Consider the following 43,536-nt stretch of genomic DNA (forward strand, 5'->3'; position numbering starts at 1 on the left):
TGATTGTTTTGCCCAAGGGTAATTGAGGCCAGCAGGGCCGGCCCCTTCGCGAGCAGGCTCACTCCTACAGTTGAAATGCATTCCCCTGTAGGAGTGAGCCTGCTCGCGATAGCGGTAATAGAGATTACGAATATCTCAGCGCATGCGCCGGCTCGATCTTCGCCGCCCGCAACGCCGGGTACACCGTCGCCAGGAAGCTCAGAATAAAGCCCGCCGAGCAGATCAACAGCACATCCCCGCCCTGCAATTCCGAAGGCAGGTTGCTGACGAAGTACACGTCGGAACTGAAGATGTGCTGCCCGGTAACGCGCTCAACCCAGCCGACCATCTCGCTGACATTAAGTGCCGCGATCACGCCGAGCACGCCGCCAATCAGTGTGCCGACAATGCCGATCACCGTACCCTGCACCATGAAGATCGCCATGATTTGCCGTGGCGTGGCGCCGATGGTACGCAGGATCGCGATGTCTGCGCCTTTGTCGTTCACCACCATGATCAGCGTGGCGATGATGTTGAACGCCGCCACCGCGACGATCATCAGCAACAGCAGGCCGATCATGGTTTTTTCCATTTTCATCGCGCTGAACAGGCTGCCCTGGGTGTGAGTCCAGTCGTCAGCCTTGAACTTGGCACCGAGGCCTGCGGCGATGTCCGAGGAGACTTTCGGCGCGGCGTACAGATCCTTCACCGCAAGGCGCACACTCTGCACCTGATTCGGCTGCCAGTGCTGCATGGTCGCGGCATCGGCCACGTGGATCAGGCCCATCGAACCGTCCAGTTCGGCGCCGACCTTGAACACACCGACCACGTTCAGGCGCTGCATGCGCGGGGTAATGCCCCCCGGTGCGGTGCTGACCTCCGGGACGATCAAGGTGATCTTGTCGCCGACGTTGAGGCGGAAGCGGCGCGCGGTGATTTCACCGATCACTACACCGAACTCGCCCGGTTTCAGGTCATCGAGACGCCCCTGCACAATGTGCTGGGCCACGATCGACACCTTGCCTTCCTGGGCCGGATCGACGCCGCTGATCTGAATCGGCTGCATCAAACCCTTGTAGGACAGCATGCCTTCCATCTCGGTGAACGGCACGGCGGCGGTCACTTCAGGATTTTTCAGCGCGGCGGCGGCGACCGGCTGCCAGTCATCGATCGGCTTGACGCCAACGATGGTCGCGTGCGGCACCATACCGAGGATGCGCGAGCTCATTTCACGCTGGAAGCCGTTCATCACCGACAGCACCACGATCATCGCCAGCACGCCGAGGGCGAGCCCGATCATCGAAGTCATCGAGATGAACGAAACAAAGCGATTGCGGCGTTTGGCGCGGGTATAGCGCGTGCCGATAAAGATCGATAACGGTCTGAACATTCGCTGGGGCACCGTATAAAAAATCAAGCTTAAAAAAGCGGCCAATCGCTTGAGAGCGTAGCGAGCGAAGGAAAGACAAGGCAAAAACAGGCGAGGAAGCGGAGTCTACTGGCTGTAAATGAGCATTCCGAGCCTGTTTTTAACGCAGTATTTCCGAGCGCAGTAGCTCTCAAGGGATTGGAGTCAGGCAGCCTTCCTGCAATTGAAGGACGCGGTCCATCTGGCGGGCCAGGTTCATGTCGTGAGTCACCACCAGGAACGCCGTGCGCATTGAAGTGCTGAGTTCCAGCATCAAGTCCTGGATGCCTTCGGCGGTGTGCGAATCAAGGTTGCCGGTTGGCTCGTCGAGCATCACCAGGCCTGGATTGTTCACCAGCGCACGGGCGATAGCCACACGCTGGCGTTCACCACCGGACAGCTCGGCCGGTTTGTGCTCCAGACGATGGCCCAGCCCCACCCGCTCCAGCAACGCGGTAGCGCGCTGACGTGCTTGCGGGATCGCGGTCTTGCCGATCAGCAGCGGCATGCAGACGTTTTCCAGCGCGGTGAATTCCGGCAGCAAGTGGTGGAACTGGTACACGAACCCCAAGGCACGGTTACGCAGCAGGCCACGCTTCTTCTCGCTCAGCGCCGACAGTTCTTCGCCGTCGAGCCAGACGCTGCCTTCAGTCGGCGTGTCGAGACCGCCGAGCAGGTTGAGCAAGGTACTTTTGCCGGAACCGGACTTGCCGACGATCGCCACACGCTCGCCCGGGTGCAACTCCAGTTGCAGACCGGCCAACACTTGCACCGACTCCGGGCCTTCCTCGTAGGATTTGCCCAGGTTGCGGCAGCTCAAAATTGCTTTATCACTCATGCCCGACTCACTCATAACGTAGCGCCTCCGCCGGCTGGGTGCGCGCAGCACGCCAGGCGGGATACAGGGTGGCGAGGAAACTCAGGACCAACGCAGCAGCGCAGACCATGACCACGTCCTGGCTCTGCACCTGCGACGGCAGGTAATCAATGAAATACACATCGGCGTTGAGGAACTTGTGGCCGATCAGCCCTTCGAGGGCGGAAATCGCCGCACTGACGTTGAGCGCAGCGAGAATACCGAGCACCGCACCAATCGCCGTACCGACCACGCCGATCACGGTGCCCTGCACCATGAACGTGCGCATGATCGTCCCCGGCGTGGCGCCGAGGGTACGCAGAATGGCGATGTCGCTCTTCTTGTCATTTACCACCATCACCAGCGTGGAAATGATGTTGAACGCAGCCACCGCGACGATCAGCAGCAACAGCAGACCGATCATGGCTTTTTCCATGCGGATCGCCTGATACAGGTTGCCGTGGGTGCGGGTCCAGTCGCGGGCGTAGTAATGGTCTTCGCCCAGTTGCTGGGCGATGGTCCAGGCCACGCGCGGCGCCTGGAACAGATCATCGAACTTCAACCGGATGCCCTGCACCTGATCAGGCTTCCAGCGGTGCATTTTCGCCAGATCCTGCAGGTTGGTGACGCCCAGATAGCCGTCCAGCTCACCGGCGCCGACATGGAAGATGCCGACCACGGTAAAGCGCTTCATGCGCGGGAACATCCCGGCGGGGGTCACGCTGACCTCCGGCGCGACGAAGGTGACCTTGTCACCGAGGCCCACGCCGAGCTTGGTCGCAGCCTTGTCGCCGATGACGATGCCGAAGCTGCCCGGCGTCAGGTCGTCGAGTTTGCCCTGCTTCATGAAGTTGTCGATGATCGACACATTGCGCTCGAGCGCGGGGTCGATGGCGTTGAGCAACACCTTGGACACCTGGCCGTTGTTGGTCAGCAAACCCTGCATCTGGGTGAACGGCGCAACCGCCGTCACCTCAGGGTTGCGCTTGACCTTGGCGGCCAGGCTCTGCCAATCGTTGATCGGTTCGCCGGTTTCAAGAGTCGCGTGGGGCACCATGCCCAACACGCGGGTGCGCATCTCATGATCGAAGCCGTTCATCACCGATAGCACCACGATCATCACGATCACGCCGAGGGCGAGCCCGATCATCGAAGTCAGGGAAATGAATGACACAAAATGATTGCGACGCTTTGCACGGGTATAACGCGTGCCGATAAATACGAAGAGAGGTCTGAACATGTCGGGGCTTGTTCGGAGGGAAAAGGAACGTCCTTGTGGCGGGGGTCGATAACCAGCTTTACACTCAGACCACCGCCGCTACCATGGGTTCGCCATGTCGACATTAGATGAAGAAGATCGCCGCGAATACTACCGTATCGAGGACATGATCGCACTGGAAATTCGGCCCCTGTCCGCTCCCGAAGCCGCAGGCCAGGAAGTGTTGCAGGATGCTTCCCCGCTGTTCAACCTGCTCAGCGAACTGCACCTGAGCGAATTCGAGTCGCAGCACCTGTTACGCCAGATCAGCGAGCGCGACCGGGCGATCGCCGCGTTTCTCAAATCCCAGAACAAACGCATCGACCTGCTCAGCCAGGTGGTCGCCCTGACCGTGCTCGGCCATATCGGCGAGCCACAACCGGTGATCATCTCCGAAGGCGGGATCGATTTTCAGCACCCGACCGCGCTGGCCACTGGCGCGCACCTGTCGGTGAAACTGGTGCTGATGCCGCAGGCGCTGGGCCTGCTGCTGCGCGCCCGCGTCACTCATTGCGATCGCAAGGGCGACGGCTACGACATCGGCACCGAGTTCGAACACTTGACCGACGCCCAGCGCCAGTTGCTCGCCCGCTATATCTTGCAGAAACAGGCCCAGGAACGACGCCTGGCCCGTGAACAGAACGAATCAGGCATTTAAATTAAGGAAGCACCGTGACCCTTATCTACGGCCACCGCGGCGCCAAGGGCGAAGCACCGGAAAATACCCTGACCAGTTTTCAGGAATGTCTCAAGCACGGCGTACGCCGTTGCGAACTGGATCTGCACCTGTCCAAGGACGGCGAGCTGATGGTGATCCACGACCCGACCCTCAAGCGCACCACCGACCGGCGCGGCAAGGTGGTCGAGCACACCGCCGCCGAACTGGTGACCTACGACGCGCGCAAGGGCGGCCCGGGCTGGATCAAGCCGTGCCCGATTCCGACCCTGGAAGAATTGTTCGAGCAGTGTGATTTCGAGCACTGGCAACTGGAAGTCAAAAGCGCCTCACGCACCCGTGCAGCGACCACCGTACTGGCGATTCGCGAAATGGCCCAGCGTCATGGCCTGCTGGACAAGGTCACCATCACTTCGAGCTCGCGGGAAGTGCTGAAAGCGGCGCTGGACCTGGTACCGGACGTGTCGCGTGGACTGGTGGCCGAATACGCCTGGCTCGACCCGCTAAAGGTCGCGGCCAGCTATGGCTGTGAGATTCTGGCTCTGAACTGGACGCTGTGTACGCCGGAACGCCTGCAGAAGGCGCAGCGTCAGGGGCTGCATGTCTCGGTGTGGACCGTCAACGAGCCTGCGCTGATGCGCAGACTCGCCGACTTCGGCGTTGACAGCCTGATTACAGACTTTCCCGGTTTGGCCACTGCCACCCTCGAGAATTGCTGAAATCGGTCTCCCCGGCCGGCTCAGGCCACCGGCCGGAGCCCGTCAAAAAAGCCGGTTGAGGCCGTCGTACGCCGCTACCCGATAGGCTTCGGCCATGGTCGGGTAGTTGAACGTGGTGTTGACGAAGTACTTCAGGGTGTTCAACTCGCCCGGCTGGCTCATGATCGCCTGACCGATGTGCACGATCTCCGACGCCTGATAACCGAAGCAGTGAACGCCCAGCACTTCCAGGGTTTCACGGTGGAACAGGATCTTCAGCATGCCTTGCGGCTCGCCGGCGATCTGCGCACGCGCCATGCTCTTGAAGAACGCCTTGCCGACTTCATACGGCACTTTGGCCTGGGTCAGCTCCTGCTCGTTCTTGCCAATCGAGCTGATCTCCGGAATGGTGTAGATGCCGGTCGGCACGTCATTCACAAAGCGCCAGCTACCGTTATCAACGATGCTGCCGGCAGCCGAACGACCCTGGTCGTGGGCGGCACTGGCCAGGCTCGGCCAGCCGATCACGTCGCCAGCGCCATAGATGTTCGGCACGCAGGTGCGGTAGGCCTCGTCGACTTCGATCTGGCCACGGCTGTTGACCTTGACGCCGATGTTTTCCAGACCGAGCTGGTCGGTATTGCCGGTACGGCCGTTGCACCAGAGCAAGGCGTCGGCCTTGATCTTCTTGCCGGACTTCAGGTGCAGGATCACACCGTTGTCCACACCTTCAACGCGATCGTAGTCCTCGTTGTGGCGCACGGTGATGTTGTTGTTGCTGAAGTGATAGCTCAACGCCTGGGAGATTTCCGAGTCGAGGAAGCTCAACAACTGACCACGGTTGTCCACCAGCTCAACCAATACACCCAGACCGCTGAAGATCGAAGCGTATTCACAGCCGATCACGCCGGCGCCGTACACGATCAGTTTGCGCGGGGTGTGGCCGAGGCTGAGGATGGTGTCGCTATCGTAGATACGCGGGTGATTGAAATCGATGTCCGCCGGGCGATAAGGGCGCGAACCGGTGGCGATGATGATGTGCTTGGCCACCAGTTTCTCGACCACGCCGTTGGCGCAGACCACTTCGATGGTTTGCTCGTCGGCGAAGCTGCCGGTGCCGAAGAACACGTCGACGCGGTTACGGGCGTAGTAGCCAGTGCGCGAAGCGACTTGTTTGGAAATGACTTTCTCGGCGCTTTTCAACACGTCCGGGAAGGAGAACCAGCGCGGTTCGCCGATCGCCCGGAACATCGGGTTGGTGTTGAACTGCATGATCTGCCGCACCGAGTGACGCAGGGCCTTGGACGGGATGGTTCCCAGGTGGGTGCAGTTGCCGCCGACCTGGCGACGGCTGTCGACCATTGCCACCTTGCGCCCCGCTTTGGCGGCGTTCATTGCCGCGCCTTCTCCCGCCGGGCCGGAACCCAACACCACCACGTCGTAGTTGTAGACAGCCATGCGTACTCCTCAGAACAGGCCGCGGTGCCAGCAGCACCGGCGGCTAAATCACGCCGAATCGTGGCGCGAAGGAACAATTGGGGGTCAGTAAAGAACCCGGACACAGTCTATAGAAGCGTCAACGCCGCGCACATTAACCCTTGGTCGCGTCGTAGGCTACTTTTGCCTGCACTACAACGCCAGCTTTCGTACTGTTTTCAGTCAATTTTTGCGCCACTGAGGCGTTCGAAAGCCGCACTGGTGCGGATAACAAAACCTGTATCGGCACGAATCACGAAGAATGCACCAATGTCATGTTTTTCGGCATAGTCCCAAGCCCGTTCAGGCCCGAGAATCAGCAACAGCGTCGATAGTCCATCGGCCATCAACGCTGAAGGATGAATTACCGTGACTGACGCCAGGTTATGTAGGACCGGTGCCCCGCTCCGTGCATCGAAGGTGTGGGAATAACGCCGGCCACCTTGCAGGAAATAGTTACGGTAATCACCGGAGGTGGAAACGCCGTAGCCGTCGACCTCAATGATCCGTTCGGCCACCTGCTGATCGTCTCGCGGCTCTTCCAGCGCAATACGCCAGGATGAGCCATCAAGCTTCTTGCCCTTGGCCTTTAGCTCACCGGTGGCTTCGGCGAGATAGTCATGGATGCCCATCGACTCGAGCCTGGCGGCGATGGTGTCGACCGCGTAACCGGCGGCGATGCTGTTGAAGTCGACTTCGACAGCAGCGTCCTTGCACAAGCGGTCGCCGTCGATATGCAAATGGCGGTAGCCGACTCGCTGCAGGGTTTCGGCCAGCGCGGCGGAGTCGGGGACTTTCTCTTCACGCCCTTGCGGGCCGAACCCCCACAGGTTCATCAGCGGTTCGACAGTCAGGTCGTAGGAACCTTCGCTCTGCTCCGACAGCTGCTCGCCGACACGGACCAATTCGAGCACGGCAGCCGGCAGGGTCTGACAGCTGTTCGCCGGCAAGGCATTGAAACGTTCGATGTCGGAGTCACTGCGATAGGTCGACATCTGCCGATCCACTTCCGCGAGGATACCTTCCACTTCCCGGCGAACTTGCGCCGGCTCGGCAATACCCGCGTGTCGCACGTACTTGATCGAATACGTACTGCCCATGGTCGCCCCCCCAAAGCTTTCCATGGACTCACCGCTGCCGCAGGCAGCGAGAAAAACCGCGACACTCACAAGCCAAACCCACCGTCCAGTGAACAATTCTTCATCTCCCCATAAAAGCGCGCCGGCCATTATGGATCAAAGGCCCGCACGCTCCCCAACGGATGCAACGCGTCATAAGAAACCAATAATGAGTAACTGAAAATGTCCTCGACCACGGGCAAAGGCAAAGCGATTTTTCGCGTTGTCAGCGGCAATTTTCTCGAGATGTTCGACTTTATGGTCTATGGCTTCTACGCCACGGCCATCGCCAAAACCTTCTTCCCGGCCGACAGCGCCTTCGCTTCCCTGATGCTGTCCCTGGCCACCTTCGGTGCCGGTTTCCTGATGCGTCCGCTGGGCGCGATCTTCCTTGGTGCCTACATTGACCGTCACGGTCGTCGCCAGGGCCTGATCATTACCCTTGCGTTGATGGCCGCCGGTACGATCCTGATCGCCTGCGTGCCGGGCTATGCCACTCTGGGTGTCGCAGCGCCGTTGATCGTGCTGTTCGGTCGCTTGCTGCAAGGCTTCTCGGCCGGCGTCGAGCTGGGCGGTGTTTCGGTGTATCTGGCGGAAATCGCCACGCCGGGCCGCAAAGGCTTTTTCGTCAGTTGGCAGTCCGCCAGCCAGCAGGCGGCGGTGGTGTTTGCCGGCCTGCTCGGGGTTGGCCTCAACCACTGGCTGAGCCCGGAACAGATGGGTGACTGGGGCTGGCGCGTGCCGTTCCTGATCGGCTGCATGATTGTTCCGGTGATCTTCGTCATTCGTCGTTCGCTGGAGGAAACCCCGGAATTCCAGGCGCGCAAACATCGCCCTACCCTGCGGGAAATCGTCCGCTCAATCGGTCAGAACTTTGGCATCGTCATCGCCGGCATGGCGCTGGTGGTGATGACCACGGTTTCGTTCTACCTCATCACCGCCTACACCCCGACCTTCGGCAAGGCTGAACTGCATCTGTCGGATTTCGACGCGCTGCTGGTGACCGTGTGCATCGGTCTGTCGAACTTCTTCTGGCTGCCGGTGATGGGCGCGGTGTCCGACAAGATCGGGCGCAAACCCCTACTGCTGGCGGCGACCATTCTGGCGATCCTGACCGCCTACCCGGCGCTGTCGTGGCTGGTGGCGAACCCGAGTTTCAGTCATCTGCTGATCGTCGAACTGTGGCTGTCGTTCCTGTACGGTTCGTACAACGGCGCGATGGTCGTGGCTCTGACCGAAATCATGCCGGTGGAAGTGCGCACCACCGGATTCTCGCTGGCCTATAGCCTGGCGACGGCGACCTTTGGTGGCTTCACGCCAGCAGCCTGTACTTATCTGATCCATGTGCTGGACAACAAGGCTGCGCCGGGGATCTGGCTCAGCGGTGCGGCGGTACTGGGGTTGATTGCGACGCTGGTGCTGTTCCGTGGCAACAAACATGAACTGCGGACTGCGCAAGCGGCCGTGGCAGGTGGCGCCCGATAAAACGCCTTCGGGAGCAAGCCCCCTCCCACAAGGACCGGTGGTGCCAACATGATTGTGTGAACACCGCCAAACCTGTGGGAGGGGGCTTGCTCCCGAAGAGGCCGGTACAGGCAATAAAGATTCAGCAGGCATAAAAAAACGCCCCGACCTAAGTCGGGGCGTTTTCATTTGCAGCGAAGGCTTAGCGCGGGAACGCTGGCGGGTTTACACCGGCCATGTCTTCCATCACGCGAACCACCTGGCAGCTGTAGCCGAACTCGTTGTCGTACCAGACGTACAGCACAACGCGGTTGTCCTGAACGATGGTCGCTTCAGCGTCGACCACACCGGCGTGACGCGAACCCACGAAGTCAGTGGACACCACTTCCTGCGAATTGACGAAGTCGATTTGCTTGTGCAGATCGGAGTGCAGCGCCATGTAGCGCAGGTACTCGTTCATCTCTTCACGGCTGGCGGCTTTCTCAAGGTTCAGGTTGAGAATGGCCATCGACACGTTTGGCGTCGGAACGCGGATCGCGTTACCGGTCAGCTTGCCGGCCAGCTCAGGCAGAGCCTTGGCAGCAGCGGTGGCAGCACCGGTTTCGGTGATGACCATGTTCAGCGCGGCGGAACGGCCACGGCGATCGCCCTTGTGGAAGTTGTCGATCAGGTTCTGGTCGTTGGTGTACGAGTGAACGGTTTCGACGTGACCGTTGATGATGCCGAACTTGTCATTCACAGCCTTCAGCACCGGCACGATGGCGTTGGTGGTGCAGGAAGCGGCGGACACGATCTTGTCGTCAGCGGTGATTTCGTTGTGGTTGATACCGTGAACGATGTTCTTCAGCTTGCCTTTGCCAGGCGCGGTCAGAACAACGCGAGCCACACCCGGGCATTGCAGGTGCTGACCCAGGCCATCGGCGTCACGCCATACACCGGTGTTGTCCACCAGCAGCGCGTCTTTGATGCCGTACTGGGTGTAATCCACCTCGGTCGGGTTCTTCGCGTAGATCACCTGGATCAGGTTACCGTTGGCGGTGATGGTGTTGTTTTCTTCGTCGATGACGATGGTGCCGTTGAACGGACCGTGTACCGAATCGCGACGCAGCAGGCTGGCGCGCTTGGTCAGGTCGTTTTCGGCGCCTTTGCGAACGACGATGGCACGCAGACGCAGACCGTCGCCACCACCGGTTTTCTCGATCAGGATGCGCGCCAGCAGACGGCCGATACGACCGAAGCCGTACAGCACAACGTCAGTGCCTTTGCGGGCAGAAGCGTTTTGCTGACCAACCACGTCAGCCAGTTCTTCACGCACGAACTGCTCGGCGCTGCGGCCATTGCCTTCGCTGCGGAATTTGAACGCCAACTTGCCCAGGTCTACCGAAGCCGCGCCGAGCTTGAGCTCGCTCATGGCTTTCAGCAGAGGGAATGTTTCGTGGACGGAGAGTTCGCTATCGTCGGAGGAACGGTGGCGAGCAAAGCGGTGAGCTTTGAGAATCGCGATGACAGACTGGTTGATCAGGCTGCGGCCATAGATCGAGCTCACCACGTTGTTATTGCGGTAGAGCTGACCGATAAGCGGAATCATCGCTTCTGCGAGTGCTTCACGGTCGATCCATTCACCAAGACACTGGTCGGGCTTCTGAGTCACGGGAACCTTCCACATGTAGGGGCAGAAAAAAGGGGCTACATTATGCCGCCGAGAACCTCTTGTAGCAATGCGCGCTTGTCGCGCAATCGGTAACAAAATTCCGTTCAAAAAAATTACGCCCCGCGCCAGCCCAGTAAAACCGGGGCTTCCAGCGCAGTCAATTTTTCGACGACTGTTAGACGATGTCTGTAACCCTCCGTAACACCAGTCGATTTCGGCACTACATAACCACTAAAAAAGTGCTCGTTTTTATGGTTACCACTACATTTTGCGCAAAGCGCGAAGATAGACGCAGTCTGCAACTGACAGCCGGCACCTGACGCCGCTACAATTACCGACTTTGTCGCAAAGCCTGGAGCTCAACCTTCCGTGCCCGTTCTGCGTCTACCGCTTCTCCCTGCCGCGGCAGGTAAACAGCATTGGGGCAACCTGCCCGGTGCTGCCCTCAGCCTCGCGATTGCCGAGGCTGCCAGCGCTGCCAAGCGCTTCACCCTGCTACTGACCGCCGACAGCCAGAGTGCCGAACGGCTGGAACAGGAGCTGAGTTTCTTCGCCCCGGATTTGCCCGTACTGCATTTCCCCGACTGGGAAACTCTGCCGTACGATCTGTTCTCGCCGCACCAGGACATCATTTCCCAGCGCATTGCCAGCCTTTATAGACTGCCGGAGTTGGCGCACGGCGTGCTGGTGGTGCCGATTACCACCGCCCTGCATCGCCTGGCGCCGACCAAATTCCTGCTCGGCAGCAGTCTGGTGCTGGATGTCGGGCAGAAGCTCGATGTCGAACAGATGCGCTCGCGGCTTGAGGCCAGCGGCTATCGCTACGTTGATACGGTCTACGAGCACGGCGAGTTCACCGTGCGCGGCGCGCTGATCGACCTGTTCCCGATGGGCAGCAAACTGCCCTATCGCATCGACCTGTTCGACGATGAAATCGAAACCCTGCGCACCTTCGACCCGGAAAACCAACGTTCCATCGACAAGGTCGATTCGGTCAAGCTGCTGCCGGCCCGAGAGTTCCCGCTGCAGAAAGATGCGGTCACCCGCTTCAAGGCGCGCTTTCGCGAGCGTTTCGATGTCGACTTCCGGCGCTGCCCGATCTTCCAGGACTTGAGCAGCGGCATCACCCCGGCCGGTATCGAGTACTACCTGCCGCTGTTCTTCGACGAAACCTCGACACTGTTCGATTACCTGCCGCAGGACACTCAAGTGTTCTCGCTGCCGGGTATCGAACAAGCGGCAGAAAATTTCTGGAACGACGTGCGCAATCGCTACGAAGAGCGCCGCGTCGATCCATCGCGCCCTCTATTGCCGCCTGCGGAATTGTTCCTGCCGGTGGAAGACTGCTTCGCCCGCCTCAAGAGCTGGCCACGGGTCGTCGCCAGTCAGCAGGACGTCGAATCCGGTGCCGGTCGCGAGCGCTTCCCGGCGCAAGCGTTGCCGAACCTGGCGATCGAAGCCAAGGCCACACAACCGTTGGCGGCGCTCTCGACATTCCTCGACGAATTCCCCGGACGCGTGCTGTTCACCGCCGAATCCGCGGGCCGGCGTGAAGTCCTGCTGGAGCTGCTGGAACGGCTGAAGCTGCGGCCGAAAACCGTCGACAGCTGGCCGGACTTCGTTTCGAGCAAGGATCGTCTGGCGATCACCATCGCGCCGCTCGACGAAGGCTTGATGCTCGATGACCCGGCGCTGGCGCTGGTGGCGGAGAGCCCGTTGTTCGGTCAGCGCGTCATGCAGCGTCGTCGCCGGGAAAAACGCGCCGACGCCAACAACGACGCGGTAATCAAGAACCTCACCGAACTGCGCGAAGGCGCGCCGGTGGTGCACATCGATCACGGTGTTGGACGTTATCTGGGCCTGACGATTCTGGAGATCGACAACCAGGCGGCCGAATTTCTTACCCTGGAATATGCGGAGAACGCCAAGCTCTACGTGCCAGTGGCCAACCTGCACCTGATCGCCCGTTACACCGGCAGCGATGACTCACTGGCGCCGCTGCACCGCCTCGGCTCCGAGACCTGGCAGAAAGCCAAGCGCAAAGCCGCCGAACAGGTGCGCGATGTCGCCGCTGAGCTGCTCGACATCTATGCCCGTCGTGCCGCCCGCGAAGGCTACGCGTTTGCCGACCCGAAAGCCGATTACGCGACCTTCAGCGCCGGTTTCCCGTTCGAAGAAACGCCGGACCAGCAAGCGACCATCGAAGCGGTGCGCGAAGACATGCTCGCGCCAAAGCCGATGGATCGTCTGGTCTGCGGCGACGTCGGTTTCGGCAAGACCGAAGTGGCGATGCGCGCCGCGTTCATCGCCGTGCACGGCGGGCGTCAGGTGGCGATTCTGGTGCCGACCACCCTGCTCGCCCAGCAGCACTACAACAGTTTCCGCGACCGTTTCGCCGACTGGCCAGTGACCGTGGAAGTGATGAGCCGCTTCAAGTCGGCCAAGGAAGTCAACGCGGCGATTGCCGATCTGGCGGAAGGCAAGATCGACATCGTCATCGGCACGCACAAGCTGCTGTCCGACGACGTGAAGATCAAAAACCTGGGTCTGGTGATCATCGACGAAGAACACCGTTTCGGTGTGCGGCAGAAAGAACAGCTCAAGGCCCTGCGCAGCGAAGTCGACATTCTCACGCTGACCGCCACGCCGATTCCGCGCACGCTGAACATGGCGGTGTCGGGCATGCGCGATCTGTCGATCATCGCCACGCCGCCGGCGCGACGCCTGTCGGTGCGCACCTTCGTCATGGAGCAGAACAAGAGCACGGTCAAAGAGGCCCTGCTGCGTGAACTGCTGCGCGGTGGGCAGGTTTACTACCTGCACAACGACGTGAAGACCATCGAGAAGTGCGCTGCCGATCTCGCCGAACTGGTGCCGGAAGCACGGATCGGCATCGGTCACGGACAGATGCGCGAACGCGAACTCGAACAGGTGATGAGCGACTTCTATCACAAGCGCTTCAACGTGCTGATTGCCTCGACCATCATCGAGACCGGCATCGACGTGCCGAGCGCCAACACCATCATCATCGAGCGCGCCGACAAGTTCGGTCTGGCGCAATTGCACCAGTTGCGCGGACGTGTCGGCCGCAGTCACCACCAGGCTTACGCGTACCTGCTAACCCCGCCGCGCCAGCAAATCACTTCGGACGCGGAAAAACGTCTGGAAGCGATTGCCAACACCCAGGATCTGGGCGCCGGTTTCGTGCTGGCGACCAACGACTTGGAAATCCGTGGTGCCGGCGAACTGCTGGGCGACGGCCAGAGTGGGCAGATTCAGGCCGTGGGCTTCACGCTGTACATGGAAATGCTCGAACGCGCGGTGAAGTCGATCCGCAAGGGCGAACAGCCGAACCTCGATCAACCGCTCGGCGGAGGCCCGGAGGTCAACCTGCGGGTGCCGGCGCTGATTCCGGAAGACTATCTGCCGGATGTTCACGCCCGCCTGATTCTGTACAAGCGCATCGCTTCGGCCACCGACGAGGAAGGCCTGAAGGATCTGCAAGTGGAGATGATCGATCGTTTCGGCCTGCTGCCGGAGCCGACCAAGAATCTGGTGCGCATCACTGCGCTGAAGTTGCAGGCCGAACAGCTGGGCATCAAGAAAGTCGACGGTGGCCCGCAGGGTGGACGCATCGAGTTCGCCGCGCAGACGCCGGTCGACCCGATGACCTTGATCAAACTGATCCAGACTCAGCCAAAACGCTACAAATTCGAAGGCGCCACGATGTTCAAGTTCCAGGTGCCGATGGAACGCCCGGAAGAGCGCTTTAATACTGTAGAGGCGCTGTTCGAGCGCCTCCTCCCGAAAACTGTTTGAAGGACGCCGCATGCGCCTGTTTCGCTCACTGACTTTGCTACTTGCCTTGGTAGCCCCTTCGGTTTTCGCCGATGACCTGTATCAGGTCGAAATGATTCTGGTCCGCCAGAACGCCGTGCCAGCGATCGTCAGCCGCGCCGCCCCGGAAGACTGGGCCACCGGCGCTCAACGCCTGGGTGATGACAGCCTGCGCACACCCGCGCTCGGCGACGTAGCCAGCAAACTCAGCGCCAGCGGTGATTACAGTGTGCTGATGCACAAGGCCTGGCAGCAGACCCTCGGCGAAGCGCCGACCAAGGTGGCCGTCAGCGACGGCAAGGAACAGTTCGGCCAGTTCCCGATCGAGGGCACGCTGGAAATGAAACTCGGGCGCTTTACCGACGTGAACGCCGACTTCTGGGTCAACCAGATCGACGCCAACGGCATGGTCACTGCCAGCGAACACCTGAAACAGGACAGCCACACCAAAAACGGCCAGCTCAACTATCTCGACAACGGCCACCTGGCGCTGCTGATCAAGATCACCTCCCTGACGGCGCCCGCCCCTCGGCAAGCCCCTGAAGCGATTCCGGACTGATCGAAGTCCTTATGTCCCCGCCCCTGAGTAAACCGTTGGCACCCTCTTGGGTCAGCCGATTCAAGGAACAGAGCCTGGAGCGTGGCCGCCGCTACGCCCTGGAGAACCGGGTACGCATCGCGCAGGTGGGCGATGCGACCATCACCGCCAGTTGCGAAGGCTCTGGCGGTAACGTCTACCGTCAGACCATTCACCTGCGCGAGTCAGCCAAAGACACCCTGTTGCTGGTTGACGCCACCTGCACCTGCCCGGTGCGCAATAACTGCAAACACTGCGCCGCAGTACTCCTGCAAGTGCAGGAAACCCTCGAATACCCTGCCGCAGCGAAAGACGCCGAACTGCTGGAAAAACTCCAGGCCGTATTGGAGAACCGTAGCCCCAAAGCGCCGCCGCAAGTGCTGGTGGACAACGTGCAACCGCTGCCGCGCCTGTGGCTGGCCAGCGTCGAGTTCAGCGCGTTCGAGCCGCGCAACGGCAAGATGCAGCGCTATATTCAGCATCGGGCGGCGCTGTCGTTCAGCTATCTGGATGAATACGTCAGCGGGCAGAAAAACAGCGACATTCTGATTCGTCAGGAAACCCAGACCCTGCGGATAAAACGCCATCCGGAAGTGGAACAGTCCTACCGCGAACAGTTAAGAATCCTCGGCTTCCGTATCGCCACGCGCCAGAGCAAAGCGCTGCCGGAAAGCGCCGGCGAGCTGTACGAGATGGTCAACGACAGCGCCTGGCTGACGTTTACCCTCAACGAACTGCCGAAGCTGCGCACCCAAGGCTGGGAATTGCAGATCGACGAGGAGTTCGGTTTCGACCTGACCGCCGTCGACGACTGGTACGCCACCGTCGAACAGGCGCCGGAGCGCGACTGGTTCGATCTGGAACTGGGGATCATCGTCAATGGTGAACGCCTGAGCCTGCTGCCGATCCTGCTCAACCTGATGCGTTCGCACACGGAAATCCTCAACCCGGAACGCCTCGCGCGGCGCCGCGATGACGAGCTGATTCTGGTCAATGTGCCGCAACGCAACAGTGAGCACGGGCCGCTGCAAGTGGCGCTGCCCCTTGGCCGACTGAAACCGGTATTGGCGACGCTGGGCGAGTTCTACTTGCAGGAGCCGGGCGAAACCACCCTGCGCCTGAGCAAGGCCGACGCCACGCGCCTTAATTCGCTGGAAGGCATTCCCCTGCTGTGGGAAGGCGGCGAGCAGATCCGCAGTTTCGCCCAACGTCTGCGCGATATTCGCGATTACACGGCCAAAGCGCCGAAGGGCTTGAACGCGACGCTGCGTCCCTATCAGCTCGAAGGCTTGAGCTGGATGCAGTCCCTGCGTCAGCTTGAGGTCGGCGGGATTCTGGCGGACGACATGGGTCTGGGTAAAACCTTACAGACCCTGGCGCATATTCTCAGTGAGAAAGACGCCGGACGTCTGGATCGACCGTGCATGGTGGTAATGCCCACCAGCCTGATCCCGAACTGGCTCGACGAGGCCGCGCACTTCACGCCGCAACTGAAAGTGGTCGCGCTGTACGGTGCCGGCCGCAAAAAGCATTTCGAGCATCTGGCCGACTTCGACCTGATCCTGACCACCTATGCACTGCTGCCCAAGGACGTCGAACGGCTGGCACAACAGCCGCTGCACGTTCTGGTGCTCGACGAAGCGCAGTACATCAAGAACCCTAACAGCAAGGCCGCGCAGGCCGCTCGCGAACTCAACGCGCGCCAGCGCCTGTGCCTGAGTGGCACACCGCTGGAAAACCACCTCGGCGAGTTGTGGTCGTTGTTCCACTTTCTGCTGCCGGGCTGGTTGGGCGATGTCAAAAGCTTCAATGCCGACTACCGCGTACCGATCGAAAAGCGCGCCAGCGAAGTCAGGCTGCAGCACCTCAATGGGCGGATAAAACCGTTTCTGCTGCGCCGCACCAAGGAACAGGTGGCCACCGAACTGCCGCCCAAAACCGAGATCATCCACTGGGTCGATCTCAATGAGGCGCAGCGCGACGTTTACGAAACCATGCGCCTGGCGATGGACAAGAAAGTCCGCGACGAGATCACTCGCAAAGGCGTGGCGCGTAGCCAGATCATCATTCTTGAAGCCCTGCTCAAGCTGCGTCAGGTCTGCTGCGATCTGCGCCTGGTCAACGATGCCACCCTGCCCGCCCGTGGCAGTACCTCGGGCAAACTCGACAGCCTGATGGAAATGCTCGAAGAGCTGTTCGAAGAAGGTCGGCGGATTCTGTTGTTCTCGCAGTTCACCTCGATGCTGTCACTGATCGAAGACGAACTGAAAAAACGCAACGTGGCCTACGCCTTGCTGACGGGCCAGACCCGCGATCGGCGCACGCCGGTGAAGGAATTCCAGAGCGGCAAGCGTCAGATCTTTCTGATCAGCCTGAAGGCCGGCGGCGTCGGCTTGAACCTGACCGAAGCGGATACGGTGATCCATTACGATCCGTGGTGGAACCCGGCGACCGAGAATCAGGCGACTGACCGCGCCTATCGAATCGGCCAGGAGAAGCCGGTGTTCGTCTACAAGATGATTGCCCGCGGCACGGTGGAAGAGAAGATTCAGCACCTGCAGAAGGAAAAGTCTGACTTGGCAGCAGGCGTACTGGATGGGCGCAAGGCCGGGGACTGGAAACTGCAGAGCGATGATATCGAGGCGCTGTTTGCGCCGTTGCCGGATAAGTTCGACAAGCGTTGAGATGTGCAGTGTTTGCTAGATAGCTTTCGCGAGCAAGCCCGCTCCCACAGTTGGATCGCATTTCCCCTTGTGGGAGCGAGCCTGCTCGCGAACGGATCACCTCGGTTGAAGGTTCAAACTGAAGCTTACTGCCTGGAAGCGGGCAACGGCGCAAACAGCGCTTCGATATCACTCTGTTCCAGTTTGAATCCACCCGTCGTACCACCTTCAAGCACCGCCCCGGCCAGCGCTGCTTTCTCCTGCTGCAACGCTTGTATCTTTTCCTCTACCGTGCCGCGAGCGATCAGCTTGTAAACAAACACCGGATTGTTCTGCCCGATACGATAAGCGCGATCAGTTGCCTGATTCTCCACTGCCGGGTTCCACCACGGGTCGAAGTGGATCACCGTGTCCGCAGCCGTCAGGTTCAGACCGGTACCGCCAGCCTTGAGGCTGATGAGGAACAACGGCACCTTGCCGCCCTGGAAATTCTTGACTGGCGTGCGCCGGTCGGTGGTGTCGCCAGTCAGCAACGAATAACCGATAGCGCGCTGCTGCAACTCCTGCTCGATCAGCGCCAGCATCGAGGTGAACTGGGAGAACAGCAGGATGCGCCGACCTTCGCCGAGCAACTCTTCGAGCATCTCCATCAGGCTGATCAGCTTGCCGCTGCCCGAGCGCAATGCCTTCGCCGTGAGAGGCATGTTGATCAAGCGCAGATCACAGCAGACCTGACGCAGCTTGAGCAAGGCATCAAGAATGATGATTTGACTGCGCGCCACACCACTGCGGGCAATTTCGTCGCGCACCTTTTTGTCCATCGCCACGCGCACCGTTTCATAGACGTCGCGCTGGCCGTCGCTGAGTTCAACCCAATGGATGATTTCGGTTTTCGGCGGCAGCTCAGTGGCGACCTGATCTTTCTTGCGACGCAGCAGAAACGGCTTGATGCGCGCCGTCAGGTGCTGCATGCGCTGGACATTGCCATGCTTCTCGATCGGTGTGCGGTAATCGCGGTTGAAGGATTTGCTGTCGCCCAGCCAGCCAGGCATGAGGAAATGAAACTGCGACCAGAGCTCGCCGAGATGGTTTTCCAGTGGCGTGCCGCTCAGACACAAGCGCTGACGGGCCTGCAAGTCACGTGCGGCCTGCGCCGCTTTGCTCAGCGGGTTCTTGATGTTCTGCGCTTCGTCGAGAATCAGCACGCTCCACGACTGCGGCCGCAACGTTTCAAGATCCCTGGGCAGCAAGGCGTAAGTGGTCAGCACCAAGTCGTATTCGGCGAGATTGGCGAAGTCTTTTTGCCGCCCGGCCCCATGCAGCGCCAGGACCTTCAACTGAGGCGTGAAGCGCTGGGCCTCGTCGAGCCAGTTGGGAATCAGGCTGGTCGGCATCACCGCCAGTGCCGGGCAATCGAGGCGACCGGCGTGCTTTTCCGTGAGCAGATGCGCCAGGGTCTGCAGGGTTTTGCCCAAGCCCATGTCATCGCCAAGAATGCCGCCGACCTCCAGCTCCCGCAGAGTCTGCATCCAGCCAAGGCCTTCGAGCTGATATGGGCGCAGTTGCGCATTAAGGCCGGCCGGCGCAGCAATATGGGTGTGACTGGAATTGTGCAGCCGCTTGGCAAAAGTGCGCAGGCGTTCGCCGCCCTGCCATTCCAGTGGCATGCCATCGAGCATACTCAGGCGCGCGGCGTCTGGAGCAGTCAAGCGCAGCGCATCGCCCTGATGTCCGCCCAGGTACAGCTCGCCCAGCGTCGCCATCAGCGGTTTGACCCGACTCAGCGGCAACGCCACCTTGGCGCCTGCCGGGTCGCCAAAACCGCTGGGCTTGAGTTCGATCAGGAGTTTTTCGTCGTCGCTGCGTTGCGCCAGATTCACCGGGTCGAGCAAACGTGGCTGGGTGCGCAACAGATGCAGAAGGATCGGCAACAAGCTGTAGCGCTCGCCATTGACGACGATGCCCAGTTGCAGATCAAACCATTGATGCCCGGCCTCTTCATCGACCTCCGCGTACCAGTGTTCAACCGGCTGCACATCGAAATGGAAGCCGGGACTGATTTCGATTTCCCAGTCCGCGGCGCGCAGTGTGGCAAGCCCTTCATGCATGAATCCGAGCCAGGCGGAATCATCCGGCAAAGTGAACATCTCGCCGGGACGATCCATAGCGCTCTTGCGCGTGGCTTTTTTGAAGCCGAGCTTTTGCAGGCTCTGGCGCAACTTCTTTTCCATCGCAGGCTGGCGTCGAATGCGCTGGGTTTCAGTGCCATTGAGGATCATCACTTCCGGATTACGATCCACCGCCGGATGACCATTGTAGGTAAACACCAGAGCGGCGCGGTGCTCCAGAACGTATTCCCAGCGCGAACGCTCCCGGCCGCTGACCAAGGTCAGTTGCGGCTGCGGAAGCACGTCATCGATGATTCGTTCGGTGAGTTTGTGCGGCGGCGGGATTTTGGTCATCGCGCTCATGCGATGGCTGAACTGCATGGCCTGACGCGCGGGGATGTCTGGGGCGAGGGTCAAATGGCAGGCCAGTTTTTCTTCCAACTCACTGAACAGAGGGCCAACCTGTCGCTGCTCACGATCGATGTAATAAAGCGGCTCCAGCGCCAGCACGGTTTCCTGCGCAGCCTCGGCACTGCTCCACTGGGCGCGGAACCCACCGTCGGCCTGCTCGGCCCAAGAGAACAGACCCATGCGTTTCGCGCCCGGCGTCAGTGCCTGCAAGTTTTCGAAGTCGAGGAACAGGCGGGAGGTGCGCAGGAGCATTTCCAGCAGTTCGGCGCCACTGCTGCCTTCCAGCGGATAGCCGCTGTAATAGGCGTGATGGGAATGCATGGCGACCAACAGCCTGGCAACGCGCAGATCCAGTTCGGACAGATAACCGGGCTGACGCATGAGCATTTCCGCCAGCGAATACATCGGTTTTACTTCGCGTAACTCGCCGTTCTTGAGCTGGGAGACCTTGAAAATATCGAGCAGCCACTTGCCGCTCACTGACGTTGGCTTGAGCTTGTAAAACAGGCGCGTGCCTGCGGTTTGCGCGCCTTCTCCGATGGGCTTGGCCGGCACGGGAATGGTCGAAAGCCAATGTTCCAGCGCCCGCCCCAACTGGGCCTGAGCGTCACTTTCGGACGCTTCATGATCACGGCCCTGCAGGTGATAGAGCACCGCAGCGCAGTGTTTGCAGTCGATTGAGACAGGACAGGTGCACAGGCAACGCAAGGTGACGGAACCCAGCCGATCTTCGGACAGGTAAATGGTTTGTTCATACGCCTGATCTTCCGAACCGACGCAGAACGCCTCGATCTTTCTGTCATCGATCTCGATGATCTCTACCCGATCATCGGCGGCATAAGCCCGGGCCTTGGCGAGCGCGTTGCTAGTGAATGCCCGGGCCCAGGCCAACGACTTAAGCTGTTCGATGAGAATGCTCATGGACAGTCCTTAGCTGGCCAACACCCGCGCCAACGTCGATTTCACCTTGCCCATCCCGTCATGCAGCGCCTGCTCGATTTCGGCCATGGTGATCACCGCCGTGGTCTTGCCTGCTGCCGGGTTCACCACCAGCGACAGGCAGGCGTAATCCAGATCCAGCTCACGGGCCAATGCCGCTTCCGGCATGCCGGTCATGCCGACGATGTCGCAGCCATCGCGCTCCAGACGCACGATCTCCGCCACGGTTTCCAGACGCGGGCCCTGGGTGCAGGCGTACACGCCCTGATCGCTGTATTCGCAGCCTTCGGCAGCCAGCGCGGCGATCAGTTGCTGACGCAGCGACTCGCTGTAAGGGAAGCTGAAATCGATGTGGGTGACGTGCTCCAGATCATCGGCGAAAAACGTGTGTTCGCGACCGCTGGTGTAATCGACGATCTGGTGTGGCACACAGAAATGCCCGGTGCCCATGGCCGGATGGATCCCGCCCACCGCGTTGACCGCGATGATCGCCTCGGCGCCGGCCTGCTTCAGCGCCCACAGGTTGGCACGGTAGTTGACCTTGTGCGGCGGGAAACGATGGGGATGGCCGTGACGGGCGAGGAACAGAACTTCCTTGCCGGCATATTCCCCGATCTGCACTTCAGCCGACGGCGAACCGTAAGGCGTATCCACCGCCAACGACTGACGAATGCTCAGGCCTTCGAGCTGGGTCAGGCCGGTGCCACCGATGATTGCGTAAACCGTCATAGCAAAAATCCTTAATCGATCAGTTGAGCGTCTTTGAGCGCGCCGATGGCGGTGAGCCAGCGCGGATCCTGACGGTAGTCGGTGCTGGCGAACGCCTGCCCGCGCATTCGCGCAATGCGTGCGGACGGCTTGACCTTCATCCGTTGCGCAGCACTCAGGGCCAGTTCGGCCGCAGCGCGGTCATTGCACACCAGGCCCATGTCGCAACCGGCAGTCAACGCGGCTTCGATCCGGCTGGCAGCGTCGCCGACCACGTGGGCGCCGGCCATCGACAGGTCGTCGCTGAAGATCACGCCGTCAAACTGCAACTCGCCGCGCAGGATGTCCTGCAACCAGCGACGGGAGAACCCGGCCGGCTGCGAATCGACTTGCGGATAGATGACGTGCGCCGGCATGACCGCAGCGAGTTGCTTGCTGAGTCTGGCGAACGGTACGAGGTCGTTGGCGCGGATCTCGTCGAGACTGCGCTCGTCATTCGGGATCGCGACGTGGGAGTCGGCTTCGGCCCAACCGTGACCGGGGAAATGCTTGCCGGTAGCGGCCATGCCCGCGCTGTTCATGCCGCGGATGAAGGCGCCGGCGAGCAATGCGGCGCGCTCGGGATCCCCTTCGAACGAACGAGTGCCGACCACGGCGCTGCGCTGGTAATCCAGATCCAGCACCGGGGCGAAACTCAGGTCGAGGCCGACCGCCAACACTTCGGTGGCCATGACCCAGCCGCATTGTTCGGCGAGGTATTCGGCGTTCGGGTTGTCGGCGATGGCACGCATCGCCGGCAGGCGCACGAAGCCCTGACGCAGACGCTGCACGCGACCGCCCTCCTGGTCGACCGCCAGCAGCAGATCCGGGCGAATGGCGCGGATCGCAGCACTCAGCTCGCGCACTTGGCGCGGGTGCTCGATGTTGCGCGCGAAAATGATCAGGCCGCCCACTTCGGGCTGGCGCAACAATTGGCGATCTTCGGCCGTCAGCCAAGTACCGGCGACGTCCACCATCAACGAGCCTTGCAGGCCAGCAGTCATAGAGATTCCTTGAAAACGAAAAACCCGATCCGCCAGAAATCGCTACCGTGAGCAGGGCTCGGCAGGCCAATAATTTCTATGGAGATCGGGTTCAGAACGAAAGTCGGCATGGGCGGCTAGCTTAGCGGATACAAGCAGCCGCGCCCACCCGTGTGCGGTTAAACCTTGGCGGCCACCGGAGTCGATTTGCTGCGCGGGCGAAGCTGCGCAGTCGCCATCGCGGGGTCGGTGACACCGGTTTCGGCACGCATGCCGGCGGCAAGGAACGGCACCATCAGACGCATCACCTGTTCGATCGAGGTGTTGACGCCGAAATCGGTCTCGGCAATCGCGCGCAAGGCCTTGATCCCGGACATGCTGAACGCCGCAGCGCCGAGCATGAAGTGCACGCGCCAGAACAGTTCGATAGGTGGAATGCGTGGAGCGGCTTCATTGACCAGCAGCATGTAGCGGCGGAACACCTTACCGTACATGTCTTCCAGATAACGACGCAGGTGACCCTGGCTCTGGCTGAACGCCAAACCGAGCAAACGCATGAAGATCGACAGGTCGTTACCGCTGCGTGGCTGCACCACGAGCGCTTGCTCGACGAGGATTTCCAGCAACTCTTCAAGGGTCGGCTTGTTTTCAGGCTTGGCCTGGCGACGCTCCAGCTCTTTATCGAGGCTGATGCAGAACGGCCCGAGGAAGCGCGAGAAAACCGCCTGGATCAGCGCTTTCTTGGAGCCGAAATGATAGTTCACCGCCGCCAGGTTTACCCCGGCCTTGCTGGTGATCAAACGCAATGAGGTTTCAGCGAAACCTTTCTCCGCGAACAACTGCTCGGCAGCATCAAGAATGCGTTCAACGGTTTCCGACTGGGCCATGGCTACTCCGCCTGACAAACACTTGTTTGAAACATACGTTTCAGCCCAAGCCTTGTCAAGCCTGCCAGTTCGTTTTGGGAATGGTCGGTCAGCTATTTAACCACACTCGACCGGCGCATTAATAAGCACGGGAACCGACCGTCCGGCGGGCTGCAAAAAAACGGGCATTGCCAAGACCGCTTCACTGTATATAATCCCAGTCACTGTATAAAAAGACAGAGCGATCAATATGCTAAAGCTGACGCCACGCCAAGCCGAGATTCTGGCCTTTATCAAACGCTGCCTCGAAGACAACGGCTACCCGCCAACCCGCGCGGAAATCGCTCAGGAGCTCGGTTTCAAGTCGCCCAACGCGGCGGAAGAACACCTCAAGGCCCTCGCCCGCAAAGGTGCAATCGAAATGACCCCGGGCGCCTCCCGCGGTATTCGTATCCCCGGCTTCGAAGCCAAGGCTGACGACTCTACCCTGCCGATCATTGGCCGGGTGGCTGCCGGCGCACCGATCCTCGCCCAGCAGCACATCGAAGAGTCCTGCAATATCAACCCTGCGTTCTTCCACCCTCGTGCTGATTACCTGCTGCGCGTACACGGCATGAGCATGAAGGACATCGGTATTTTCGACGGTGACCTGCTGGCGGTTCACACCACCCGCGAAGCACGCAATGGTCAGGTCGTGGTTGCGCGAATCGGCGACGAAGTCACCGTCAAACGCTTCAAGCGCGAAGGCAGCAAAGTCTGGTTGATTGCCGAAAACCCTGAGTTCGCCCCTATCGAAGTCGACCTGAAAGATCAGGAACTGGTGATCGAAGGCTTGAGTGTCGGCGTAATCCGCCGCTAAAGGAGGCTTTATGCAGTTCCCACACACACCCCAGCAAACACAACTGCCTCTATTCGAAGCGTTTCTGGCACAACCGATGGCACCGATCCTGAAAGATGTGGTCGAGCGCCCATGGATTGCCGAACCGGAAGTATTCAGTGAGCTGTCACTGCGCGGTGCGGCCGGGAACTGCCTGAACCTGCTGGCCCCGATTCTTCGCGCACTGAGCGAGGATCAGGATGCACGCTGGCTGACGCTGATCGCCCCTCCAGCCAGCCTGACCCAGATCTGGCTGCGAGAGGCCGGCCTGAACCGTGAACGCATTCTGCTACTGCAACCTCGTGGTGCGCAAAGCGCTCAGCAACTGGCCTGCGAAGCACTGCGCCTGGGTCGTAGCCATACGGTGGTAACCTGGCTCAATCCGCTGAACACAAGTTCACGGCAACAACTGATCAGCGCAGCCCGCACGGGCGACGCTCAGAGCCTGAACATTCGATTGGGTTGATTCACTTGTAACGCGCGCTGTGTGAAGCGCAGGGCTTCTCCAGGGACAGAGAAGCCGATCTGATGTTGCAGCGGCAAGCGCCGACAGGCGGATCTCAGTGAAGAACCCGCGGCCCTTCTTCCTTATCAAATTCGCCTTCGACCATACGGCCGGCCATCTGTACGCCGACGCTCAACATCGCTTTCGCGATTTCCACATGCTGGCCTTGCAGGAATGCTTTAGCATCCTCGGAGAAATCCAGCGTCACCAGAGAACCCTCGTCCTCAGCCCTGCGCAGTTCGATTCGGCCGTCTGGTAACTCGACAATTTCTAGAAAGGACGTTGGCATATAGGTCTGTTCTCCACGAAAGGCAGGGATTATATAGACATCATTCGGGCTTCGCTCGGGATCTTGACCAGCAGCATGTTTCAGATTGCCACCGTGTCAATTGTCCTCAGCATTCGTTCAAGCCTTCGCGAAAGCGGATTGCCAGGCCCTTGAGATTCTGCCGCCAGCTCTCCAGTTCTTCCCGACTCAACTCCTGCGGCGCCTCTTCTTCATCGAGATTAATGGCCTGAATCAATGGCTGTGTCACATCGCCCTTGGGCTTGTGTGGCACCCGTGGCGGCTGGAACAACGCTGAGTGCGCCGCCAGCAATTTCGCCAGCCAGGTTTCAGGGTTACCAGCCAGCTCAACCATCTCGGCCAGTTCCGGGATCGCAATCGATTCCAGGACTTCGCGAGTCAGCAACGCTTCTGCTCGCGATGCATTGGCCTGAGGCAGACGATAAAAACCGGCGATCTCGTGACACAGTCCCAGAAGCGCGCCGTAGAGGTGAAACAACGCCGACTCACGTCCAGCCTGAATCAGCGCCAACGAATTCATCGCCCGCCCCTCTTCGGCGCGAGCCAGAGCCTCCAGTGACAGGCCGGCGAAATAGATCTTCTGATTGGTGCGGGTATAGAGTTCGTGCGCCATGCCGGCAGTCTCCACAGCGAAATAATTGCGTCACACAGACCCGACAGTGTCGTGGATCAGCGGATCCGACCGCAAGCACAAAACAAAAAGGCCGCATGAAAACCCGAGGGTCATCATGCGGCCTTTTGTGGATCAGGCTAACGCTTACTCAGCCTTGGCTTTCGTACGCTTGTCTTCAACAGTCCACTTGCCACCGTCGTAGAACGCTTTCCAGCCGGTAGGCTTGCCGTCGACCTCGGTCTGCACATATTGCTCCTTGGTCTTGCGGCTGTAACGGATTACTGCCGGCAGACCATCAGGATCCTTCTGCGGTGCTTCGCAGAGGAAGTGGTACTTCGGATCGATCTCATCCTTGTGCGGCAGAATCTCGATCACCAGCGGAGCACGGGTCTCGCGGTTTTTCGGGAACTGGCTGGCCGCCAGGAACAGACCGGAAGCACCGTCGCGCAGAATGTAGGTGTCGTTGACCTTCTCGCATTTCAGCTCAGGCATCTTCACCGGATCCATCTTCGGCGGCGCCGCGTCACCACTCTTCAGCAGTTTGCGCGTGTTCTTGCAGGTCGGGTTGGTGCAACCGAAGAACTTGCCGAAACGGCCGGTCTTGAGCTGCATCTCGCTGCCGCACTTGTCGCATTCCAGGCTCGGACCTTCGTAGCCCTTGATGCGGTAGTTGCCCTCTTCGATTTCATAGCCGGCACAATCCGGGTTGTTACCGCAGATGTGCAGTTTGCGCTTCTCGTCGAGCAGGTAGGCGTCCATCGCGGTGCTGCAGATCGGGCAGCGATGCTTGCCGCGCAGCACCAGCGACTCCGACTCGCCCTCGTCGTCCGCAGCGATCTCGTCGCCCGGCACCAGGTTGACGGTGGCCTTGCAGCGCTCTTTTGGTGGCAGGCTGTAACCCGAGCAACCGAGGAACACGCCGGTCGATGCCGTACGGATCTGCATCGGACGACCGCACGTGGTGCACGGAATATCAGTCATGACCGGCTGGTTGGCACGCATGCCGCTTTCCGGGTTCTCGGCCACTTCGAGCTTCTTCTTGAAGTCGCCGTAGAACTCGTCCAGCACGTTTTTCCAGTCGCGCTCGCCCTGAGCCACATCATCGAGGTTCTCTTCCATGCCGGCGGTGAAGCCGTAGTCCATGAGGTTCGAGAAGCTCTCCGACAGACGCTCGGTGACGATATCGCCCATCTTTTCCGAGTAGAAACGACGGTTGTGCAGGGTCACGTAGCCGCGATCCTGAATGGTCGAAATGATCGCTGCGTAAGTCGAAGGACGACCGATGCCGCGTTTTTCCATTTCCTTGACCAGGCTGGCTTCCGAGTAACGGGCCGGCGGCTTGGTGAAATGCTGCGACGGATCGAGCTTGATCAGCTTCATCGCATCGCCCTGCGCCATGTCCGGCAGAACATCGTCATCGCCAGGCTTGGTGATTTGCGGCAGAACGCGGGTGTAACCGTCGAACTTGAGGATGCGGCCTTTGGCACGCAGCTCGAAGTCGCCAGCGGCAACGCTGACGGTGGTCGACAGATATTGCGCCGGCAGCATCTGGCAAGCGAGGAACTGGCGCCAGATCAACTCGTAGAGGCGCTCAGCATCACGCTCCATGCCTGCAAGCTTGCTTGGCGTGGTGTTGGCATCGGAAGGACGAATCGCTTCGTGAGCCTCTTGTGCGCCTTCCTTGCTGCTGTAGACGTTCGGCGCTTCCGGCAGGTACTTCTTGCCGAACTCGTCCTCGATATAGGTACGCGCCATCGCCACGGCATCAGCCGAGAGATTGGTCGAGTCGGTACGCATATAAGTGATGTAGCCGGCTTCGTACAGACGCTGGGCCATCATCATGGTTTTCTTCACGCCGAAGCCCAGGCGGTTGCTCGCGGCCTGCTGCAGGGTGGAGGTGATGAACGGCGCCGACGGCTTGCTGCTGGTCGGCTTGTCTTCGCGCTTGACGATGCTGTAGCTGGAGGACTTGAGCTTCTCCAGCGCGGCTGTGGCCTGAGCTTCGTTTAGCGGTTTGAAGGCTTCACCCTTCTCGCGCGCCACTTCGAAACGTACGGTCGAACCCTTGGCGGTGCCAAGATCAGCGTGCACTTCCCAGTACTCTTCCGGGTTGAATGCACGAATCTCGCGCTCACGCTCGACCACCAGCTTCACGGCAACCGATTGCACGCGACCGGCCGACAGGCCACGGGCGATCTTGGCCCACAGCAGCGGCGAGACCATGTAACCCACAACGCGGTCGAGGAAACGACGCGCCTGCTGGGCATTTACACGATCAATGTCCAGCTCGCCCGGCTCGGAGAAAGCTTCCTGAATCGCCTTCTTGGTGATTTCGTTGAACACCACGCGCTTGTAGCGGCTGTCGTCACCACCGATGGCTTCGCGCAGGTGCCAGGCAATGGCTTCCCCCTCGCGATCCAAGTCGGTTGCGAGATAGATGGTGTCAGCATCCTTGGCGAGCCGGCGCAGCTCTTCGATGACCTTCTCTTTGCCCGGGAGGATCTCGTACTGGGCTTTCCAGCCATGCTCCGGATCGACACCCATGCGCGAGACCAATTGCTTGCGCGCTTTCTCTTTCGGCGTGAGCACCGGCCCCTCGCCCGCGGCAGCCTTGCCGCGCTTGGCGGCTGGCTCTTTGCTGGCGCTAGCCGAACCGCTGGTGGGCAGGTCTCGGATATGGCCGATACTCGACTTCACCACGTATTGGTTGCCCAGATACTTGTTGATGGTCTTGGCCTTAGCCGGGGATTCCACAATGACCAGCGATTTGCCCATGGATCAGAAAATTCCTGAATTCTAGAAGTGAAAGGCGGTTGGCGCCTGACGCGGCACCGCTATATATAGTGGCTACAAGGTGAGGTCAAGCACAGGGTTCTGTGCGCACTCGCCTTATGCCTTGGAAAAAAGGCTCGGTTCGGCGTGCACCAAAGCAAAGCGTGGCACCTGCTCGCCGTCAACCTCGACCGACTCGACGAACATGCTCAAAGGGCGTACCCAAAAGCCGTAATCGCCATACAGGGCTTGGTAAAACACCACTTCTTCTTCGGTCTCGGAATGCCGCGCAACATTGAATACACGGTACTGCTGACCTTTGTAATGTTTGTAGAGCCCAGGTTGTATCGGCATGCTTCGGCCCTCACTCAAATTTTTTCAAAATAAATACAAAAATAAATCCGCAAAAAACAAAAACCGGGGCACTTGGCCCCGGCTTCCATCGACGAGACGCTTAAACGCGTTCGAAGACGGTGGAGATGCCTTGGCCAAGACCAATGCACATAGTGGCCACCCCAAAGGTGCCGCCATTCTGCTTCATCACGTTCAGCAAGGTGCCGGAAATACGGGCACCGGAGCAACCGAACGGGTGACCCAGGGCGATCGCGCCGCCGTGCAGGTTAACCTTCTCGTTCATCTTGTCGAGCACTTTCAGATCTTTCAGCACTGGCAGGGCCTGTGCAGCGAAAGCTTCGTTGAGCTCGAAGAAGTCGATATCGTTGATGCCAAGGCCCGCACGCTTCAGGGCTTTTTGTGTCGCCGGCACTGGACCATAGCCCATGATCGCCGGATCCACACCCGCCACTGCCATCGAACGGATCACGGCCATCGGCTGGATCCCCAGATCCTGTGCACGCTGCGCCGACATCACGATCATGCACGAAGCACCATCGGTGATCTGCGACGAAGTACCGGCTGTCACGGTGCCGCCTTTTGGATTGAAGGCAGGTTTGAGGGCCGCCAGACTTTCCAGGGTGGTTTCCGGACGAATGGTTTCGTCGTAGTCGAACAGCTTCAGGAAGCCGTTTTCGTCGTAGCCCTGCATCGGGATGATTTCGTCTTTGAACTTGCCTTCCACCGTCGCTTTATGGGCGAGCTGGTGGGAGCGCACGCCAAAGGCATCCTGCTGCTCACGAGTGATGCCGTGCATCTTGCCGAGCATTTCTGCGGTCAGACCCATCATGCCCGAGGCTTTCGCCGCGTACAGCGACATGTGCGGGTTCGGATCGACACCGTGCATCATGCTCACGTGGCCCATATGCTCGACGCCGCCAACCACGAATACGTCACCGTTGCCGGTCATGATCGCTTGCGCTGCAGTGTGCAGGGCGCTCATCGACGAGCCGCACAGACGGCTGACGGTCTGGCCGGCCGAGGTGTGCGGGATCTGGGTCATCAGCGACGCCATGCGCGCGATGTTCCAGCCCTGCTCCAGGGTCTGGTTCACACAGCCCCAGATCACGTCCTCGACTTCAGCAGGATCGACCTTGGCGTTGCGTTCCAGCAGTTTGCTGATCAGGTGCGCCGACATGTCTTCGGCGCGGGTGTTGCGGTGCATGCCGCCCTTGGAGCGGCCCATCGGAGTACGACCGAAGTCGACAATCACGACGTCTCTAGGATTCAAGCTCATAAGTTCACTCTCACTCTAGTTGGGGGCGCTTAACCGAAGAAGCTCTGGCCGTTTTTGGCCATTTCGCGCAGCTTCGCGGTCGGGTGGTACAGCGCGCCCAAATCAGCGTACTGGTCAGCCAGGGCAACGAACTCGGCCACACCGATCGAATCGATGTAGCGCAGCGCACCGCCACGGAATGGAGGGAAACCGATACCGTAGACCAGACCCATGTCGGCTTCGGCGGCGGTTTCAACGATGCCGTCTTCCAGGCAGCGCACGGTTTCCAGGCACAGCGGGATCATCATCCAGTTGATGATGTCTTCGTCAGTGACTTCGCGCTGCTCGTAAACGATCGGCTTGAGCACTTCCAGCACCGACGGATCGGCAACCTTCTTCTGCTTGCCTTTCTTGTCGGCTTCGTAGGCGTAGAAGCCCTTGCCGTTCTTCTGGCCCAGACGCTTGGCCTCGTACAGCACGTCGATGGCCGAGCGACGATCATCCTTCATGCGATCCGGGAAGCCTTCAGCCATCACGTCACGACCGTGGTGACCGGTGTCGATGCCGACCACGTCCATCAGGTACGCCGGGCCCATCGGCCAGCCGAATTTTTCCATGACCTTGTCGATGCGGACGAAGTCCACACCAGCGCTGACCAGCTTGGCGAAACCGCCGAAATACGGGAACAGAACGCGGTTGACCAGGAAGCCCGGGCAGTCGTTGACGACGATCGGGTTCTTGCCCATTTTCTTGGCGTAGGCAACGGTTGTGGCAATCGCCAGCTCGCTGGACTTCTCGCCACGGATCACTTCCACCAGCGGCATCATGTGCACCGGGTTGAAGAAGTGCATGCCGACGAAGTTTTCCGGGCGCTTGAGGGCCTTGGCCAGCAGGCTGATGGAAATGGTCGAGGTGTTGGACGCGAGGATGGTGTCCTCTTTGACCTTGTCTTCGACTTCAGCCAGCACAGCTTGCTTGACCTTCGGGTTCTCGACCACGGCTTCAACAACCAGATCGACGTGACCGAAGTCACCGTAGGACAGGGTCGGACGAATACCGTTGAGCACTTCAGCCATTTTCGCGGCGGTCATGCGGCCTTTGTCAACGCGACCAACCAGCAGTTTGGCGGCTTCGGCCAGCCCCTGCTCGATACCATGCTCGTTGATGTCCTTCATCAGGATCGGCGTACCTTTGGAGGCCGACTGATAAGCGATGCCTCCACCCATGATGCCGGCGCCCAGTACGGCAGCCTGCTTCACGTCCTTGGCGATTTCGTCGTAGGCCTTGGCCTTTTTCTTCAGCTCCTGATCGTTCAGGAACAGACCGATCAAGCTCTGCGCGGCAGAGGTCTTGGCCAGTTTGACGAAACCGGCGGCTTCGACTTCCAGCGCCTTGTCACGACCGAAGTTCGCGGCTTTCTGGATGGTCTTGATCGCTTCGACCGGCGCCGGGTAATTCGGGCCTGCCTGCCCTGCCACGAAACCTTTGGCGGTTTCGAAAGCCATCATTTGTTCAATGGCGTTCAACTTGAGTTTTTCAAGTTTTGGCTGACGCTTGGCCTTGTAATCGAACTCGCCGGAGATGGCGCGCTTGACCAGTTCAAGGGCAGCTTCCTGCAGCTTCTCTGGAGCAACCACGGCGTCGACGGCGCTGACTTTCAGCGCGTCTTCAGGACGGTTTTCCTTGCCGGCGGCAATCCACTCGATGGCGTTATCGACGCCAATCAGGCGCGGCAGACGCACGGTGCCGCCGAAGCCTGGGTAGATGCCTAGTTTGACTTCCGGCAGACCGATCTTGGCCTTGGTCGACATGACGCGGTAGTCCGCCGCCAGGCACATTTCCAGACCGCCACCCAGGGCGATGCCGTTAATCGCGGCCACGGTCGGAACGTTGAGGTCTTCGAAATCGCTGAAGATCTTGTTGGCTTCGAGATTGCCAGCAACCAGCTCGGCATCCGGCAGCTTGAAGTTGTCGACAAATTCGGTGATGTCGGCGCCGACGATGAACACGTCCTTGCCACTGCTGACGATCACGCCCTTGATCGAAGCATCTGCCTTGATGGTGTCCACGGCCTGACGCAGTTCGTTCAGGGTAAGACGGTTGAACTTGTTGACGGACTCACCCTTGAGGTCGAATTTCAATTCGACGATGCCACTTTCAAGAGCTTTAACCGTGATGGCTTTACCTTCGTAAATCATCAACTGATCTCCACGATATGGAAGCTGAACAGTACACGTCGGACGCAGGTAAATGGCTCGGCAGGACGCTTTTTCGTCGATGCTGACGCCAATCCACCCGGCACACCCGCCAACGCGATAGTCGGGATTCTGTAGGAGCAGTCTGTAAGACAAACGCTCAATTCATACGCCCGTTTGATTTGGGTACGTCACCTTCACGGAATTTCCAACAATTGTCAATCGCCCAAAATACGGGTTGAAATGCGACTTTGTGGTCATTTCCGTTGCACACATATCCGCAACACGCAGCTGCATGCAAAGCCATTCATAGAATCAATAGTTAGAAAAGTCGCCCTAATTCCCGGCGAGCCTTGTTTAACAGGCTACGCTGGCTGGACTACAGGGAGATTCGCTGCAACTAAAAAACGAGTCAGCGATAAAAAACAGTTACCGGCCTGCCTGGCCACCCCGCCCGATGAATCATGTCGGGCTTTTTATTGCTCGTCTGCCGGACGCTCCCCACCCTTGCAGTGGGAAAAGTCCGCGAGTCAGGCCAGCGCTTTCAGAGTCGCGTCGATAGCCTGCAAAACCGTGGCTTCGCCCTTCTCGCCCCAGTACAGCGCGATCATCTGCTTGTCGGCCTCGACCTTGAACACGTTGCCCGGCAACTTTTCGAAATGATCGAGCAGCAACCGGTCCTCGCAGACTTCCTGCCACTGATTGACCCATACCCCCGGCGATTTCTGCCAGTAGGTCCAGCACGCCGGCTGAGTGCCACGCCGTGGCCGATGATATTGCGCGCACGGGCTGGGCGGCTCCTGAGACAGCCAGTGCGGCCACTCCTGAGGCGCCAGCTGCATGGCCAGCCCGATGCGTCGCGCCTCCATGCGCAGGGCCATGCGGCCGCTCTGCACGCGCGACGGGCGCAACCACGCCAGTGGACTCAAAACCACCAGCAGGATTGACACCACCAACCAGACCGTCATATCTCTACTCCCGACTTAAGGTGAGCGCATTGTGTCACTTTGGAACCAATGCGCTTGAAACCAGCCATACTTAACAATATTGAACCGTCACGAGGAGCACCTCATGCCCTACAACCATATCCTGGTCGCCGTAGACCTGACCGAAGAGTGCGACCCTGTGATTCACCGCGCCCGAGAGCTGTCGGCGAGCAATAGCGCCAAGCTGTCGCTGGTGCATATCGTCGAACCGATGGCGATGGCGTTTGGCGGCGACGTGCCGATGGATCTGTCACAACTGCAACAGCAGCAGTTCGATCAGGCCAAGGAGCGACTTGAACGCCTGAAAGCCAAATACGCCGAACTTGAGGGCGCCAATTGCCACCTGACCTATGGCCAGCCACGCCAGGAAATCCATCATTTCGCCAAGGAAAACCATTGCGACCTGATCGTAGTCGGCAGCCACGGCCGTCATGGTCTGGCGCTATTGCTGGGCTCCACAGCCAACGACGTGTTGCATGGCGCCCCTTGCGATGTGCTCGCGGTGCACCTGATCAAACGCTGAAACACAAAACCCTGTGGGAGCGAGCTTGCTCGCGAAGGCGTCGGCACATTCAACATTGATGCTACCTGACATACCGCTTTCGCGAGCAAGCTCGCTCCCACATTGGAATCTTCACCTATATCCGTATATGAAAAGCCCGGCGTTCATCACTGAACGCCGGGCTTTTTCATGGCCGGATCAATCAGGCATCCAGCTCGGCCCAACGCTCGACCAGTGCATCCAGCTCAGCCTGCAACTGCTCCAGCGAAGCAATCACCTTGGCCGTTTCTGCTGGCGGACGCTGATAGAAGCCGGCCTCGGCCATTTCCGCCTCGACGGCAGCGATCTGCTGCTCCTTGGCATCGATGTCGCCCGGTAACGCTTCCAGCTCGCGCTGCAGCTTGTAGCTCAGCTTCTTCTTGGCTGCTGGCGCAGCAGCGGCAGGTGCAGCAGCCACAACCGGCTCAGCGGTAACCACCGCCGAATTCAGATCAGCCTTGCCCGACTTGCTCTCGGTCACGCCCAGCAGACGCGGCGAGCCGCCCTGACGGATCCAGTCCTGATAGCCACCGACGTATTCACGCACCTGCCCCTCGCCTTCGAAGACCAGGGTGCTGGTGACCACGTTGTCGAGGAATGCCCGGTCGTGGCTGACCATCAGCACGGTGCCGTTAAAGGTCAGCAGCACTTCTTCGAGCAGCTCGAGGGTTTCCACGTCGAGGTCGTTGGTCGGTTCGTCGAGTACCAGCAGGTTCGCCGGTTTGCTGAACAGTTTCGCCAGCAACAGGCGTGCACGCTCACCACCGGACAGCGCCTTGACCGGCGTGCGCGCACGCTGCGGGCTGAACAGGAAGTCACCGAGGTAGCTCAGGACGTGGCGGCTCTGGCCGTCGATATCGATGAAGTCGCGACCTTCGGCGACGTTGTCGATCACGGTCTTTTCCAGATCCAGCTGATGGCGCAACTGGTCGAAGTAGGCCACATCGATGCGCGTGCCCTCTTCCACCTTGCCACTGGTCGGTTGCAGACCGTTGAGCATCAGCTTCAGCAGGGTGGTCTTGCCGGTACCGTTGGCGCCGAGCAGACCGATACGGTCGCCGCGCTGCAGGACCATCGAGAAGTCCTTGATCAGGTACGGGCCATCCGGGTGATGGAAGCTGACATTCTCCAACACCATCACTTGCTTGCCGGACTTGTCGGCGGTTTCCAGCTGGATGTTCGCCTTGCCGGTACGCTCGCGACGCTCGCTGCGCTCAACACGCAGGGCTTTCAGGGCGCGAACGCGACCTTCGTTACGGGTACGACGGGCCTTGATGCCCTGACGGATCCACACTTCTTCCTGAGCCAGACGCTTGTCGAACAGCGCGTTGGCAGTTTCTTCCGCGGCCAGCGCAGCTTCTTTGTGCACCAGGAAGCTGGCGTAGTCGCCGTTCCAGTCGATCAGGCCGCCGCGATCCAGTTCGAGGATGCGCGTGGCGAGGTTCTGCAGGAAAGAACGGTCGTGCGTGATGAACAGCACGGCGCCCTGGAAATCCTTCAGGGCTTCTTCAAGCCAGGCAATCGCACCGATGTCCAGGTGGTTGGTCGGTTCGTCGAGCAGCAGCAGATCCGGTTCCGAGACCAGCGCCTGCGCCAGCAGCACGCGACGACGCCAGCCGCCGGACAACTCGGCGAGGGTCTTGTCGGCCGGCAGTTGCAGGCGGCTCAGGGTGCTGTCGACCAGGGTCTGCAAGCGCCAGCCGTCACGGGCTTCGAGGTCGTGCTGAACGTGCATCAGCTTGTCCAGATCGGCGTCGGTGACGATGTTCTGGCTCAGGTGATGGTATTCGGCGAGCAAGGCGCCAACGCCGTCGAGGCCTTCGGCAACCACGTCGAATACGGTCCGCCCGTCGGCCACCGGCAATTCTTGCGGCAATTCACCGATTTTCAGACCGGGGGCACGCCACACCGAGCCGTCATCGGGCTTCTGGTCGCCCTTGACCAGTTTCATCATGCTGGATTTGCCAGTGCCGTTGCGGCCGATGATGCACACCCGCTCACCACGGGCGATCTGCCAGGACACCTTGTCCAACAACGGCATCGCGCCGAATGCAAGGGACACATCGCTGAATTTGAGCAGGGTCATGAGCTTCTCCAAAAACCGGGCGCGCATTCTACCTGAGTTAGGCTCTCAGCAGGCCGGCAATTTGTCTGCCGAAGCACTCTGCACAACATTTGTTGCGAACTTGTGCTGCAAGACCGGCAAAGCTTTCGCCCGTTGCTGGCAAAAGGCTAAGCTACAGACAATTCAGTGCTGGCCGCGGCCGGTGCTTGTCATGATTTCTCTGCCCGGATGTCTCATGCGCAGTCGCCTTTTCAGTGTCTTGTCCTGTTTGCTACTTACCGCCGCTGCCGCTCAATCCGCTCAGGCGGTGGACCTGTCCACCCAACGCCAGTATTACGATGAAGCCAAGCGTGCCTTGGCCAAGGGCGATACCGGCCCGTACTTCCGTTATAGCCAGGCCCTCGCCGATTACCCGCTGGAACCGTACCTGGCCTACGACGAACTGACCGCGCGTCTGAAAACCGCGAGCAACGCCGAAATCGAGAAGTTCCTCGCCGAGCACGGCGACCTGCCCCAGGCCAACTGGATGAAGCTGCGCTGGTTGCGCTGGCTCGCCGACCGTGGCGATTGGGCGACCTTCACCAAGTATTACGATCCGAAACTCAACTTCACCGAACTGGACTGCCTCAATGCGCAGTTCCAGATCAGCAGCGGCCATAAGGCCGAGGGCTATGCCAACGCCGACAAACTGTGGCTGACCGGTAAATCGCAACCGGCTGCCTGTGACGGGCTATTCGGGATCTGGGCCGCCGACGGCCAGTTGACCGAACAGAAACGCTGGGAACGCACCAAACTCGCCGCCCAGGCGCGCAACTATCCACTGGCTAACAGTCTGGTCAACGGCCTGACCACCCTCGCCCCGCGCGGTCGGCTGCTGGTAGATGTGGCGCAGAAACCCGAGCTGCTCAATCAGCCGTCGCGCTTCACCCCGGCCGACGAGCCGATGTCCGACGTGGTCAGCCTCGGCCTGCGCCGCCTCGCCCGTCAGGATCCGGACAAGGCCATGGCCCTGCTCGACGGATACGCCAGCAGCATGCATTTCTCCCGTGACGAGAAAGTCGCGATTGCCCGGGAAATCGGCCTGACCCTGGCCCGGCGCTTCGACAGCCGCGCGCTGGACGTGATGACCAAATACGATCCGGAACTGCGTGACAACACCGTGTCCGAATGGCGCCTGCGTCTGCTGCTGCGACTGGCACGCTGGGACGATGCGTATCAGTTGACTCGTCGTCTGCCACAGGATCTGGCGACCACCAACCGCTGGCGTTACTGGCAGGCCCGCAGCCTGGAACTGGCGCAACCGCAGAACCCGGAAGCGCAGACCCTGTACAAAAATCTGGCGAAGGAACGCGACTTCTACGGTTTCCTCGCTGCCGACCGCTCGCAACTGCCTTACTCGCTGATGAACAAGCCGCTGGTACTCAGTCAGGCCACCATCAACAAGGTGCGCAACACTCCCGGCGTGCGGCGCGCGCTGGAATTCCATGCGCGTGGGCAGATCGTTGACGGGCGCCGCGAGTGGTATCACGTCAGTCGCCATTTCAATCGTGACGAAATGGTCGCTCAGGCCAAACTGGCCTACGACCTGAAATGGTATTTCCCGGCCATCCGCACCATCAGTCAGGCGCAATACTGGGACGACCTGGATATCCGCTTCCCGATGGCCCACCGCGACACCCTGGTGCGTGAAGCCAAGACGCGCGGCCTGCACTCAAGCTGGGTGTTCGCCATCACCCGCCAGGAAAGTGCCTTCATGGACGACGCCCGCTCCGGCGTTGGTGCCAGCGGTCTGATGCAGTTGATGCCCGGCACTGCCAAGGAAACCGCACGCAAGTTCAGCATCCCGCTGGCCTCGCCGCAACAAGTGCTCGATCCGGACAAGAACATCCAGCTCGGCGCCGCTTACCTGAGCCAGGTGCACAGCCAGTTCAACGGCAACCGCGTCCTCGCCTCCGCCGCCTACAACGCCGGCCCCGGCCGCGTGCGCCAGTGGCTGCGCGGTGCCGATCACCTGAGCTTCGACGTGTGGGTGGAAAGCATCCCGTTCGACGAAACCCGCCAGTACGTGCAAAACGTGCTGTCATACTCGGTGATCTACGGGCAGAAGCTCAATTCGCCGCAGCCGCTGGTGGACTGGCATGAGCGGTATTTCGACGATCAATGACAGGTGCTGAATACCTGAAATGAAAAATGCCCGCATCAATCGATGCGGGCATTTTTTTGTCTTCATCAAAGGTCTGCGGCAGTTCTACACCGCCACCGCATGCCCATCATTGAACTGCAGCGCTGCCAACCGCGCATACAGCGGATTGCTTACGATCAGTTCCTGATGGGTACCGATGGCCACCAGGCTACCCTGATCCATCACCGCGATCCGGTCGGCGTTTTTCACTGTGGCCAGGCGATGCGCGATTACCAATGTGGTGCGATTTTGCATCAGGCTTGGCAACGCTTCCTGAATCAAGTGCTCGCTCTGCGCATCGAGGGCGCTGGTGGCTTCGTCCAGCAGCAGAATCGGCGCATCCACCAGCAACGCGCGGGCAATCGCCAGGCGTTGACGCTGGCCGCCGGAAAGTCCGAGGCCGGCGTCCCCCAAGTGGGTCTGATAGCCATTGGGCATCTTCTCGATGAAGTCATGGGCGTGGGCAATTCTTGCCGCTTCCTTGACCTGCTCCAGCGTCGCATCTGCATTGCCGTAACGAATATTCTCTTCGACGCTGCCGAAAAACAGCGCAGGCGATTGCGAGACCAGGGCGAAATTGCGGCGCAGATCCAGCGGATCGAGGCTGGTCAGCGGCACGCCGTCGATCAAAATCCGCCCTTCAATCGGGTCGTAAAAGCGCAACAGCAAGTCATACACCGTGGACTTGCCGGCCCCGGATGGCCCGACAAGGGCCAGGGTCTCGCCGGCCCTGATGGTCAGGCTCAAGCCGTTGACGGCGTAGCTGTCCGGACGTGACGGGTAGGAGAAACGCACATTCTGCAATTGCAGCTCGCCCTTGATCCGTTCTGGCAATGTCACCAGTCCGATGCTCGGTGGCTGGATGATGTTCTGCGAACTGAGCAGTTCCGCAATGCGCTCAGCGGCACCCGCCGCACGCTGCAACTCGCCGATGACTTCACTCAACGTGCCGATCGCACTGCCGACGATCAGGCTGTAGAAAACGAACGCCGCCAGTTCGCCACCGGTAATGCGCCCGGCAATCACGTCCATGCCGCCGACCCACAACATCACTGCGACCGCGCCGAGCACCAGCACGATCACCACGGTGATCATCCAGGAGCGTTGAAAGATGCGCTTGCGTGCGGTGTCGAACGCGTCCTCGACCGTCGTGGCGAAACGCCGCTCGTCCTGCACCTGATGGTTGTAGGCTTGCACGGTCTTGATCTGGCCCAGGGTTTCGGAGACATAGCTGCCAATGTCGGCGACCCGGTCCTGACTCAGCCGCGACAGATTACGCACGCGCCGACCGAAAATCAGAATCGGCGCGACCACGAACGGCAAGGCAATCACCACGATGCTGGTGAGTTTCGGGTTGGTGATAAACAGCAGGACCACCCCGCCGATCACCATCAACAGGTTGCGCAGAAACATCGACAGTGACGAGCCGATCACCGATTGCAGCAAGGTGGTGTCGGCAGTCAGTCGGGACTGGATCTCCGAACTGCGGTTGTTTTCATAAAACCCGGGATGCAGGTACACCAGATGGTTGAACACCTCGCGCCGGATGTCCGCCACACAGCGCTCACCGATCCACGATACCCAGTAAAAACGCGCGAACGTGCCGACTGCCAGGCCCAGCACCATCAGCATGAAGATACCGATGCTCTGGTTCAGTTGGTGCGGCGACTGCGTCATGAAGCCCCGATCGACCAGCAATTTGATCCCCTGCCCCATCGACAAAGTGACCGCCGCGGTGACGATCAGCGCCAGCAGTGCAGCGCCGACTTGCCAACGATAAGGCGCCAGAAACCGGCTGGTCAGACTCAGCGCTCGACGGTGCCGGGAAGAAAGCTTCGAGATCATTCAGGTACACATCCGTGTTGGTGAAAGGGCTAGCCTAAACCTTCTATGGGGCGGAACTCTGTAAATCACAATGAGTCAGGTTAAATATGCCCCCAAAGACTAGGCCATAGTTGCTATTGGTCTAATGTCCCGGTTGAGACGAGCGGTCATTTCTGTTGGACTGGAGGTGCCGCTTTTGACAGACCCAAGGGTGTTGTCACAGCCTGGTCACGTGGCGGTTTTAATCTACGTGCACAACCTGATGAGGAGACAGGCCATGTCCTTGCAACACAGCAGCGATGACAAGATTCAAGTGATCCGCACCAAGCCCGGCCAACCTCTGGGTTGCTCGATTATCGACAAGGATGGGCGTGAAGTACCGATCACTGAAGACATGATCCAGGACGCGTGCCGCGAACTGGAGAAGCGATTGGTCAAGCCTGCCGAACAAAAGTGATATAGCCACCGTCTTCCTGACCCGGCCCCTGTTTGGCCGGGTTTTTTCTGCCTGCCGTTTTGTTCTGCGCAGGGATTTTCAGACAGCCACCGCCCCCAGCGCCGCCACAATCTGTTGCAACTGCGGCGAATCACCGTCGATCCGCACCTTCAGCCCCTCGATCTCGCGCCGCACCGGATACTGCTTGCGCAACACATCGAAGGCCGCACGCTGTTCAGTGACATTGCCTACAAGACTGCGACGAAAATCCGCGTCATCGCGGCGCGGGTCGTACACCCCGCGGCACAACATCGCCAGCGCCCAGGCCGGATCGCTGTCGGCGTGCAGGGTCACTTCTGACAGCCACGGTGCCGGCAACAGGTCACTGAGCTGGATGCTCGGCGGCTGAACGATAAACTCGCAATAAGCCTGATAGATCTGCGCCGTCCCGCGCTGCTTGCCATCGAGGCTGTAGCCGGCAATGTGCGGCGTGGCCAACACGCAGAGTTCGGCAAGGGCGACATCGACCTCAGGCTCGGCTTCCCAGACGTCGAGCACCGCTTGCAGGTCCTCGCGCTCCAGCAGCACGTTACGCAACGCAGCGTTATCCACCACCGGCCCACGGGCGGCGTTGATCAGCCAGGTGCCGGGTTTGAGCTGTTGCAAACGCTGTTCGTCAAACAGATGCCAGGTCGCGCCTTCGCCGGTGCGCGTCAGCGGCGTGTGCAGGCTGATCACGTCGCACTGCTCGATGATCTGCTCAAGGCTGACGTAATCGCCGCCCTCGGCTGCCTGACGCGGCGGATCGCAAACTTTGACATTCCAGCCCAGGCCCTTGAGGACCTTGATCAACCGGCCGCCGACTTCACCGGCACCGATGACGCCGTAAGTACGTTGTGGCAGACCTACGCCTTCAATTTCCGCCAAAGTCATCAGGCTGCCCAGCACGTAATCGACCACGCCCCGCGCATTGCAACCAGGCGCGCTGGACCAGCTGATGCCGGCCTCGTTGAAATAATCGAGATCCAGATGATCGGTACCAATGGTGCAGGTGCCGACGAAACGCACTTTGCTGCCTTCGAGCAACGCGCGGTTGACGTTGGTCACCGAGCGCACCAGCAACACATCGGCCTGCTCGACCGTTGCACGATCGATGGAACGGCCCGGCACCCGGCGGATCTCGCCGAAACCGGCAAAAAAGGCATCAAGCAGCGGAATATTTTCGTCGGCAACAATCAGCATGGCGGGCTCCTTGAGGGGATCGGCAGTTTAGGTGCAGATCCACCGTTGAGCCAGCGCCACAGTGGATGGCATCGATGATTACAAATCCGCAACAGAGGATTTTTCCTGACTGTCACGTCAGCGGCGTAGAATGCGGCGCCTTGCGCATCAACACCTGTGGACGCTTTGCCTGTGAATTCTGTTACTGATCAACCTCTCGCTGCCTCACTCACCCGCCCCGCGCGAATTCGCCTGGAGTTCAGGAACCTGCTCGCCCTGGCCTTGCCGATCATCATCGCGCAACTGGCGACTACCGCGATGGGCTTCGTCGATGCGGTGATGGCCGGCCGCGTCGGGCCGAAAGATCTGGCGGCGGTAGCGCTGGGCAACTCGATCTGGGTCCCGGTGTTTCTGCTGATGACCGGCACCCTGCTGGCCACCACGCCGAAAGTCGCTCAGCGTTTCGGCGCCGGCACCCACAGCGAGATCGGCCCGATCGTGCGTCAGGCGCTGTGGCTGGCGCTGGTAGTCGGCCTGATCGCGACAGCGATGCTGGTCGCCGCCGAACCGGTGCTGCACCTGATGAAGGTCGATCCCGAGCTGATCGGCCCGTGCATGCAATACCTGCACGGCATTGCCAGCGGCCTGCCAGCGGTGGCGTTCTATCATGTGCTGCGCTGCACCAGTGACGGCATCGGCCGTACCCGCCCGGCGATGGTGCTGGGGCTGTGCGGTCTGGCGCTGAACATTCCGCTGAACTACATCTTCATCTATGGTCACTTCGGCGTGCCGGCCATGGGCGGCGTGGGTTGCGGCTGGGCCACGGCCATCGTGATGTGGGTCATGGCGCTGGGGCTGGCCGGTTACGAGCGCTGGGCGCCGGCCTATCGTTCGAGCGAGATCTTCAGCCGCTTCGACTGGCCACAATGGGCGGTGATCAAGCGTCTGCTGGCGATCGGTCTGCCGATTGGCATCGCGGTGTTTGCCGAGTCGAGCATCTTTGCGGTGATCGCCCTGCTGATCGGCAGCCTTGGCGCCACCGTGGTGGCCGGGCACCAGATCGCGCTGAACGTCAGCTCACTGGTGTTCATGATTCCGTATTCGCTAGGTATGGCGGTGACCGTACGCGTCGGCCAGGCCTTGGGCCGTGAAGAGCCGCGTGAAGCACGCTTTGCCGCCGGTGTCGGCATGGGGACTGCGCTGGCCTACGCCTGTATTTCGGCGAGCATGATGCTGTTGCTGCGCGAGCCGATTGCGTCGATCTATACGGCTGATCCGACGGTGATCCACATCGCGGCGATGCTGATTGTGTACTCGGCGCTGTTCCAGTTTTCCGACGCAATCCAGGTCACCGCCGCTGGCGCTCTGCGCGGTTATCAGGACACCCGGGTGACGATGATCCTGACCCTGTTCGCCTACTGGGGCATCGGCCTGCCGGTAGGTTACGCCCTTGGCCTGACCGACTGGCTCGGCGAACCGCGTGGCCCGAGCGGCTTGTGGCAGGGTTTGATCGTCGGTTTGAGCTGCGCGGCACTCATGCTGTCGATCCGCCTGACCCGCAGTGCGCGCAAGCGTATTCGGATCAGTCGCAGCGCCGGCTGAAGCCCTTACGCAGGATAAAAAATGTGGGAGCGGGCTTGCTCGCGAAAACGGTGTTTCAGTCGACATTTACAGTGACTGACACACCG

The 43,536-nt window shown here is 60.2% G+C and carries 32 protein-coding genes; 12 read left to right on the forward strand and 20 right to left on the reverse strand.

Annotation, left to right across the window (positions count from 1 at the left end):
* Nucleotides 1–124: 124 nt before the first annotated feature.
* From QMX91_RS08105 to QMX91_RS08115, 3 genes are all read right to left on the reverse strand, one after another.
* Nucleotides 125–1,369: a lipoprotein-releasing ABC transporter permease subunit gene (locus tag QMX91_RS08105; protein ID WP_282412534.1), complete on the reverse strand. Its 1,245-nt coding sequence runs from the start codon at nucleotides 1,367–1,369 to the stop codon at nucleotides 125–127.
* Nucleotides 1,370–1,538: 169 nt separating this feature from the next.
* On the reverse strand, nucleotides 1,539–2,225 hold the full coding sequence (gene lolD, locus QMX91_RS08110) for a lipoprotein-releasing ABC transporter ATP-binding protein LolD (protein ID WP_167797081.1): 687 nt from the start codon (nucleotides 2,223–2,225) through the stop codon (nucleotides 1,539–1,541).
* Nucleotides 2,226–2,232: 7 nt separating this feature from the next.
* Complete coding sequence (locus tag QMX91_RS08115) at nucleotides 2,233–3,483, reverse strand: lipoprotein-releasing ABC transporter permease subunit (protein ID WP_041068963.1); 1,251 nt, start codon at nucleotides 3,481–3,483, stop codon at nucleotides 2,233–2,235.
* A 94-nt stretch (nucleotides 3,484–3,577) separates the two neighbouring features.
* Between QMX91_RS08115 and QMX91_RS08120 the strand changes: the two genes are divergently transcribed.
* Nucleotides 3,578–4,159 carry a PilZ domain-containing protein gene (locus QMX91_RS08120; RefSeq protein ID WP_282412535.1) on the forward strand — a complete coding sequence of 194 codons (582 nt, stop codon included), beginning with the start codon at nucleotides 3,578–3,580 and terminating at the stop codon, nucleotides 4,157–4,159.
* A gap of 14 nt (nucleotides 4,160–4,173) precedes the next feature.
* Nucleotides 4,174–4,896 carry a glycerophosphodiester phosphodiesterase family protein gene (locus QMX91_RS08125; RefSeq protein WP_047600122.1) on the forward strand — a complete coding sequence of 241 codons (723 nt, stop codon included), beginning with the start codon at nucleotides 4,174–4,176 and terminating at the stop codon, nucleotides 4,894–4,896.
* 42 nt (nucleotides 4,897–4,938) lie between these two features.
* On the opposite strand, the gene sthA is transcribed toward QMX91_RS08125, so the two are convergent.
* Together sthA and QMX91_RS08135 are read right to left on the reverse strand one after the other, a co-directional pair.
* Nucleotides 4,939–6,333 (reverse strand): Si-specific NAD(P)(+) transhydrogenase, encoded by a 1,395-nt coding sequence (sthA, locus tag QMX91_RS08130; protein WP_003226580.1) that lies wholly within the window; start codon nucleotides 6,331–6,333, stop codon nucleotides 4,939–4,941.
* 197 nt (nucleotides 6,334–6,530) lie between these two features.
* A complete protein-coding gene (locus QMX91_RS08135; RefSeq protein WP_282412536.1) occupies nucleotides 6,531–7,580 on the reverse strand; it encodes an FAD:protein FMN transferase in 1,050 nt (349 codons plus the stop codon).
* Between the two features lie 72 nt (nucleotides 7,581–7,652).
* Between QMX91_RS08135 and QMX91_RS08140 the strand changes: the two genes are divergently transcribed.
* Nucleotides 7,653–8,954 carry an MFS transporter gene (locus QMX91_RS08140; protein ID WP_096797170.1) on the forward strand — a complete coding sequence of 434 codons (1,302 nt, stop codon included), beginning with the start codon at nucleotides 7,653–7,655 and terminating at the stop codon, nucleotides 8,952–8,954.
* A gap of 181 nt (nucleotides 8,955–9,135) precedes the next feature.
* Here QMX91_RS08140 and QMX91_RS08145 read toward each other — a convergent pair whose 3' ends face one another.
* Nucleotides 9,136–10,599: a glyceraldehyde-3-phosphate dehydrogenase gene (locus tag QMX91_RS08145; protein WP_003226583.1), complete on the reverse strand. Its 1,464-nt coding sequence runs from the start codon at nucleotides 10,597–10,599 to the stop codon at nucleotides 9,136–9,138.
* 354 nt (nucleotides 10,600–10,953) lie between these two features.
* Between QMX91_RS08145 and mfd the strand changes: the two genes are divergently transcribed.
* Genes mfd through QMX91_RS08160 form a run of 3 tightly spaced genes read left to right on the forward strand, consistent with a single transcriptional unit; the run spans nucleotide 10,954 to nucleotide 17,682 of the window.
* Nucleotides 10,954–14,403, forward strand: coding sequence for a transcription-repair coupling factor (gene mfd / locus QMX91_RS08150; RefSeq protein WP_096797171.1), 3,450 nt, complete (start codon nucleotides 10,954–10,956; stop codon nucleotides 14,401–14,403).
* A 10-nt stretch (nucleotides 14,404–14,413) separates the two neighbouring features.
* On the forward strand, nucleotides 14,414–14,980 hold the full coding sequence (locus tag QMX91_RS08155; protein WP_135296246.1) for a CsiV family protein: 567 nt from the start codon (nucleotides 14,414–14,416) through the stop codon (nucleotides 14,978–14,980).
* A gap of 11 nt (nucleotides 14,981–14,991) precedes the next feature.
* Nucleotides 14,992–17,682 (forward strand): DEAD/DEAH box helicase, encoded by a 2,691-nt coding sequence (locus QMX91_RS08160; protein WP_210559149.1) that lies wholly within the window; start codon nucleotides 14,992–14,994, stop codon nucleotides 17,680–17,682.
* Nucleotides 17,683–17,807: 125 nt separating this feature from the next.
* Here the strand turns inward: QMX91_RS08160 and QMX91_RS08165 are convergent, their stop codons facing one another.
* The 4 genes from QMX91_RS08165 to QMX91_RS08180 all read right to left on the reverse strand — a co-directional run bounded on the left by QMX91_RS08165 (nucleotide 17,808) and on the right by QMX91_RS08180 (nucleotide 23,736).
* On the reverse strand, nucleotides 17,808–21,101 hold the full coding sequence (locus tag QMX91_RS08165; RefSeq protein WP_282412537.1) for a DEAD/DEAH box helicase: 3,294 nt from the start codon (nucleotides 21,099–21,101) through the stop codon (nucleotides 17,808–17,810).
* 9 nt (nucleotides 21,102–21,110) lie between these two features.
* A complete protein-coding gene (locus QMX91_RS08170; protein WP_123588508.1) occupies nucleotides 21,111–21,848 on the reverse strand; it encodes an S-methyl-5'-thioinosine phosphorylase in 738 nt (245 codons plus the stop codon).
* An 11-nt stretch (nucleotides 21,849–21,859) separates the two neighbouring features.
* Complete coding sequence (gene nagZ / locus QMX91_RS08175; RefSeq protein ID WP_041068989.1) at nucleotides 21,860–22,870, reverse strand: beta-N-acetylhexosaminidase; 1,011 nt, start codon at nucleotides 22,868–22,870, stop codon at nucleotides 21,860–21,862.
* A gap of 158 nt (nucleotides 22,871–23,028) precedes the next feature.
* The gene (locus tag QMX91_RS08180; protein ID WP_007961819.1) at nucleotides 23,029–23,736 is read right to left on the reverse strand and encodes a TetR/AcrR family transcriptional regulator; all 708 of its coding nucleotides are present in this window, start codon (nucleotides 23,734–23,736) and stop codon (nucleotides 23,029–23,031) included.
* A gap of 229 nt (nucleotides 23,737–23,965) precedes the next feature.
* Here QMX91_RS08180 and lexA point away from each other — a divergent pair, with 229 nt between their 5' ends.
* The gene (gene lexA / locus QMX91_RS08185) at nucleotides 23,966–24,574 is read left to right on the forward strand and encodes a transcriptional repressor LexA (RefSeq protein ID WP_003226590.1); all 609 of its coding nucleotides are present in this window, start codon (nucleotides 23,966–23,968) and stop codon (nucleotides 24,572–24,574) included.
* 10 nt (nucleotides 24,575–24,584) lie between these two features.
* Nucleotides 24,585–25,058: an SOS-induced cell division inhibitor SulA gene (sulA, locus tag QMX91_RS08190; protein WP_282412538.1), complete on the forward strand. Its 474-nt coding sequence runs from the start codon at nucleotides 24,585–24,587 to the stop codon at nucleotides 25,056–25,058.
* 94 nt (nucleotides 25,059–25,152) lie between these two features.
* Here the strand turns inward: sulA and QMX91_RS08195 are convergent, their stop codons facing one another.
* The 7 genes from QMX91_RS08195 to QMX91_RS08225 all read right to left on the reverse strand — a co-directional run bounded on the left by QMX91_RS08195 (nucleotide 25,153) and on the right by QMX91_RS08225 (nucleotide 33,561).
* Nucleotides 25,153–25,386, reverse strand: a complete 234-nt coding sequence (locus QMX91_RS08195) for a hypothetical protein (RefSeq protein WP_003226592.1) — start codon at nucleotides 25,384–25,386, stop codon at nucleotides 25,153–25,155.
* Between the two features lie 106 nt (nucleotides 25,387–25,492).
* Nucleotides 25,493–26,017 (reverse strand): DUF6586 family protein, encoded by a 525-nt coding sequence (locus QMX91_RS08200; RefSeq protein ID WP_097088548.1) that lies wholly within the window; start codon nucleotides 26,015–26,017, stop codon nucleotides 25,493–25,495.
* Between the two features lie 144 nt (nucleotides 26,018–26,161).
* Nucleotides 26,162–28,792 carry a type I DNA topoisomerase gene (gene topA / locus QMX91_RS08205; protein WP_282412539.1) on the reverse strand — a complete coding sequence of 877 codons (2,631 nt, stop codon included), beginning with the start codon at nucleotides 28,790–28,792 and terminating at the stop codon, nucleotides 26,162–26,164.
* Between the two features lie 114 nt (nucleotides 28,793–28,906).
* Complete coding sequence (locus QMX91_RS08210; protein ID WP_134786957.1) at nucleotides 28,907–29,143, reverse strand: DUF1653 domain-containing protein; 237 nt, start codon at nucleotides 29,141–29,143, stop codon at nucleotides 28,907–28,909.
* Nucleotides 29,144–29,243: 100 nt separating this feature from the next.
* Nucleotides 29,244–30,419 (reverse strand): acetyl-CoA C-acyltransferase FadA, encoded by a 1,176-nt coding sequence (gene fadA / locus QMX91_RS08215; RefSeq protein ID WP_047600135.1) that lies wholly within the window; start codon nucleotides 30,417–30,419, stop codon nucleotides 29,244–29,246.
* A 29-nt stretch (nucleotides 30,420–30,448) separates the two neighbouring features.
* Nucleotides 30,449–32,596 carry a fatty acid oxidation complex subunit alpha FadB gene (gene fadB, locus QMX91_RS08220; RefSeq protein WP_139055641.1) on the reverse strand — a complete coding sequence of 716 codons (2,148 nt, stop codon included), beginning with the start codon at nucleotides 32,594–32,596 and terminating at the stop codon, nucleotides 30,449–30,451.
* Nucleotides 32,597–33,123: 527 nt separating this feature from the next.
* On the reverse strand, nucleotides 33,124–33,561 hold the full coding sequence (locus QMX91_RS08225; RefSeq protein ID WP_223008993.1) for a hypothetical protein: 438 nt from the start codon (nucleotides 33,559–33,561) through the stop codon (nucleotides 33,124–33,126).
* A 103-nt stretch (nucleotides 33,562–33,664) separates the two neighbouring features.
* Between QMX91_RS08225 and QMX91_RS08230 the strand changes: the two genes are divergently transcribed.
* Entirely contained in the window at nucleotides 33,665–34,102 is a 438-nt protein-coding gene (locus QMX91_RS08230; protein WP_135296250.1) for a universal stress protein, read from the forward strand.
* Nucleotides 34,103–34,283: 181 nt separating this feature from the next.
* Here the strand turns inward: QMX91_RS08230 and QMX91_RS08235 are convergent, their stop codons facing one another.
* Nucleotides 34,284–36,206, reverse strand: coding sequence for an ATP-binding cassette domain-containing protein (locus tag QMX91_RS08235; protein WP_282412540.1), 1,923 nt, complete (start codon nucleotides 36,204–36,206; stop codon nucleotides 34,284–34,286).
* 214 nt (nucleotides 36,207–36,420) lie between these two features.
* Here QMX91_RS08235 and QMX91_RS08240 point away from each other — a divergent pair, with 214 nt between their 5' ends.
* Complete coding sequence (locus QMX91_RS08240) at nucleotides 36,421–38,349, forward strand: transglycosylase SLT domain-containing protein (protein WP_027611441.1); 1,929 nt, start codon at nucleotides 36,421–36,423, stop codon at nucleotides 38,347–38,349.
* Between the two features lie 84 nt (nucleotides 38,350–38,433).
* On the opposite strand, the gene QMX91_RS08245 is transcribed toward QMX91_RS08240, so the two are convergent.
* Entirely contained in the window at nucleotides 38,434–40,212 is a 1,779-nt protein-coding gene (locus QMX91_RS08245) for an ABC transporter transmembrane domain-containing protein (protein ID WP_139055642.1), read from the reverse strand.
* Nucleotides 40,213–40,468: 256 nt separating this feature from the next.
* Between QMX91_RS08245 and QMX91_RS08250 the strand changes: the two genes are divergently transcribed.
* Nucleotides 40,469–40,648, forward strand: a complete 180-nt coding sequence (locus tag QMX91_RS08250) for a PA1571 family protein (protein ID WP_027611439.1) — start codon at nucleotides 40,469–40,471, stop codon at nucleotides 40,646–40,648.
* A gap of 78 nt (nucleotides 40,649–40,726) precedes the next feature.
* Here QMX91_RS08250 and pdxB read toward each other — a convergent pair whose 3' ends face one another.
* Nucleotides 40,727–41,869, reverse strand: a complete 1,143-nt coding sequence (gene pdxB, locus QMX91_RS08255; RefSeq protein ID WP_134786960.1) for a 4-phosphoerythronate dehydrogenase PdxB — start codon at nucleotides 41,867–41,869, stop codon at nucleotides 40,727–40,729.
* A 171-nt stretch (nucleotides 41,870–42,040) separates the two neighbouring features.
* Between pdxB and QMX91_RS08260 the strand changes: the two genes are divergently transcribed.
* Nucleotides 42,041–43,450: an MATE family efflux transporter gene (locus QMX91_RS08260; protein WP_027611437.1), complete on the forward strand. Its 1,410-nt coding sequence runs from the start codon at nucleotides 42,041–42,043 to the stop codon at nucleotides 43,448–43,450.
* Nucleotides 43,451–43,536 lie beyond the last annotated feature (86 nt).

The organism is Pseudomonas sp. PS01299 (assembly GCF_029960145.1).
In the GTDB taxonomy this organism is placed as follows: domain Bacteria; phylum Pseudomonadota; class Gammaproteobacteria; order Pseudomonadales; family Pseudomonadaceae; genus Aquipseudomonas; species Aquipseudomonas putida_A.

Coding starts and splice junctions, on each gene's coding strand:
- QMX91_RS08105 (WP_282412534.1), bottom strand. CDS start 1,369: ATGTTCAGACCGTTATCGATCTTTATCGGCACGCGCTATACCCGCGCC.
- lolD (WP_167797081.1), bottom strand. CDS start 2,225: ATGAGTGATAAAGCAATTTTGAGCTGCCGCAACCTGGGCAAATCCTAC.
- QMX91_RS08115 (WP_041068963.1), bottom strand. CDS start 3,483: ATGTTCAGACCTCTCTTCGTATTTATCGGCACGCGTTATACCCGTGCA.
- QMX91_RS08120 (WP_282412535.1), top strand. CDS start 3,578: ATGTCGACATTAGATGAAGAAGATCGCCGCGAATACTACCGTATCGAG.
- sthA (WP_003226580.1), bottom strand. CDS start 6,333: ATGGCTGTCTACAACTACGACGTGGTGGTGTTGGGTTCCGGCCCGGCG.
- QMX91_RS08135 (WP_282412536.1), bottom strand. CDS start 7,580: ATGGCCGGCGCGCTTTTATGGGGAGATGAAGAATTGTTCACTGGACGG.
- QMX91_RS08140 (WP_096797170.1), top strand. CDS start 7,653: ATGTCCTCGACCACGGGCAAAGGCAAAGCGATTTTTCGCGTTGTCAGC.
- QMX91_RS08145 (WP_003226583.1), bottom strand. CDS start 10,599: ATGTGGAAGGTTCCCGTGACTCAGAAGCCCGACCAGTGTCTTGGTGAA.
- QMX91_RS08155 (WP_135296246.1), top strand. CDS start 14,414: ATGCGCCTGTTTCGCTCACTGACTTTGCTACTTGCCTTGGTAGCCCCT.
- QMX91_RS08160 (WP_210559149.1), top strand. CDS start 14,992: ATGTCCCCGCCCCTGAGTAAACCGTTGGCACCCTCTTGGGTCAGCCGA.
- QMX91_RS08165 (WP_282412537.1), bottom strand. CDS start 21,101: ATGAGCATTCTCATCGAACAGCTTAAGTCGTTGGCCTGGGCCCGGGCA.
- QMX91_RS08170 (WP_123588508.1), bottom strand. CDS start 21,848: ATGACGGTTTACGCAATCATCGGTGGCACCGGCCTGACCCAGCTCGAA.
- nagZ (WP_041068989.1), bottom strand. CDS start 22,870: ATGACTGCTGGCCTGCAAGGCTCGTTGATGGTGGACGTCGCCGGTACT.
- QMX91_RS08180 (WP_007961819.1), bottom strand. CDS start 23,736: ATGGCCCAGTCGGAAACCGTTGAACGCATTCTTGATGCTGCCGAGCAG.
- lexA (WP_003226590.1), top strand. CDS start 23,966: ATGCTAAAGCTGACGCCACGCCAAGCCGAGATTCTGGCCTTTATCAAA.
- sulA (WP_282412538.1), top strand. CDS start 24,585: ATGCAGTTCCCACACACACCCCAGCAAACACAACTGCCTCTATTCGAA.
- QMX91_RS08195 (WP_003226592.1), bottom strand. CDS start 25,386: ATGCCAACGTCCTTTCTAGAAATTGTCGAGTTACCAGACGGCCGAATC.
- QMX91_RS08200 (WP_097088548.1), bottom strand. CDS start 26,017: ATGGCGCACGAACTCTATACCCGCACCAATCAGAAGATCTATTTCGCC.
- topA (WP_282412539.1), bottom strand. CDS start 28,792: ATGGGCAAATCGCTGGTCATTGTGGAATCCCCGGCTAAGGCCAAGACC.
- QMX91_RS08210 (WP_134786957.1), bottom strand. CDS start 29,143: ATGCCGATACAACCTGGGCTCTACAAACATTACAAAGGTCAGCAGTAC.
- fadA (WP_047600135.1), bottom strand. CDS start 30,419: ATGAGCTTGAATCCTAGAGACGTCGTGATTGTCGACTTCGGTCGTACT.
- fadB (WP_139055641.1), bottom strand. CDS start 32,596: ATGATTTACGAAGGTAAAGCCATCACGGTTAAAGCTCTTGAAAGTGGC.
- QMX91_RS08225 (WP_223008993.1), bottom strand. CDS start 33,561: ATGACGGTCTGGTTGGTGGTGTCAATCCTGCTGGTGGTTTTGAGTCCA.
- QMX91_RS08230 (WP_135296250.1), top strand. CDS start 33,665: ATGCCCTACAACCATATCCTGGTCGCCGTAGACCTGACCGAAGAGTGC.
- QMX91_RS08235 (WP_282412540.1), bottom strand. CDS start 36,206: ATGACCCTGCTCAAATTCAGCGATGTGTCCCTTGCATTCGGCGCGATG.
- QMX91_RS08240 (WP_027611441.1), top strand. CDS start 36,421: ATGCGCAGTCGCCTTTTCAGTGTCTTGTCCTGTTTGCTACTTACCGCC.
- QMX91_RS08245 (WP_139055642.1), bottom strand. CDS start 40,212: ATGATCTCGAAGCTTTCTTCCCGGCACCGTCGAGCGCTGAGTCTGACC.
- QMX91_RS08250 (WP_027611439.1), top strand. CDS start 40,469: ATGTCCTTGCAACACAGCAGCGATGACAAGATTCAAGTGATCCGCACC.
- pdxB (WP_134786960.1), bottom strand. CDS start 41,869: ATGCTGATTGTTGCCGACGAAAATATTCCGCTGCTTGATGCCTTTTTT.